Source organism: Gorillibacterium sp. sgz306347, from assembly GCF_059735245.1.
Window position 1 is genome coordinate 1 of the sequence record NZ_JCAPET010000027.1, and the last position, 53531, is coordinate 53531.

General features: G+C 55.9%; 71 protein-coding genes and 1 other annotated feature (1 of these 72 running past the window's edge). Of the genes, 6 read left to right on the forward strand and 65 right to left on the reverse strand.

Annotated features, from left to right (window positions below):
• Positions 1-278: 278 nt before the first annotated feature.
• Entirely contained in the window at positions 279-497 is a 219-nt protein-coding gene (locus AC6I6H_RS14780) for a hypothetical protein (RefSeq protein WP_497954663.1), read from the reverse strand.
• A gap of 225 nt (positions 498-722) precedes the next feature.
• Between AC6I6H_RS14780 and pdaB the strand changes: the two genes are divergently transcribed.
• Entirely contained in the window at positions 723-1601 is an 879-nt protein-coding gene (gene pdaB / locus AC6I6H_RS14785) for a polysaccharide deacetylase family sporulation protein PdaB (protein ID WP_497954664.1), read from the forward strand.
• 163 nt (positions 1602-1764) lie between these two features.
• Positions 1765-2484 (forward strand): spore germination lipoprotein GerD, encoded by a 720-nt coding sequence (gene gerD, locus AC6I6H_RS14790; RefSeq protein WP_497954665.1) that lies wholly within the window; start codon positions 1765-1767, stop codon positions 2482-2484.
• Positions 2485-2568: 84 nt separating this feature from the next.
• Here gerD and salA read toward each other — a convergent pair whose 3' ends face one another.
• The 38 genes from salA to rpsJ all read right to left on the reverse strand — a co-directional run bounded on the left by salA (position 2569) and on the right by rpsJ (position 23912).
• Positions 2569-3681 (reverse strand): iron-sulfur carrier protein/transcriptional regulator SalA, encoded by a 1113-nt coding sequence (gene salA / locus AC6I6H_RS14795; protein ID WP_497954666.1) that lies wholly within the window; start codon positions 3679-3681, stop codon positions 2569-2571.
• 117 nt (positions 3682-3798) lie between these two features.
• Positions 3799-4632 carry an N-acetylmuramoyl-L-alanine amidase CwlD gene (cwlD, locus tag AC6I6H_RS14800; RefSeq protein WP_497954667.1) on the reverse strand — a complete coding sequence of 278 codons (834 nt, stop codon included), beginning with the start codon at positions 4630-4632 and terminating at the stop codon, positions 3799-3801.
• Positions 4633-4726: 94 nt separating this feature from the next.
• Entirely contained in the window at positions 4727-5902 is a 1176-nt protein-coding gene (gene sat / locus AC6I6H_RS14805; RefSeq protein ID WP_497954668.1) for a sulfate adenylyltransferase, read from the reverse strand.
• Positions 5903-5930: 28 nt separating this feature from the next.
• Positions 5931-6623 (reverse strand): phosphoadenylyl-sulfate reductase, encoded by a 693-nt coding sequence (locus AC6I6H_RS14810; RefSeq protein WP_497954669.1) that lies wholly within the window; start codon positions 6621-6623, stop codon positions 5931-5933.
• A gap of 301 nt (positions 6624-6924) precedes the next feature.
• Positions 6925-7317 (reverse strand): 30S ribosomal protein S9, encoded by a 393-nt coding sequence (rpsI, locus tag AC6I6H_RS14815; protein WP_497954670.1) that lies wholly within the window; start codon positions 7315-7317, stop codon positions 6925-6927.
• A gap of 18 nt (positions 7318-7335) precedes the next feature.
• Entirely contained in the window at positions 7336-7773 is a 438-nt protein-coding gene (rplM, locus tag AC6I6H_RS14820; protein WP_497954671.1) for a 50S ribosomal protein L13, read from the reverse strand.
• 145 nt (positions 7774-7918) lie between these two features.
• A complete protein-coding gene (gene truA, locus AC6I6H_RS14825; protein WP_497954672.1) occupies positions 7919-8692 on the reverse strand; it encodes a tRNA pseudouridine(38-40) synthase TruA in 774 nt (257 codons plus the stop codon).
• Between the two features lie 141 nt (positions 8693-8833).
• The gene (rplQ, locus tag AC6I6H_RS14830) at positions 8834-9196 is read right to left on the reverse strand and encodes a 50S ribosomal protein L17 (RefSeq protein WP_497954673.1); all 363 of its coding nucleotides are present in this window, start codon (positions 9194-9196) and stop codon (positions 8834-8836) included.
• Between the two features lie 29 nt (positions 9197-9225).
• A complete protein-coding gene (locus tag AC6I6H_RS14835; RefSeq protein ID WP_497954674.1) occupies positions 9226-10170 on the reverse strand; it encodes a DNA-directed RNA polymerase subunit alpha in 945 nt (314 codons plus the stop codon).
• 125 nt (positions 10171-10295) lie between these two features.
• A complete protein-coding gene (rpsK, locus tag AC6I6H_RS14840; RefSeq protein WP_497954675.1) occupies positions 10296-10694 on the reverse strand; it encodes a 30S ribosomal protein S11 in 399 nt (132 codons plus the stop codon).
• Between the two features lie 18 nt (positions 10695-10712).
• Positions 10713-11081 carry a 30S ribosomal protein S13 gene (rpsM, locus tag AC6I6H_RS14845; RefSeq protein ID WP_497954676.1) on the reverse strand — a complete coding sequence of 123 codons (369 nt, stop codon included), beginning with the start codon at positions 11079-11081 and terminating at the stop codon, positions 10713-10715.
• 19 nt (positions 11082-11100) lie between these two features.
• Positions 11101-11214 (reverse strand): 50S ribosomal protein L36, encoded by a 114-nt coding sequence (gene rpmJ / locus AC6I6H_RS14850; protein ID WP_023388342.1) that lies wholly within the window; start codon positions 11212-11214, stop codon positions 11101-11103.
• A gap of 31 nt (positions 11215-11245) precedes the next feature.
• A complete protein-coding gene (infA, locus tag AC6I6H_RS14855) occupies positions 11246-11464 on the reverse strand; it encodes a translation initiation factor IF-1 (RefSeq protein WP_023558720.1) in 219 nt (72 codons plus the stop codon).
• 2 nt (positions 11465-11466) lie between these two features.
• Complete coding sequence (locus AC6I6H_RS14860) at positions 11467-11769, reverse strand: hypothetical protein (RefSeq protein ID WP_497954678.1); 303 nt, start codon at positions 11767-11769, stop codon at positions 11467-11469.
• A gap of 4 nt (positions 11770-11773) precedes the next feature.
• Positions 11774-12526, reverse strand: a complete 753-nt coding sequence (gene map, locus AC6I6H_RS14865) for a type I methionyl aminopeptidase (RefSeq protein ID WP_497954679.1) — start codon at positions 12524-12526, stop codon at positions 11774-11776.
• Positions 12523-13176 carry an adenylate kinase gene (locus tag AC6I6H_RS14870; protein WP_497954680.1) on the reverse strand — a complete coding sequence of 218 codons (654 nt, stop codon included), beginning with the start codon at positions 13174-13176 and terminating at the stop codon, positions 12523-12525. The genes map and AC6I6H_RS14870 overlap by 4 nt, the downstream gene beginning before the upstream one ends.
• Before the next feature lie 44 nt (positions 13177-13220).
• Positions 13221-14525 carry a preprotein translocase subunit SecY gene (gene secY / locus AC6I6H_RS14875; RefSeq protein ID WP_497954681.1) on the reverse strand — a complete coding sequence of 435 codons (1305 nt, stop codon included), beginning with the start codon at positions 14523-14525 and terminating at the stop codon, positions 13221-13223.
• The gene (gene rplO / locus AC6I6H_RS14880; RefSeq protein ID WP_497954682.1) at positions 14525-14965 is read right to left on the reverse strand and encodes a 50S ribosomal protein L15; all 441 of its coding nucleotides are present in this window, start codon (positions 14963-14965) and stop codon (positions 14525-14527) included. Before rplO ends, secY begins: the two co-directional genes overlap by 1 nt.
• A gap of 53 nt (positions 14966-15018) precedes the next feature.
• Positions 15019-15207: a 50S ribosomal protein L30 gene (rpmD, locus tag AC6I6H_RS14885; protein ID WP_497954683.1), complete on the reverse strand. Its 189-nt coding sequence runs from the start codon at positions 15205-15207 to the stop codon at positions 15019-15021.
• Positions 15208-15220: 13 nt separating this feature from the next.
• Complete coding sequence (gene rpsE, locus AC6I6H_RS14890; protein ID WP_497954684.1) at positions 15221-15718, reverse strand: 30S ribosomal protein S5; 498 nt, start codon at positions 15716-15718, stop codon at positions 15221-15223.
• 29 nt (positions 15719-15747) lie between these two features.
• Positions 15748-16113 carry a 50S ribosomal protein L18 gene (gene rplR, locus AC6I6H_RS14895; protein ID WP_497954685.1) on the reverse strand — a complete coding sequence of 122 codons (366 nt, stop codon included), beginning with the start codon at positions 16111-16113 and terminating at the stop codon, positions 15748-15750.
• A 37-nt stretch (positions 16114-16150) separates the two neighbouring features.
• Positions 16151-16693 carry a 50S ribosomal protein L6 gene (gene rplF, locus AC6I6H_RS14900; RefSeq protein WP_497954686.1) on the reverse strand — a complete coding sequence of 181 codons (543 nt, stop codon included), beginning with the start codon at positions 16691-16693 and terminating at the stop codon, positions 16151-16153.
• Positions 16694-16724: 31 nt separating this feature from the next.
• On the reverse strand, positions 16725-17123 hold the full coding sequence (rpsH, locus tag AC6I6H_RS14905) for a 30S ribosomal protein S8 (RefSeq protein WP_497954687.1): 399 nt from the start codon (positions 17121-17123) through the stop codon (positions 16725-16727).
• Between the two features lie 31 nt (positions 17124-17154).
• Positions 17155-17340, reverse strand: a complete 186-nt coding sequence (locus AC6I6H_RS14910) for a type Z 30S ribosomal protein S14 (RefSeq protein ID WP_497954688.1) — start codon at positions 17338-17340, stop codon at positions 17155-17157.
• A 25-nt stretch (positions 17341-17365) separates the two neighbouring features.
• Positions 17366-17908, reverse strand: coding sequence for a 50S ribosomal protein L5 (rplE, locus tag AC6I6H_RS14915; RefSeq protein WP_497954690.1), 543 nt, complete (start codon positions 17906-17908; stop codon positions 17366-17368).
• Positions 17909-17937: 29 nt separating this feature from the next.
• The gene (gene rplX, locus AC6I6H_RS14920) at positions 17938-18291 is read right to left on the reverse strand and encodes a 50S ribosomal protein L24 (protein ID WP_497954692.1); all 354 of its coding nucleotides are present in this window, start codon (positions 18289-18291) and stop codon (positions 17938-17940) included.
• Positions 18292-18332: 41 nt separating this feature from the next.
• Positions 18333-18701, reverse strand: coding sequence for a 50S ribosomal protein L14 (gene rplN / locus AC6I6H_RS14925; RefSeq protein WP_497954693.1), 369 nt, complete (start codon positions 18699-18701; stop codon positions 18333-18335).
• Positions 18702-18732: 31 nt separating this feature from the next.
• A complete protein-coding gene (rpsQ, locus tag AC6I6H_RS14930; protein ID WP_497954694.1) occupies positions 18733-18999 on the reverse strand; it encodes a 30S ribosomal protein S17 in 267 nt (88 codons plus the stop codon).
• Between the two features lie 32 nt (positions 19000-19031).
• Positions 19032-19229, reverse strand: coding sequence for a 50S ribosomal protein L29 (gene rpmC, locus AC6I6H_RS14935; RefSeq protein WP_497954695.1), 198 nt, complete (start codon positions 19227-19229; stop codon positions 19032-19034).
• Positions 19226-19654 carry a 50S ribosomal protein L16 gene (gene rplP / locus AC6I6H_RS14940; protein WP_497954696.1) on the reverse strand — a complete coding sequence of 143 codons (429 nt, stop codon included), beginning with the start codon at positions 19652-19654 and terminating at the stop codon, positions 19226-19228. Before rplP ends, rpmC begins: the two co-directional genes overlap by 4 nt.
• 2 nt (positions 19655-19656) lie before the next feature.
• The gene (gene rpsC / locus AC6I6H_RS14945; protein WP_497954697.1) at positions 19657-20319 is read right to left on the reverse strand and encodes a 30S ribosomal protein S3; all 663 of its coding nucleotides are present in this window, start codon (positions 20317-20319) and stop codon (positions 19657-19659) included.
• A gap of 13 nt (positions 20320-20332) precedes the next feature.
• Positions 20333-20665, reverse strand: coding sequence for a 50S ribosomal protein L22 (gene rplV, locus AC6I6H_RS14950; protein ID WP_497954698.1), 333 nt, complete (start codon positions 20663-20665; stop codon positions 20333-20335).
• Positions 20666-20812: 147 nt separating this feature from the next.
• Entirely contained in the window at positions 20813-21097 is a 285-nt protein-coding gene (rpsS, locus tag AC6I6H_RS14955) for a 30S ribosomal protein S19 (protein WP_497954699.1), read from the reverse strand.
• Between the two features lie 39 nt (positions 21098-21136).
• On the reverse strand, positions 21137-21967 hold the full coding sequence (gene rplB / locus AC6I6H_RS14960) for a 50S ribosomal protein L2 (protein ID WP_497954700.1): 831 nt from the start codon (positions 21965-21967) through the stop codon (positions 21137-21139).
• 33 nt (positions 21968-22000) lie between these two features.
• Complete coding sequence (rplW, locus tag AC6I6H_RS14965; protein ID WP_497954702.1) at positions 22001-22291, reverse strand: 50S ribosomal protein L23; 291 nt, start codon at positions 22289-22291, stop codon at positions 22001-22003.
• Positions 22291-22914: a 50S ribosomal protein L4 gene (rplD, locus tag AC6I6H_RS14970; protein WP_497954703.1), complete on the reverse strand. Its 624-nt coding sequence runs from the start codon at positions 22912-22914 to the stop codon at positions 22291-22293. Before rplD ends, rplW begins: the two co-directional genes overlap by 1 nt.
• A gap of 23 nt (positions 22915-22937) precedes the next feature.
• On the reverse strand, positions 22938-23564 hold the full coding sequence (rplC, locus tag AC6I6H_RS14975) for a 50S ribosomal protein L3 (RefSeq protein WP_497954704.1): 627 nt from the start codon (positions 23562-23564) through the stop codon (positions 22938-22940).
• Between the two features lie 39 nt (positions 23565-23603).
• Positions 23604-23912, reverse strand: coding sequence for a 30S ribosomal protein S10 (gene rpsJ, locus AC6I6H_RS14980; protein WP_027092000.1), 309 nt, complete (start codon positions 23910-23912; stop codon positions 23604-23606).
• Positions 23913-24693: 781 nt separating this feature from the next.
• Between rpsJ and AC6I6H_RS14985 the strand changes: the two genes are divergently transcribed.
• From AC6I6H_RS14985 to AC6I6H_RS15000, 4 genes are read left to right on the forward strand one after another with little or no spacing between them, the layout of a single operon-like run.
• Positions 24694-25170 carry a TlpA family protein disulfide reductase gene (locus tag AC6I6H_RS14985; RefSeq protein ID WP_497954705.1) on the forward strand — a complete coding sequence of 159 codons (477 nt, stop codon included), beginning with the start codon at positions 24694-24696 and terminating at the stop codon, positions 25168-25170.
• Positions 25167-26945, forward strand: a complete 1779-nt coding sequence (locus tag AC6I6H_RS14990; protein WP_497954706.1) for an ABC transporter ATP-binding protein — start codon at positions 25167-25169, stop codon at positions 26943-26945. Before AC6I6H_RS14985 ends, AC6I6H_RS14990 begins: the two co-directional genes overlap by 4 nt.
• A complete protein-coding gene (locus AC6I6H_RS14995) occupies positions 26914-27348 on the forward strand; it encodes a hypothetical protein (protein ID WP_497954707.1) in 435 nt (144 codons plus the stop codon). The genes AC6I6H_RS14990 and AC6I6H_RS14995 overlap by 32 nt, the downstream gene beginning before the upstream one ends.
• A 15-nt stretch (positions 27349-27363) precedes the next feature.
• Positions 27364-27756, forward strand: coding sequence for a hypothetical protein (locus tag AC6I6H_RS15000; RefSeq protein ID WP_497954708.1), 393 nt, complete (start codon positions 27364-27366; stop codon positions 27754-27756).
• 60 nt (positions 27757-27816) lie between these two features.
• On the opposite strand, the gene tuf is transcribed toward AC6I6H_RS15000, so the two are convergent.
• From tuf to AC6I6H_RS15130, 26 genes are all read right to left on the reverse strand, one after another.
• Positions 27817-29007: an elongation factor Tu gene (gene tuf, locus AC6I6H_RS15005; protein ID WP_497954709.1), complete on the reverse strand. Its 1191-nt coding sequence runs from the start codon at positions 29005-29007 to the stop codon at positions 27817-27819.
• A gap of 35 nt (positions 29008-29042) precedes the next feature.
• Complete coding sequence (fusA, locus tag AC6I6H_RS15010; protein ID WP_497954710.1) at positions 29043-31118, reverse strand: elongation factor G; 2076 nt, start codon at positions 31116-31118, stop codon at positions 29043-29045.
• A gap of 47 nt (positions 31119-31165) precedes the next feature.
• Positions 31166-31636 (reverse strand): 30S ribosomal protein S7, encoded by a 471-nt coding sequence (gene rpsG, locus AC6I6H_RS15015; protein ID WP_497954711.1) that lies wholly within the window; start codon positions 31634-31636, stop codon positions 31166-31168.
• A 47-nt stretch (positions 31637-31683) separates the two neighbouring features.
• Positions 31684-32106, reverse strand: a complete 423-nt coding sequence (gene rpsL, locus AC6I6H_RS15020; protein ID WP_497954712.1) for a 30S ribosomal protein S12 — start codon at positions 32104-32106, stop codon at positions 31684-31686.
• A gap of 160 nt (positions 32107-32266) precedes the next feature.
• Complete coding sequence (locus AC6I6H_RS15025) at positions 32267-32518, reverse strand: ribosomal L7Ae/L30e/S12e/Gadd45 family protein (RefSeq protein WP_497954713.1); 252 nt, start codon at positions 32516-32518, stop codon at positions 32267-32269.
• 155 nt (positions 32519-32673) lie between these two features.
• Positions 32674-36297, reverse strand: a complete 3624-nt coding sequence (gene rpoC, locus AC6I6H_RS15030) for a DNA-directed RNA polymerase subunit beta' (protein ID WP_497954756.1) — start codon at positions 36295-36297, stop codon at positions 32674-32676.
• Positions 36298-36361: 64 nt separating this feature from the next.
• The gene (gene rpoB / locus AC6I6H_RS15035) at positions 36362-39898 is read right to left on the reverse strand and encodes a DNA-directed RNA polymerase subunit beta (RefSeq protein WP_497954714.1); all 3537 of its coding nucleotides are present in this window, start codon (positions 39896-39898) and stop codon (positions 36362-36364) included.
• A gap of 487 nt (positions 39899-40385) precedes the next feature.
• A complete protein-coding gene (locus AC6I6H_RS15040; protein WP_497954716.1) occupies positions 40386-40982 on the reverse strand; it encodes a class I SAM-dependent methyltransferase in 597 nt (198 codons plus the stop codon).
• Positions 40983-41121: 139 nt separating this feature from the next.
• The gene (gene rplL, locus AC6I6H_RS15045; protein WP_497954717.1) at positions 41122-41487 is read right to left on the reverse strand and encodes a 50S ribosomal protein L7/L12; all 366 of its coding nucleotides are present in this window, start codon (positions 41485-41487) and stop codon (positions 41122-41124) included.
• Between the two features lie 89 nt (positions 41488-41576).
• Positions 41577-42089, reverse strand: a complete 513-nt coding sequence (gene rplJ / locus AC6I6H_RS15050) for a 50S ribosomal protein L10 (RefSeq protein WP_497954719.1) — start codon at positions 42087-42089, stop codon at positions 41577-41579.
• Positions 42090-42133: 44 nt separating this feature from the next.
• Positions 42134-42282, reverse strand: a sequence feature (ribosomal protein L10 leader region).
• A 42-nt stretch (positions 42283-42324) separates the two neighbouring features.
• A complete protein-coding gene (rplA, locus tag AC6I6H_RS15055) occupies positions 42325-43017 on the reverse strand; it encodes a 50S ribosomal protein L1 (protein ID WP_497954721.1) in 693 nt (230 codons plus the stop codon).
• Positions 43018-43178: 161 nt separating this feature from the next.
• Positions 43179-43604 (reverse strand): 50S ribosomal protein L11, encoded by a 426-nt coding sequence (gene rplK, locus AC6I6H_RS15060; RefSeq protein ID WP_497954722.1) that lies wholly within the window; start codon positions 43602-43604, stop codon positions 43179-43181.
• A 195-nt stretch (positions 43605-43799) separates the two neighbouring features.
• Positions 43800-44333: a transcription termination/antitermination protein NusG gene (gene nusG, locus AC6I6H_RS15065; protein ID WP_497954725.1), complete on the reverse strand. Its 534-nt coding sequence runs from the start codon at positions 44331-44333 to the stop codon at positions 43800-43802.
• A gap of 19 nt (positions 44334-44352) precedes the next feature.
• A complete protein-coding gene (gene secE / locus AC6I6H_RS15070) occupies positions 44353-44565 on the reverse strand; it encodes a preprotein translocase subunit SecE (protein ID WP_497954727.1) in 213 nt (70 codons plus the stop codon).
• Positions 44566-44586: 21 nt separating this feature from the next.
• Entirely contained in the window at positions 44587-44736 is a 150-nt protein-coding gene (rpmG, locus tag AC6I6H_RS15075) for a 50S ribosomal protein L33 (RefSeq protein ID WP_040953140.1), read from the reverse strand.
• Between the two features lie 267 nt (positions 44737-45003).
• Positions 45004-45651, reverse strand: coding sequence for an RNA polymerase sporulation sigma factor SigH (gene sigH / locus AC6I6H_RS15080; protein WP_497954728.1), 648 nt, complete (start codon positions 45649-45651; stop codon positions 45004-45006).
• Between the two features lie 152 nt (positions 45652-45803).
• Positions 45804-46316, reverse strand: coding sequence for an NYN domain-containing protein (locus AC6I6H_RS15085; RefSeq protein ID WP_497954729.1), 513 nt, complete (start codon positions 46314-46316; stop codon positions 45804-45806).
• A 9-nt stretch (positions 46317-46325) separates the two neighbouring features.
• Complete coding sequence (gene rlmB, locus AC6I6H_RS15090) at positions 46326-47066, reverse strand: 23S rRNA (guanosine(2251)-2'-O)-methyltransferase RlmB (protein WP_497954730.1); 741 nt, start codon at positions 47064-47066, stop codon at positions 46326-46328.
• Between the two features lie 29 nt (positions 47067-47095).
• Positions 47096-47527 (reverse strand): Mini-ribonuclease 3, encoded by a 432-nt coding sequence (locus AC6I6H_RS15095; protein ID WP_497954731.1) that lies wholly within the window; start codon positions 47525-47527, stop codon positions 47096-47098.
• A 10-nt stretch (positions 47528-47537) separates the two neighbouring features.
• Positions 47538-48944: a cysteine--tRNA ligase gene (gene cysS, locus AC6I6H_RS15100; protein ID WP_497954732.1), complete on the reverse strand. Its 1407-nt coding sequence runs from the start codon at positions 48942-48944 to the stop codon at positions 47538-47540.
• Entirely contained in the window at positions 48934-49596 is a 663-nt protein-coding gene (gene cysE, locus AC6I6H_RS15105) for a serine O-acetyltransferase (protein ID WP_497954733.1), read from the reverse strand. The genes cysS and cysE overlap by 11 nt, the downstream gene beginning before the upstream one ends.
• A gap of 482 nt (positions 49597-50078) precedes the next feature.
• Positions 50079-51536, reverse strand: a complete 1458-nt coding sequence (gene gltX / locus AC6I6H_RS15110; protein WP_497954736.1) for a glutamate--tRNA ligase — start codon at positions 51534-51536, stop codon at positions 50079-50081.
• Between the two features lie 40 nt (positions 51537-51576).
• Entirely contained in the window at positions 51577-52062 is a 486-nt protein-coding gene (gene ispF, locus AC6I6H_RS15115; protein WP_497954739.1) for a 2-C-methyl-D-erythritol 2,4-cyclodiphosphate synthase, read from the reverse strand.
• Positions 52059-52781 carry a 2-C-methyl-D-erythritol 4-phosphate cytidylyltransferase gene (ispD, locus tag AC6I6H_RS15120; protein WP_497954741.1) on the reverse strand — a complete coding sequence of 241 codons (723 nt, stop codon included), beginning with the start codon at positions 52779-52781 and terminating at the stop codon, positions 52059-52061. Before ispD ends, ispF begins: the two co-directional genes overlap by 4 nt.
• Before the next feature lies 1 nt (position 52782).
• Positions 52783-52947, reverse strand: coding sequence for a hypothetical protein (locus AC6I6H_RS15125; protein WP_497954743.1), 165 nt, complete (start codon positions 52945-52947; stop codon positions 52783-52785).
• A 36-nt stretch (positions 52948-52983) separates the two neighbouring features.
• Positions 52984-53531, reverse strand: the 3' portion of a protein-coding gene (locus AC6I6H_RS15130; protein ID WP_497954746.1) for a PIN/TRAM domain-containing protein. It continues 529 nt past the right edge of the window; only the last 548 of its 1077 coding nucleotides appear in the window; its start codon lies beyond the right edge, outside the window; the stop codon is at positions 52984-52986.

Genomic DNA, 53531 nt, shown 5'->3' on the forward strand with positions numbered 1-53531 from the left:
TCCGAAAAGTTGATGCTTTGCTCATTGCTTAAACACTTGCGTGTTATTTTGTTGCTTATTCACTCGTTGTTCAGTTTTCAAAGGGCTGGTGCGTTTGTCAAGGTTTTTCACAACCTCAACAGCGACTTTTATACTATATCATAACCGGCCACCCATTTGCAAGCTTTTTTATCAACTTTTTTGAGGACCGCTGCCGGCTTCCTTCGAACACCGAAAGAGCGGCGAGAAATAATGTACCACACCTCTCCGCTCCGAGTCAACCTTTTTCGAAAATTGTTTCAGGGCTTTGCTTTATTGCGCGCATAGCGCGTAATTTCGCTTGGCGAGGCCAACCTGGCGTACATCCGGAATACGACCCGGTATCGCTTGTCTATGGCTTGCCGGATCTCGGGGTTCAAGTGGTCGTCCTTCAGGTCGTAGATCATTTCGTCCAGTTCTTTGCGGAGCATGTAATCCAACTCCAGGCATTCTTTTTCCGTAAACAGAAAACCGAGCATAACCCGATTTGGCCCCTTCCCAACCGAAAGATAACGGCAACGGCCGGCCGCTTTATAGTTATGCTCCATTTCGGAAGAATTTATGACAAGCTCAACCGGGCTCGTCATAACTTCCCGTGACGGGCATACATTGGTACAAACCTGATCCGGATTTTTTCGCCGGGCGGGGCGGGATGTTGCATGATTCGACCGGGGGGACCGGAACTCAAGGAGGTTGAACAATCGGTGAACGGATTTTATGTCTTTAACGGGAAAAAGCTAAAGCAATTGCTCGTCATGGCGGTAACGCTGCTGTTTGCCGGAGGAATCATTTATGCCGAAAAGGAGAATTTGACGGTATTCGCCGACAAACAGCCCTCCGCCGTTTTCAATGCAAATACAGATAAGAAAGTGATTGCGCTGACCTTTGATATCAGTTGGGGTGACAAGCAAGCCGAGCCGATCATGAAAACCTTGAAGCAAAACGGCGTGGAACACGCGACGTTTTTTCTTTCCTCGCCCTGGAGCAAAGCGCATCCAGAAACGGTGAAAGCCATTGCCGACGCCGGTTACGAAATCGGCAGCCACGGCCACAAGCACCTCAACTACACCACCCTCAACGAAACGGACATCCTGGACCAATTGCAAACCGCTCACAAAATTCTTTCCGAGCTCTTGCCCAGGGAGCCTCGCTTGCTCCGGCTCCCCAACGGAGACTTTGACAAACGTGTGCTGCAAGCAGCAAGCAAACTGGGGTATACCGTTATTCAGTGGGATACGGATGCCCAGGACTGGCTGGAACGCAGCACTGCCGAGAGCATCGCCAACCGCGTGATTACCAAGGCGCATCCCGGCGATATTGTTCTTCTCCATGCAAGCGACGCCGCCAAACATACCGCCGAAGCGCTGCCGTCCATTATCAAAACGTTAAAAGCCAAAGGCTACGATTTTGTATCCGTCGGTCAATTGATTGAGCCGGCCGGTATTCGCGGGGAAGAAGTGGGCGATCAGGGCGCCGGAGGATCGTCCCCTTCCGCTCCCGAACCCAGCCTCTCCCCCGCTCCGGTCTCGCCTTCCCCCGGCAAGGCTTCCGCCAAGCCCGGCGGCGGCGCTTCGGGCGAATAAACAACAACGCCCCGGCTTCCCCCGTTCTCTTCAGCCCGCCCCAAGCGGGCTTTTCCATGTTTTTAAGTCCCATTGTTCTCAGAAAAAAGCGCGCTTCTCTCTTCATAAACGGCCGGATGGGGCAGATAATAAGGACACCAATCCGAGGGAAGGAGAGCCGATCATGACGAGGCGCATGAGCAAAATAACCGCGGCGGCGCTGACGCTAATGCTGGCTTCGGCCTGCGGCGCGGCCCAATCCGGCGAGCAGTCCAGCGGGCCCGACTATAAAGAAACAAAAGCCATGGTCATCGATATTCTGAAAAGCGAAGAAGCGGCTAAAGCGATTCAGGAAGGGGCAAGCAGCAGCCGAAGCAGCAAAATGTCCCCCGCAGCGCTCAATACCGAAGAAGGCATGCAGATGCAGATGTTCGTCAAGCAGACGCTTACCGGCTCCGAGGGAGTCCGGATGCTGCAGCAGACCTTTTCCGATCCCATGTTTGCGGCCGATTTCGCAAAAGCACTGCAGATGCAAAACACGCAGATCCAAAAGGATCTCATGAAGGACCCGACTTATCAAAAACAGCTGGTCCAGGTAATGAAGGACCCCGAGTATACCAAACTGGTGGAAAACACCTTGAAAGGCCAGCAATTCCGGCTCACGATGATGGATGTCGTGAAGGAATCGCTGCAAAGCCCGCTTTTCCGCGCCGAGCTTGTGGAGCTGATGGCCCAGGCCATCAAGCAGGAAACGAAGCCGAAGCCGGTTGAAGAATTGAAAGCAACCCAGGAAGGCCAGCAAGGACAACAGGGCCAGCAGGAAAAAGGCGGGGGAGGAGAAAAAAAAGGCGGCGAAGGGAGCGGGGGCGAAAGCAGCGGAGACGGAGCGGGCGGCGGACAGTAAAATCGCAGGCGGCAATCGGGTAAACAAAAAAGGACGAAGCGCCCTGACACGCTTCGTTCCTTTTGCATTTTGGCACAGCGTTCATTATTTCCCCAGCTTCTCCAACAGCCGCTCGGCCATTTGGGTATACAACCGTCCCGTCTCCGAATTTTCCGTGTACACGGACGGCGAGTAATCGGGGTCGGCAGGCAGCCGGTCGGGCTGTCCGAGGGGAACCTGGCCCAGAAGCTCGGTATGCAGCTCGCCGGCCAGCTTTGCGCCTCCGCCTCTGCCAAAAACGTATTCCTTCTCCCCCAGGCGATTTTCGTAATAGGCCATGTTCTCCACGACGCCGAGTATTTCATGCCCCGTTCTTTCCGCCATGGCCCCCGCTCTTGCGGCGACAAAAGCTGCCGTGGCATGCGGAGTCGTCACAATGATTTCTTTGCTTTCGGGGATCATTTGATGTACATCAAGCGCGATATCTCCGGTGCCGGGAGGCAGGTCCAGCAACAAAACGTCCAGTTCCCCCCATTCCGCTTCTTCAAAAAAGTTGTGCAGCATCTTGCCAAGCATCGGACCGCGCCAGATAATCGGGGCGTTCTCCTGCACGAAAAAACCCATCGACATCACTTTGACCCCGTATCGCTCAACCGGAATTATTTTGTCATCCCGCACTTCCGGCCTCTCTTCAATGCCCATCATGTTGGGCACGCTGAAGCCGTAAATATCCGCATCGACGATGCCGACCCGTTTCCCCAAACGGGCGAGAGCGGCAGCAAGATTGACCGTCACGGTCGATTTACCGACGCCTCCTTTTCCGCTGGCCACCGCAATGAATGCCGTCCCGGAGCCGGGTGACAATAGCCCTTTTTTTAACGGCGTCCGTCCCGCGGCTTCATTGGAGGAGGGAGCATCCGCTGTTTCGGCCGAACCGGAGCTTAGGCCAACGCTTGCCAGCCGCTCCTTTTCCGGCTCCGTCGGTTTTCGGAAACGAACATGAAGCTCCCCCGGCTCGAGGGGACGGAGTATTTCTTCCATGGTCTGGCGGAACCGCTCCTGCTCCCTATCGTCATCCAGGGCCCATATGTAAGTCAGCGCCAAGTGTCCTTCCTTGATCATGATGTCCCGAATGAGGCCAAGCTCTGCAGCTGAACGCCCAAACGCCGGGTCTGAAAGCGTTGACAGCGCTTCCAGCACCTCTTCTCTCGTCACCATAAAAGCACCCGCCTTGTCCATAAATGGAGTCCTTACGAGAAAAGTATAGCATACGGGCATTCAAATCCGAAACGCGGGGAACTCCCGCTTCGGCCCCGGAGCATCGATGAACGGCTGCTAAGATTCCTTATCCGACGCGGGGTCTTTTGTGCTTCCGGTCGGCTCCGCCTGCGGAGTTGCACCGATGTCAGGCGCACTTCCGGGCGGCTTCTCGCCGGACGCGTATCGTAAAATCCCTTGGTATACGGAAGCTGCCAGCATTTGCTGATAGGAAGGCTGGCTGAGCAGCCGTGCTTCTTCCGGATTGGAAAGAAAACCAACTTCGACGAGTGCACTAGGAATTTTAATGGCTTTCAGCAGATAAACAGTTTTGTCGATCGGTTTAGCGATACGGTTCGTATTTTCCAGGTTACGCTTTAATTCTTCCTGAATGAACGAGGCCAGTCCGGCGTTATCCGGATGATTTCCGCTATAGAACGTTTGCGCCCCGGCCCAGCGGGGCGAAGGAATGCTGTTCAAATGGACGCTGACCAGGATGTCGGTCTTCTTGTCGGTAATAAACTGGACGCGTTTCACCAGGTCCTCCCGCTTTCGTTTGCTGTACCCTTTGGTCCCCTCTCCCGCCAGGTCCACGTCCGTTTCCCGCGTCATGGCGACAACCGCGCCCGCCTGCTGCAAGTAGTCCCGGAGGTACAGCGAAATGGCCAGTGTGACGTCTTTCTCCACCAGCCCCTCGCGGCTGACCGCCCCTCCGTCCGGCCCGCCGTGACCGGCATCAATCGCAATCACCTTGCCCGACAAAGGAAGCTTCCAGCGCGAGCCGGTATGCGAGGAGGGCAGCTGGTACCCGAACACGATTACCAGGATCAGGGCCAGAGCCAAAACACCGGCCAACTTCAAGCGTCCGGAAAGCGTGGTCCAAATGACAATCCGCTTGCGAAAGATGCGCATAAAAAATCCACCTCATCCCATAGACTCCATTCATCTATATGGGACAAGGCGGATCGTTATGACAAGAGCTTGCTCCCGAAAAGGAGACGGGCCGCTATGCTTTTGCAGCCTCCACTTGCATCCCGTCGATCAGCACCTGCGCAACCTCCGGGCGGGTAAATTCCTTCGGCGGGCATTCTCCGTCCCGAAGCAGCGCCCTTACCTTCGTTCCGGATAGGTGCATGTGATGCGACTTGTCATGCGGGCATGTCTTGCTGGAGGCCATGCTGCCGCAAGTCGTGCAGTAGAAGCTGTGCTCGAAAAAGAGAGGCGTGATGCCCAGTTCCTCCGGCGTGAAATTCCGGAAAATCTCCTGCGCTTCGTAGGTTCCATAGTAATCGCCTACCCCGGCATGATCGCGTCCGACGATAAAATGCGTGCAGCCGTAGTTTTTTCGGACCATCGCATGGAAAATGGCTTCACGCGGCCCCGCATAACGCATCGCCGCCGGGAAAACGCCGAGAAAAACGCGATCTTTGGGGTAATAGTTTTCCAGCAGCACGAGATAGCTCTTCATGCGGACTTCGGCGGGGATGTCGTCCGACTTTGTTTCCCCCACCAGGGGGTTGAGGAAAAGACCGTCCACGATCTCCATGGCGCTTTTCTGAATGTACTCATGCGCACGGTGAACGGGGTTTCGGGTCTGAAACCCGACCACGGTTTTCCAACCCTTTTCGGCAAAAAGGGCACGGGTTTCCTTCGGATCGAAATAGAATTCCCCGAACCTCTCGGGCCGCTTCCGGTTGACGACCCAAACCGGCCCTCCCGCATAGAGGGAAGAACGCGAAAACAGCTTTTTGACGCCCGGATGATCCGTATCCTCCGTTTTGAAGACGCGAAGCGCCTCGGTGCGCTGGTCGGCTTCATACAGGCTTGTGAGCTCCATAACGGCATATACGGTGTTGTCACGGGCTCCACGGAGTGCGATCCGCTGCCCGACGCGCAGCTTAACGGCCTCCTCGGCCGTTACCGGCAGGGTGATGGGAATGCTCCAGACGGTCCCGTCCGCAAGCCTCATCCGCTCGACGACGGACCGGTAGTCCGCTTCCTGCAAAAATCCGGTAAGCGGGGAGAAGGCCCCTACGGCGATCAAATCCAAATCGGAGACGGTCCAGTCGTCTACCTGCACCGAAGTCAACTCCTCGGCTTCCTTCAGAAGCCGGCTCCGTTCTTCCCCTTCCTCAAGCCGGTTGATCAATGTGCCTCCATGAGCCTGGATTGCTGCCGCCATATTGCGGTCCTCCGTTTCGTTCGTGAATTTATTTATGAAGGCCGCATTCGGTCTTCTCAAAACCGGCCCAGCGGCCGGCACGCGGGTCTTCCCCGGCAAGGACCGGACGGGTGCATATCTCGCAGCCGATGCTTGGAAAGTTTTGATCATGCAGCGGGTTGTAAGCAAGCCCGTGCTCGCGAATGTATGCCCATACCTGCTCCGACGTCCAGTCCGCCAGCGGATTAAACTTGACGAGGCCGAATTTGGTGTCGTATTCCACTTTTTTCGAGTTTGCGCGGGTCGGCGCCTGATCGCGGCGAATGCCGGTAATCCATGCGTCATAACGGGAGAGAATGTCGCTGAGCGGATCGACCTTGCGGATGCGGCAGCAAAGGTTGGGGTCGCTGGACCAGAGCTCCGCTCCATGGAGATCGGCTTGCTCCTCCAAGGTTAGCTTGGGCAGCACCTGAACGAATTTCTTGCCGTAGCGTTCCTCCAAACGATCGCGGGTCTCATAGGTTTCGGCAAAGTGAAGCTGGGTGTCGAGGTAAAATACATCCGCCCCCGGCTCAACCTTGTGCAGCAGATCCACCAGCACCACATCCTCGGCTCCGAAGCTGCAGGCCAGCGTCAAATTCGGAAACTCTTCCAGGGCCGCTCGGATAACCTGTTCTGCCGTGGCGGATTCCAGCTCTTCAGCTGCCCGCTGAATCCATGCTTCCTTTTCCAACAAGTTCATAATGGCCTCCCGTTTTTCATACTATTCCTATTGGATTTAAACTTTTTCCTCATTATAGTTTTTTTGTCGCAAACATTCAACCTTTTTCCGTTGCGTTTGCCTATATTAGGGTATTGTTTTTCGGCTAAAGTGTGAACAACTTCTAGAATGAAATAAAGCCCCGCTCCGGGACCGAAATAGAACATCGTATGTCTTTGTTTCCGTTAACCGATCTGGACGGACCATCACGCCCAGCATGGAAAAAAAGCAAAGAGCCATACCCGTTGCCGGGTATGGCTCTTGATGTCCGAAAAAATTCGGATTAACGTTTCGAGAACTGAGGCGCGCGACGAGCGGCCTTCAAGCCGTATTTCTTCCGTTCCTTCATCCGCGGGTCGCGGGTCAGGAATCCGGCTTTCTTCAGGGAACCGCGGTATTCCGGGTCCACTTTCAGAAGAGCGCGGGAAATGCCGTGACGGATGGCGCCGGCTTGGCCGGAGATTCCGCCGCCGTGCGCGATGACGAGAACGTCGTAGTTGTTCAGCGTTTCCGTCAGCGTCAGCGGTTGTTTAACGATCAGCTTCAGCGTTTCCAGGCCGAAGTAGTCGTCCAGGCTGCGCTTATTGATTACGATTCGTCCTTCACCCGGAACGAGACGCACGCGTGCGACCGAGTGTTTGCGACGACCGGTTCCATAGTATTGAACTTGTGCCATGAAACTGTCCTCCCTTTATTATCCGCGAAGTTCCCAAACTTCAGGTTTTTGTGCTGCGTGCGGATGCTCGGCGCCCGCATATACTTTCAGCTTCGTCTTCATGCTGTTGCCAAGACGGGTCTTGGGGAGCATACCGTGTACCGCCAATTCGATCATGCGTTCCGGTTTATTGTTCAGCATGTCTTGAGCAGACGTTACTTTCAAACCGCCCGGATAGAGAGAGTGACGGTAGTACATTTTCTTTTGAAGTTTTTTGCCGGTCAGAACGACCTTGCTGGCATTGATGATGATGACAAAGTCCCCGGTGTCCACGTTCGGAGTAAACTCCGGTTTGTGTTTGCCGCGGATCAAGCTTGCCGCTTCACTGGCCATACGTCCCAATGTTTTGCCTTCAGCATCGATAATGTACCATTTGCGCTCAACTTCATTCGGTTTCGCCATATATGTGGTACTCATTTGCGTATCCTCCTAAACTTCGTAAAGATCCGTTAAACAAAACCTGTTCATTGTTAAAGTAGAGCGGCATCACAACTCGGGGCCGTGGGTAGCCAGTTGAAACACCAACAATTATCTTACTATAACACGAATCAATTGGCAAGACTTAATTCACATTTTCGTATTCGACACTCCACAGGGTCAGCCCGTGCGGCTCGGCGGTAGGGCCCGCCAGCATTCGATTTCTCCCCTCCAGAATCAAAGGGATCTCTTCCGGAGTCCGTTTCCCTTCCCCGACTTGAAGCACCGTGCCGGCGATAATGCGGACCATGTTGTACAAAAAGCCGCTGCCGGTCACATAGATGTGGATCACACCTGCGGCATCATCCTCCGGATCGTCGATCCGTTCATGGACAAGCCGGGTCTCGAAGATGGTGCGCACGTGTGAACCTACCGCCGTCCGCAAGGACGTAAACGATGTAAAATCGTGCTGCCCCTGAAAATAAGCCAATGCTTTTTTCATTGCTTCGATGTCGAGCGCGGACGGATGGTGCACCCAGGTGGTCCGATGAAACACGTCGTGAAATTTGGCCCGCAGAATGCTGTACCGGTAGGTTTTCTTTTTGACCGAGCGCCAAACATGAAAATCCATCGGGACCTCTCTCGCCGTCCTCACGACAATGTCCTTCGGCAGCCGGGAATTGAGCGCCAGGCACCACCGTTCGAGCGGAATGCGCGATTCCGTCTCGAAGCTGATTACCTGGCCCCGGGCGTGAACGCCCGCATCGGTGCGGCCGGAGCCGTTTACCTTCACCGTCTCCCCGGTCAGGACACGAATGGATGCCTCCAGTTTGTCCTGAATGGTATTTCCGTCCGGTTGGGTCTGAAACCCGTTATAACCGGTTCCGTCGTAACTCACCGTCATGGCGATCTTACGCATGAGCGATGCACCTCACTGCTAGCCTGCCTGGCGGATCGAAGTCGCCGCGAATAAAGAAAAGAGCCCGGAGGGTCTCTTTACTATTCAAAAAAGGGCTTGAGCAGAACCATACGGTTCTGTCCACCCTTTTCCGTCATTCTCTTAAGCCCGATCCACCAGTTCCAAGTAAACCATAGGCGCAGCGTCGCCGCGACGGGGGCCCAGCTTGAGGATGCGCGTGTATCCGCCTTGACGCTCGGCGTAGCGAGTCGCCAGTTCGGAGAACAGCTTTTGAATCGCGTCCTGGTCGCCTGCCGATTCACGGCGGACATAAGCGGCCACTTGACGGCGGGCGTGCAGATCGCCGCGCTTGGCGAGCGTGATCATTTTTTCGGCGATGGAACGGACTTCCTTGGCTTTCGCCTCGGTCGTTTGGATGCGTTCCTGTATAAACAAGTCGGTTACCAGGTCACGGAACAAAGCCTTCCGGGCGCTGGAATCACGACCTAACTTCTGGTATGCCATGAGGTTCCCTCCTCCTTATGCGTATTGAATTACTCTTCGCTGCGCAGGCCGAGGCCCAGCTCTTCGAGTTTTTCCTGAACTTCCTCCAGGGATTTGCGTCCCAGGTTCCGAACCTTCATCATGTCTTCTTCGGTTTTGGTGATAAGCTCCTGCACCGTGTTGATGCCGGCCCGCTTCAGACAGTTGTAGGAACGGACGGAAAGGTCCAGTTCTTCGATGGTCATTTCGAGGACTTTTTCCTTCTTGTCCTCTTCCTTTTCCACCATGATTTCGGCATCCTTCGCTTCGTCGGTCAAGCCGACAAAAAGGAAGAGGTGCTCGGTCAAAATCTTGGCTCCGAGGCTTACCGCTTCTTCCGGACGAATGCTGCCGTCGGTCCAAACCTCAAGCGTGAGCTTGTCATAGTTCGTGACCTGCCCGACGCGGGTGTTCTCGACCGTGTAGTTGACGCGGGTGATCGGCGTGTAAATCGAATCGATCGGGATAACGCCGATCGGCTGATCTTCGCGCTTGTTCTTGTCCGCTTGGACGTATCCGCGGCCTCTGTTGGCGTGGATTCTCATGTGCACGCGTGCATCCGGGGAAAGCGTTGCGATATGAAGGTCTGGGTTCAAAATCTCCACGTCGCTGTCGGCCCGGATATCTCCCGCGGTAACACGTCCTTCGCCTTCGGCGTCAATCTCCAGGATCTTCTCTTCATCGGAATGAATCTTCAGAGAGAGGCCTTTGAGATTCAGGATAATTTCCGTCACGTCTTCCATGACGCCCGGAATCGTGGAGAACTCGTGGAGCACTCCATCGATTTGCACGGACGAAACGGCGGCACCCGGCAACGAAGAAAGCAGGATCCGGCGCAAGGAGTTGCCCAGCGTCGTTCCGTATCCCCGCTCGAGAGGCTCCACGACAAACTTGCCGTAGTTGCCTTCTTCGTTTACGGTCACGGTCTCTATTTTCGGCTTTTCGATTTCTATCATAAAACTGAACCCTCCTTCGAAACGTCGTTTCCTCGGGTTTTTAGATGGATAATAACCTGGTAGTATGCCTATCCTTCACCATCATTATTCACATGTTCGGGATATTTATACTACCCAAGCGATCCTTACACGCGGCGACGTTTTGGCGGGCGGCAGCCGTTGTGGGGAACGGGAGTGACGTCCTTAATGAGGTTAACTTCCAAGCCGGCGGCTTGCAGGGAACGGATGGCGGCTTCGCGGCCGGATCCCGGTCCTTTAACCATAACCTCGACGGTTTTCATACCATGCTCCATGGCGGCTTTCGCAGCGGATTCCGCAGCCATTTGAGCGGCGAAAGGCGTGCTCTTCCGGGAACCCTTGAAGCCCAGGTTGCCGGAGCTGGCCCACGAGATCGCGTTTCCGTGCGGATCCGTGATCGTCACGATGGTGTTGTTAAACGTCGAGCGAATGTGTGCTACGCCAGACTCAATGTTTTTCCGGTCGCGGCGTTTCGTACGTGCAATTTTAGCTTTCGGTTTTGCCATTAGTGATGTCCCCCCTTATTATTTCTTCTTGTTCGCTACAGTGCGGCGCGGACCTTTGCGGGTACGGGCGTTGGTTTTCGTGCGTTGACCGCGAACGGGCAGGCCGCGACGGTGGCGGATTCCGCGATAGGAACCGATTTCGATCAGGCGCTTGATGTTCAGCGAGATTTCGCGGCGCAGGTCGCCTTCTACTTTCACATTCTTGTCGATAGCGTCACGCAAACGGCTGACTTCGTCTTCCGTAAGGTCGCGTACACGGGTATCCGGGTTTACTTCGGTCATGGAGAGAATCTTTTGAGCCGTCGTGTTGCCGATACCGAAAATGTACGTCAGGGCGATAACTACACGCTTGTCGCGGGGTAAGTCAACTCCAGCTATACGAGCCATTCAGGGATGCACCTCCTTGTTATCCTTGTTTTTGTTTGTGTTTCGGGTTTTCGCAAATGACCATGACGTTGCCTTTGCGTTTGATGACTTTGCATTTTTCGCAAATCGGCTTGACCGAAGGTCTCACTTTCATGGGTATTCCTCCTCATTCAAAAGCTCTTCAGTTATTTATAGCGATAGGTGATCCGGCCGCGGGTCAGATCATAAGGCGATAACTCCACCGTCACCTTGTCGCCCGGCAGAATACGGATGAAGTGCATCCGGATCTTTCCGGAGACATGGGCCAGAATTTTGTGCCCGTTCTCAAGCTCTACCCGAAACATGGCGTTCGGCAAAGGCTCGATGACGGTTCCTTCCACTTCGATCACATCATCTTTGGCCACTGTCATTCTCCTCTCTCTTGCGCTTCCAGCTGCTCTTGGTTCTCCCGGTAACGATTCAGGGCGAACCTCAGCTTTCCATTGGTAACACGTCCCGTTTCGTGCAAACTGTCCGCCACTTCGCGGCTTACCTCATCGAGAAAAGCCAAGTGGAGGACGTTCTTTTTCTTGGGCTGGTCAAACTTGCGTTTGTCCCCGTCCGCGATCAGAACGAACCGAGAATCGACGATTCCGACGACGACGGCATGCTTGCCATAATCGCGCCCCCGAAGGTTGCGTACGATTTGGCCCGGTTGCGGTTCCTTCATTCGCTCACTCCCCAACTTTCGTCAGGATTTCGTAACCATCCTCCGTAATGGCGATGGTGTGTTCGAAATGGGCGCACAGGGAACCGTCCACGGTTACCACCGTCCAGTTGTCCGCAAGCGTCCGCACGTAGCGCTCGCCTGCGTTGACCATCGGCTCAATGGCCAGCGTCATCCCCGGCTTCAGGCGCGGTCCCCGATCCGCCGGTCCATAGTTGGGTATCTGCGGCTCTTCGTGAAGCTTCGCTCCGATTCCGTGCCCGACATACTCCCGAACAATGGAAAAGCCTTCGCGCTCCGCACAGGTCTGCACCGCATGGGAGATGGTGAAAAGCCGGGCGTCCGGCTTCGCTTCAGCCAATCCCGCGTACAAAGAGCGCTCGGTGACCTCCAGGAGCTTCCGGGCCAGCGGAGAAATCTCCCCGACTCCGTACGTCCAGGCGGAATCGCCGTGATAGCCTTTGTACTGCGCCCCGATGTCGATGCTGATGATGTCGCCGTCATTTAACTTCCGGTCGCCGGGAAAGCCGTGTACCAATTCTTCGTTGACTGAAGCGCATATGCTGGCAGGAAAACCGTTATAGCCTTTAAATGAAGGTACCGCTCCCCGACTCCGTATGAAGTCTTCCGCGATCCGATCCAGCTCTTTGGTCGTAATGCCGGGCTTGATCGCTTGGGAGAGGAGCCGGTGGGTTTCGGCCACTATGCGCCCCGCTTCCCGCATCAAGTCCAGTTCTGCCGCCGATTTGCAGATAATCATTCGGAGAAACCCCGCAGGATCGATCGAATGTCTTCTGTCACCAAGTCGATATCCTGCTCGCCGTTTACCTGCCGCAGAAGTCCTTTGGCCCGGTAATAGTCGAGAAGCGGAGCCGTTTTGTTGATGTACTCGTCGAGACGGGTTCCGACCTTCTCTTCCGTATCGTCGGAGCGCTGATAAAGCTCGCCGCCGCACTTGTCGCAAATTCCTTCCGCTTGCGGCGGATTGAACAGAACATGATAGGTGGCTCCGCAGGATTTGCAGATCCGGCGGCCGGTGAGACGGGCAAGAAGCAAGTGGCGGTCAACCAGCAGGTCGATCACGCATTCGATTCTGCGGCCCATCGTCTCCATGATTCCATCAAGCGCTTCGGCTTGCGAGATCGTACGGGGGAAACCGTCCAAGAGAAAGCCTTTTTCGCAGTCTTTCTCCTGCAGCCTTTCCCGGACGATTCCGATCGTGATTTCATCGGGTACAAGCAGCCCCTGGTCCACGTAGCTTTTGGCTTCGAGCCCAAGCGGCGTCTGCTGCTTCATGGCCGCCCGGAAAGCGTCCCCGGTGGAAATGTGCGGAATGCCGTAATGGTCGACAATCCGTTCCGCCTGGGTTCCTTTGCCCGCTCCCGGCGGTCCCATAAAAATGATGTTCACTGTTGGCCACCTCCCGTAGAGAATCAGCAAGGACCGAGAGACGGTTACTTGTTGATAAATCCTTTATAGTGGCGTTTGATCAATTGGCTTTCGATTTGCTTCATCGTTTCGAGGGCGACCCCGATCAGAATCAGCAAGGACGTTCCGCCAATTTTCAGACTTTGCGGCAAGCCGACCGCATCCGTAAAGATGAGCGGCAGCACGGAGATCAAAGAAAGGAACAAAGCGCCGGCCAGAGTCAGTCTGGTCATAACCCGGGTGAGATAAACCTGGGTCGTCTTGCCCGGGCGGATGCCCGGAATGTAGCCGCCGTTCTTCTTCATCTGTTCCGCCATTTGCTGCGGGTTCATTTGAACGAAGGTGTAGAAGAACGTAAAGCCGATGATCAGCAGGACATACAGGGTGATCCCAAGCCCCGCCGCGTGGTTGATGGTGATGTTGTTCTGGATCCATTGGGCCCAAGCCTTGTCGTTAAAGAACTGGGCGATGGTAGCCGGGAACATCAGCAGGGATACGGCGAAGATGACGGGAATAACGCCTGCGGCGTTGACTTTCATCGGGATGTGCGTGGATTGACCGCCGTACATTTTCCGACCGACAACGCGCTTGGCATACTGCACCGGAATCTTCCGGATGCCTTGCTGAACATAGATGACGCCGGCGATGATGGCCACGATGACAATCAGCAGCACGACGACTTTTACGATGTTCAGGAACAGGGCATCGCCTGCGTCCTGGAACATTTGTTCATACAGCTGGCGGACCCCGGTGGGGATAGCGGCGACGATCCCGGCAAAGATGATGATCGAGATGCCGTTGCCGATTCCCTTCTCGGTGATTTGTTCGCCCAGCCACATGAGAAACGCCGTACCCGCGGTGAGTACGACCGCAATCAACATGTACGTGGTAAAGCCCGGATTGATGACGACACCGGGAGTCAGGTTGTTAAACCCGACGGCATAACCAAAGCCCTGGATCAACCCAAGCACGATCGTGCCGTACCGGGTGACCTGGGTCATCTTTTTGCGTCCGGACTCTCCTTGTTTGGCCCATTCCGCAAACTTCGGAATGACATCCATCGAGAGGAGCTGAACGATAATCGAAGCCGTGATATAGGGCATGATCCCCATGGCAAACACGGAGAAGCGGAAGAGTGCTCCGCCCGAAAAAGTGTTCATCAAGCCGAATACGCTGGTGCTTTGGTCATCCATCATCTGCAGGACATCCTGATTAATGTTAGGCGAAGGGATGAAATTGCCGATCCGGTAGACAATCAAACAGAGAAGAGTAAAAATGATCCTTTTGCGAAGATCTTCTACCTTCATAATGTTGGATAATGTTTTAAACATTAAATCACCTCGGATTGACCGCCGGCAGATTGGATTTTTTCAACCGCAGACGCGGAAAACTTATTCGCCTTGACCGTAAGTTTTACTGTCAATTCACCGTTGCCCAGGACTTTAATGCCGTCCTTCGGGTTCTTCACGATGCCGGTTTGCACCAGCAGCTCCGGCGTCACTTCCGTGTCAGCCGCGAACGCGTTCAGATCGTCGAGATTAATAACCGCATATTCCTTGCGGTTGACGTTCTTGAAACCGCGCTTCGGAAGACGACGGTACAACGGGTTTTGTCCGCCTTCAAAGCCAGGACGAACGCCGCCGCCGGAACGGGCTTTTTGCCCTTTGTGACCTTTACCGGCCGTTTTTCCCGTGCCGCTGCCGATACCCCGTCCCACACGTTTCCGTTCGTGGGTGGAGCCCGGTGCAGGAGTCAGTTCATGAATTTTCATCGCTCAAGCACCTCCTTGTATCTCTGTTCGCATTTCGTTGTTAGGGTTCAAGCTTACGCTTCGATTTCTTTTACTTCAACCAGGTGGCTCACTTGCTTGACCATACCGCGGATAGACGGATTGTCTTGTTGAATAACGGTTTGGTTGGTTTTGGTGAGTCCGAGCGTCTTCACAGTGACGCGCTGCTTCTCCGGACGACCGATCAAGCTGCGCACGAGGGTGATTTCCAGTTGCTTCGCCACTCTATACCCCTCCTTAACCCATTAACTCTTCTACGGTTTTGCCGCGCAGTTTGGCTACTTCTTCCGCACGTTTCAGACGGCCGAGGCCTTCCAAAGTGGCGCTAACCATGTTGATCGAGTTGGACGATCCGAGCGACTTCGTCAGAATGTCGCCTACGCCAGCCAGCTCAAGAACCGCACGAACCGGTCCGCCGGCGATAACACCCGTACCTTCGGAAGCGGGCTTCAGCAGAACGCGTCCTGCTCCGAAACGGCCCGTTACCAGGTGAGGGATCGTAGTTCCGACGATCGGAACGTGGATCAGGTTTTTCTTGGCGTCTTCAATGCCTTTTTTGATCGCGTCGCCAACTTCGGACGCTTTGCCGATGCCGGCGCCTACCCAGCCGTTGCCGTCGCCGACGACGACCAGTGCGCTGAAGCTGAAGCGGCGTCCGCCTTTAACAACCTTTGCGACACGGTTAATATGGACGGTTTTGTCTTTCAGATCTAATGTATTGGGATCTACACGCAAGTCTTTTCCCTCCTTATTGGCAAAATGGATCAGAATTCGAGGCCGGCTTCGCGGGCCGCATCGGCCAGCGCTTGAACGCGGCCATGATAGAGGTATCCTCCGCGGTCAAATACGACTTTTTCGATTCCGTTTTCTTTGGCGCGTTGGGCTACCAGTGCACCGACTTGTTTCGCAGCGTCAACGTTGCCGCCGTTGCCGACTTCAGCCAGCGCCTTGTCTTGCGTCGAGGCGGAAACCAGCGTTTTGCCGGTTACGTCGTCGATGATCTGGGCGTACATATGCTTGGAAGAACGGTAGATGCTGAGCCGCGGCCGTTCGGTCGTTCCCTGAATTTTCTTGCGGACACGCAGGTGCCGCTTCAAACGGGCTTTGTTCTTGTCGCCTTTGCTGATCATGGGAATGGTTCACTCCTTTCAACTGATGCTTAAGAGCTTACTTCTTCTTACCGGCCTTGCCTTCCTTGCGGATGATGCGTTCGCCTTCATATTTGATTCCTTTGCCTTTGTACGGCTCGGGTTCGCGTACGGAGCGGACTTTCGCGGCGGTAGCGCCGACCAGTTCCTTGTCGATGCCGCGAACAATGATTTTGTTCGTAGCGGGAACCTCGAATTCGATTCCTTCTTCCGGCGTAATTTCGACCGGGTGGGAGTAGCCCACGTTCAGAACCAGCTTGTTGCCGTTCTTGTTGGCGCGGTAACCGACGCCGACAAGCTCCAGGTTCTTGCTGAATCCTTCCGTAACGCCGCTCACCATATTTGCAACCACGCTCCGGGTCGTTCCGTGCAGGGAGCGGTGCAGTTTGTTGTCGGAAGGACGCTCAACGTTGATGACGTTCTCTTCCAGACTGACTTTCATGTCTTTATGAAGCGCGCGGGTCAGCGTTCCTTTCGGCCCTTTCACCGTAACCACGGTGTTGTCGAGCGTGACGGTAACTCCGCTGGGAACCGCGATGGGTTTACGACCAATACGAGACATGTTTACACCTCCATTCGTTCACGTTGTCCGATTACCAAACGTAGCAGAGAACTTCTCCGCCCGCTTTGGATTGACGGGCTTCTTTATCCGTCATGACGCCTTTGGACGTCGAAATGATCGCGATTCCGAGACCGCCGAGTACGCGCGGCACCTCTTGGCTTTTCGTGTATACGCGCAGTCCCGGTTTGCTGATGCGTTTCAGGCCGGAAATGACACGTTCGTTGTTGGAACCGTATTTCAGGAACAGGCGGATGATGCCGTGCTTGTTGTCCTGAACGTATTCCGCGTCACGGATGAACCCTTCTTTTTTGAGGATCTCCGCGATCTCGCGCTTGATTTTGGAAGCGGGGATTTCTACGGTCTCGTGACGGACGATATTTGCATTGCGAATGCGCGTAAGCATATCGGCAATAGGATCAGACATTACCATGTAGCGAACCTCCTTCCCGATGGCGGGGTGATTACCAGCTGGCCTTGCGAACGCCAGGAATCTGGCCTTTGTATGCTAACTCACGGAAACAAATCCGGCAGATCTTGAACTTGCGCAGTACGGAGTGAGGACGACCGCAGCGCTCGCAGCGGGTGTAAGCTTGCACTTTGAATTTCGGAGCGCGTTGTTGCTTTACCTTCATTGAGGTTTTTGCCACTTTGATTCCACCTCCTGAGTGGGAATTACTTTACGAACGGCATGCCCAGTTGGGTCAGCAGCTCGCGGGACTCTTCGTCCGTTTTGGCGGTTGTGACGATAACGACGTCCATGCCGCGGATTTTGTCGATTTTGTCATATTCGATTTCCGGGAAGATCAGCTGTTCTTTCAGACCCAGCGTGTAGTTTCCGCGGCCGTCAAAGGCCTTCGAGGAAACGCCGCGGAAGTCGCGGACACGGGGAAGGGCGACGTTGAACAGTTTGTCCAGGAAGTGATACATACGCTCGCCGCGCAGCGTTACTTTCACGCCGATCGGCATGCCTTCGCGGAGCTTGAAGCCGGCGATGGATTTCTTCGCACGCGTGATGACCGGTTTTTGACCGGCGATCAGCTGCAGGTCTTCCACAGCGGAGTCAAGCACCTTGGAGTTGGCAACCGCTTCGCCTACGCCCATGTTGATGACCACTTTTTCCAGCTTCGGAACCTGCATGACGCTTGTATAGTTGAACTTCTGCATCAGAGCAGGAGTGATTTCGTTCAAGAACCGATCTTTCATTCTTGCAGTCATGTTACATTGTCCTCCTTTCCGCAATCTTCTTAATCGATAACTTCTCCGGAACGCTTGGCAACGCGCACTTTCGTCCCGTTATCCAGCACTTTGTAGCCTACGCGGGTCGGCTTTCCGCTTTTCGGGTCAGCCAGCATGACGTTGGATACATGGATCGGGGCTTCCTGCGTGACGATGCCGCCTTGCGGGTTCTTTTGGGAGGGCTTGGCGTGCTTCTTCACCATGTTGACCCCTTCGACAAGAACGCGGTTTTCGCGGGGGAACGCTGCAAGAACGCGGCCTTTTTTACCTTTATCCTTGCCCGTGATGACGAATACCGTATCATCCTTCTTCACGTGCAGCTTATTGTTATGGGACTCGAGTTTTTTCTTCGTGTTCGGCATATTCGGTTACACCTCCTGATTGGCGGATACAAGCTCGGTCGTCAGATGACTTCCGGTGCCAGGGAAACGATCTTCATGAAATCACGGTCGCGCAGTTCACGGGCTACCGGTCCGAAGATCCGGGTTCCGCGAGGGCTTCTGTCGTCTTTAACAACGACGGCCGCATTTTCATCAAAAGTGATGTAGGATCCGTCCTTACGGCGCGCTCCAAACTTCGTGCGCACGATAACCGCTTTGACCACATCGCCTTTCTTGACAACGCCACCTGGTGTTGCTTCTTTCACGGAACAGATGATCAGGTCACCGATGTGTCCTACACGGCGGCCGGTGCCTCCGAGTACGCGAATGCACATCAGTTGTTTTGCTCCGGAGTTGTCGGCAACATTCAAACGTGTAAAAGGTTGAATCATGGGGTGTCCCTCCTTTCGGCTTCAGTAGACTTTAGATGATAACCGCTTCTTCGACGATTTCGACCAGTCTCCAGCGTTTGTCCTTGGACAGCGGGCGGGTTTCCATGATCTTTACCGTATCGCCGATCTTGGCTTGGTTGTTTTCGTCATGCGCTTTGAATTTCTTGGTGTATTTGATCCGTTTATGATACAGATCGTGCTTTTTGTACGTTTCGACGGCGACGACGATCGTCTTTTCCATCTTGTCGCTTACTACCTTGCCGATCTGAACCTTGCGTTCATTGCGTTGCTCTGCCATTGTTCATCCTCCTCTCTTGGCCCCGGAAAGGATTAACCGATTCCGAGTTCCCTTTCGCGCAAAATGGTTTTGGCCCGTGCGATTTCCTTGCGCACATTGCGGATTTGAGTCGGGTTATCCAGTTGGCCGGTGGCCAGCTGGAAACGGAGGTTGAACAGCTCTTCCTTGAAACCTGCCACTTTTTGCTCGATTTCAGCCGTGGTCAGGTTGCGGAGATCGCTAGCCTTCATTCTGCTTCACCACCCAATTCTTCACGTTTTACAAACTTCGTTTTGATGGGCAATTTGTGAGCGGCGAGACGCATCGCTTCGCGTGCGACTTCTTCGCTTACGCCTGCCAGTTCAAACAGGATCTTGCCGGGTTTTACAACGGCAACCCACTTCTCGACGTTACCTTTACCGCTACCCATCCGGACTTCAAGCGGCTTTTGCGTAATCGGCTTGGAGGGGAAAATCTTGATCCATACTTTACCGCCCCGTTTGATGTAACGGGTCATGGCAATACGGGCCGCTTCGATTTGACGGTTGGTTACCCAAGCCGGCTCGAGAGCTTTCAGACCGAATTCGCCGAAGGACACTTCCGTGCCGCCTTTGGCGTTGCCCTTCATCGTGCCGCGGTGTTCTTTGCGGTGTTTGACGCGTTTAGGGACTAACATGATCAGTTTCCTCCTTCCCGAACAGCTTTCTTCTTAGCCGTAGGAAGCACCTCTCCACGGTAGATCCACACTTTCACGCCGATCCGTCCGTAGGTCGTATGAGCTTCAGCCGTGCCGTAGTCGATGTCCGCGCGCAGCGTGTGCAGCGGAACCGTTCCTTCGCTGTAGCCTTCCGTACGGGCGATTTCCGCTCCGCCGAGGCGTCCGCTGACCGAAGTCTTGATGCCTTTGGCTCCCGAGCGAATCGTGCGTTGCAGCGCTTGTTTCATGGCGCGGCGGAACGATACGCGGCGTTCCAGCTGCTGGGCGATGCTCTCGGCTACGAGGGTGGCGTCCAGTTCGGGGTTTTTGATTTCAGTGATGTTGATGTGAACCTTCTTGTTGGTCAGTTTGGAAAGGTGCGTACGGATGTTTTCCACTTCCGCACCGCCTTTGCCGATAACCATACCCGGCTTGGCCGTATGAATCGTTACGTTCACGCGGTTTGCTGCGCGTTCGATATCGATGCGGGAGACCGAAGAGTCTTTCAGCTTGCCCTTCAGGTATTCCCGGATTTTGACGTCTTCCATCAGCAAGGTGCCGAAGTCTTTGCCGGCATACCATTTGGATTCCCAGTCACGGATGATGCCGATACGAAGACCGACGGGATTTACTTTTTGACCCACACGTTAACCCTCCTTATTTTTCGGATACCACCAGTGTAATGTGGCTCGTGCGTTTATTGATGCGGCTTGCGCGGCCCATGGCCCGTTCGCGGAACCGTTTCATGGTCGGTCCTTGGTTGACATAGGCTTGAGCGATCACCAGCTTGTTCGGGTCGAGCGAGTAGTTATGCTCGGCGTTGGCGATAGCCGAATTCAGCAATTTCTCCACGATCGGGGAAGCCGCCCGGGGAGTGTGGCGCAAAATCGCGATTGCTTCGCCCACTTGCTTGCCGCGGATCAGGTCGATGACCAGCTGCACTTTGCGGGGAGCGATGCGGATGTACTTGGCATTTGCAGTTGCTTGCATAGGATAACCTCCTCTCAAACGTATCGGTCAAGGGCAAACGGCCGCGCCGATCGCTCGGCTGCGCCGTTTTGCCGCTTCACGGTTATCGGACCGGCCCTTTCGGCCCGGCCGGCAACCCCGGCAAAACGCTTATCCGTTTCCTGTCAATCAGCGTTTGCCGGTTTTCTTGTCGTCGCCGCTGTGCCCTTTGTAAGTACGGGTCGGCGCGAACTCTCCGAGCTTGTGTCCAACCATATCCTCCGTCACGTAAACCGGCACATGTTTCTTTCCGTCGTAGACGGCGAAGGTTTGGCCGACAAATTGCGGGAATATCGTGGAACGACGAGACCAGGTTTTGATGACAACCTTCTTCGAGGTGTTAGTTCCGGCTTCTTCGACTTTCTTCAGCAGGTAGCTATCCACAAAGGGTCCTTTTTTCAAGCTGCGTCCCATTTCGGAATCCTCCCTTCATCCAACCTTGTTGGGTTTTGCTTACTTCGTGCGGCGACGAACAATATACTTGTTGGAAGCCTTGTTTTTCTTGCGGGTTTTGTAACCGAGCGTCGGTTTGCCCCAAGGAGACAAAGGCGATTTGCGTCCGATCGGAGCGCGGCCTTCGCCGCCGCCGTGCGGGTGATCCACCGGGTTCATGACAACACCGCGAACTTCGGGGCGTTTGTTCATGTGGCGGGCGCGTCCGGCCTTACCGATTTTAACGAGCTCGTGGTCGCCGTTGCCTACGGAACCGATGGTTGCGCGGCAAACCTTCATGATGCGGCGAACTTCGCCGGAAGACAAACGAATCGTTACGTACTCTTCTTCTTTACCGAGCAGCTGAGCTTCCGTACCTGCGGCGCGAACCAGCTGGCCGCCTTTGCCGGGCTTCATCTCGATGTTGTGGATAACCGTACCGACCGGGATGTTCTCCAGCGGAAGGGCGTTGCCCACCTTGATGTCGGCGGTCGGACCGGAAGTGATCACATCGTTCACTTTCAGGCCTTTCGGCGCGATGATGTAGCGTTTTTCGCCGTCCGCATAGTGGATCAGGGCGATGTTGGCCGAGCGGTTCGGATCATATTCGATCGTAGCAACGCGACCGGGTATTCCATCTTTGTTCCGTTTGAAATCGATGATCCGGTATTTGCGCTTCGCACCGCCGCCTTGATGGCGAACCGTGATCTTGCCCTGGTTGTTGCGGCCTGCTTTGTTGTGCAGCGGCGCCAGGAGCGATTTCTCCGGTGTCGAAGTGGTGATTTCTTCAAACGTGGAAACGGACATCGAACGGCGGGCCGGCGACGTCGGTTTGTACTTTTTAACTGGCACTTGGGTTCCCTCCTTACTTAAGAGATTGAGGCATTAAACGGATTCGAAGAACTCCAGTTCCTTGCTGTCCGGGGACAGGGATACGATGGCTTTCTTCCATTCGGAACGATAGCCGGAGTAGCGGCCGTAGCGTTTCGGCTTGGCCGGCATTCTCAGCGTGTTTACGCTGACGACCTTAACTTTGAAGATCTTTTCGATCGCTTGTTTGATTTCCGTTTTGTTGGCGCGGATGTCCACTTCGAAGGTGTACTTCTTGAGGGCCATCATATCGCTGGTGCGTTCGGTAATGACCGGCCGCTTGATAATATCGCGAGGGTCTTTCATTACGCAAGCACCTCCTGTACTTTCTCGACCGCGTCCTTCGTGATGATCAGCTTGTCGTGCAGCATAACGTCCAGGACATTGATGCCTTCGACGCTGACGAACTTCACGCCCGGGATGTTGCGGGCGGACAGTGCCACGTTCTCGTCCACCCCGTTGGTGACGAGCAAAGCGCGACGGTCGGCCTTAAGGTTCTTGAGCAAAGCGACGATTTCTTTCGTCTTGGGAGCGGAAACGCTCAGCTGATCCAGTACGACGAGATCGTTGTCGATCACTTTGGAAGACAAAGCGGATTTGATCGCCAAACGGCGAACCTTCTTCGGAAGCTTGTAGGAATAGCTGCGCGGAGTCGGTCCAAAGACGATGCCGCCGCCTTTCCATTGGGGAGCGCGGATGCTGCCTTGACGGGCGCGGCCGGTTCCTTTTTGTTTCCACGGCTTGCGTCCGCCGCCTCTTACTTCAGAGCGTCCCTTCGTCTTGTGCGTGCCTGCGCGCAGGGAAGCCTGCTGCATCACGACAGCCGAGTGGAGCACGTGTACGTTCGGTTCGATTCCGAACACGGCTTCGGACAATTCGATTTCGCCGACTTCCGAACCGCTGGTGTTGTAAACTGCTACTTTAGGCATGATGATCCTCCTTTCCTGCTATCTTACTTTTTAACGGTCGATTTAACGGATACATAGCTGTTCCGGGGTCCGGGAATGGAGCCCTTCACCAGCAGTACGTTGCGTTCGCTGTCCACCTTCACGACTTGCAGGTTTTGCAGCGTGACGGTTTCATGGCCCATGTGACCCGGAAGGTGTTTGCCTTTCGGTACGCGGTTCGCTTGGATGGAACCCATGGAGCCCGGTCCGCGGTGATAGCGGGAGCCGTGAGCCATCGGCCCGGTGGATTGTCCCCAGCGTTTGATAACGCCTTGGAAGCCTTTGCCCTTCGTGGTGCCCGTGACATCAACGAATTCGCCTTCGGAGAACACGTCAGCCTTCAGTTCCTGGCCAACTTCATAGTCCGTCAACTGCACTCCGCGGAATTCTTTAATGTAGCGCTTAGGGGCTGCGCCCGCCTTCTTGGCATGGCCCAGCTCAGGTTTGATGGCGCGGCGTTCTTTCTTATCTTCGAAGCCCAATTGAATCGCTTCGTAACCGTCGTTCTCCAGATCCTTCTTTTGCAGGACTACGCAAGGACCGGCTTGGATAACGGTAACCGGAATTACGGTTCCATCGGCAGCAAAAACTTGAGTCATGCCCAGTTTTTTACCTAAGATACCTTTTGTCATGTTGACACCTCGTTTCCTTCTCACGTGATAGTTCGTTTATTACAGCTTGATCTCAATGTCGACGCCGGACGGCAGATCCAAACGCATGAGCGCATCGACCGTTTGCGGGGTCGGGTTGACAATGTCGATCAAGCGCTTATGTGTGCGCATTTCGAATTGTTCCCGGGAATCCTTGTACTTGTGTACCGCACGGAGAATCGTGATGACCTGTTTTTCGGTCGGCAGCGGAATCGGGCCCGATACACCTGCACCGGTACGTTTCGCAGTTTCCACGATCTTCTCAGCGGACTGGTCAAGAATTCTGTGATCATAAGCTTTCAAACGGATACGAATCTTTTGCTTTGCCATATAAGTCCCTCCTTCTATCGCCCAATTTTGTAATCGGACATACTCCGTGGAAATTCTCCAATGCACCCCACCAATGGCAAAGGGGCCGGGCGTATCGGCAACCTCCCACATCATCGCAACGTCACAGACCAACGTTCACTATTATATAACAAGTCATAACCCAAACGCAAGGCGATTTTGCAAAAAAAATCAGCTGTTTTCACGGTTTGCTGACTCCCTCTCCGCCAGCGATTTTCACCTGTTCTTCCGGCTTCATAATGCTTTCTATATATAATAGAAGAAACTTGTTTTTCGGACGTGTGCTCGTCAAGGATTGACAAGTTATGCGTTATTTCTTCCTTTTTCTGATTCAAAAGCATCATTTTTCATTTTTCACTCATTTCCCCCTTTTCCTCTTTCATTTTGTAGGGTATACTCCTCTTGCAAGAAGATTTTACATATTCAGGAATAGGAGGTGAATAACAATGGCATGTCCGGCTGGAACGCGTTCCGTTGGAACGGAATACGGCAGCTCCGTCTGCACAAGCAGCTCTTGCAGAACAGGAGCACGGGCTCTGGGTCGTCACATCTATGACGTATGCCTGGGCGCCTCGACTGAACCGCCTGTTTATTACTACCGTACAACCGAATTCTTGTATGACGGAAGCGGCAACATTGCATGTTGCTAATCCGAATTTTTAAAGCGCTATCATTGTAAAATGGCAACGCCGCCAATCCTCCTGCTTTCCCTGACGGGGAGGCGGAGGATTGGTTTCGTTTCCGGTAAAGCGAGGTTAGCCTAGTGACGATACTCGAAGGGCATCTCCGTTTTCTCAAGACGCGAAGTCCTCTGTTCATCGGCGAGTACATGGACAATTTCCCCCTTCCCGGCGAACAGGGCGATCCGGTCTTTCTGCATAGTCTGATTACCGACCATCTTCTGCTTTTGGCTCTCAGCACCACCTGCGAGCCTTGTCTGGATGCGCTCCAGCTGATCCCCGATTTACACCGGGAGCATCCCGACTTGCGGATCGCCGTGCTCGCCGACGCGGAACCGGAAGAGACCGCCGTCATCCGGCAGGCTCTCCTCCCCTACACGGCAGGCGTTTTCGATTCTTCCAGCGAGTTCATTTTTCGGGAGCTTCGGGCGGACGGTGTGCCTTGGGGATTTACACTTAATGCGGAAGCGCAGATTCTGGCACACGGTCCGTCCGGAGACCGCTTCAGCTGCCGGATGCTGCTGGATCCGCTCAGCCGATTGCTGGGTGCCCGCATATGAAGACAAGCTTGCAGTGGCTCCGCACCATACTGCGCGGCCTTTGGCCTCAATTGGCTCTTCTTTCCGGCTTTCTGGTCGCTGCGCCTTTTCTGGGTTGGTACAGCTTGCAGCTGACGCGCCGGTTTTACGATCAGCTGGCCGACCCGTCCGGGTTTTCGGCGCTGTTCGTTTTCTTTTTGCTATTGACCGCTATTAAAGTCTGTCAATCTTACCTGGGGCTTATCGAAGCTTATCTGAAAGAGAAGCTGGGTTTCTTTCTTCGGGGCAGACTGGAGCTGCAGCTTTTTCGCGCCATTCGGCCGGACAGCATCACACGGATTGAAACACCGGATTATCAGCAGGACCTCAGCATTTTGAAGAACAGCCTGTTCAATATGCAGATGACCGTTTCTTCCATGCTCGGCATGCTTTTTCAACTGGTCAACGTGGCGGTCTATTCGGCTTATGCGCTGCAGTACAGCCCGCTTGCCTTGCTGATCGTTGTTTTGTTCTGCATGCCCCGGGTTATTTTCGATTTTCGCCAGATGAACCGGGCGGACCGCCACTGGGGCGACATTTCGCAAAAAGAAATGGAGACCGGCAACCTCTCCCGGCTGCTGACAAACCCTCATGCGATCAAGGAAATGCTGCTTTTTTCAATGAAGCCGTTTCTGATTGACAAATGGAACCGCGTGTTTGCAGGTTTGACGGAGGAGAAGCTGAGCTTCCGCAAAAAGGAGCTCCGCCGGCGTTCCTTCCTTACCTTGATGGAGCCGGCCAGCACGCTGTTGGTCCAGGGCATCCTGCTCTACCGGATGACACAAGGGGGAACTACGCTTGGCGAATACATGGCGATCACTTCTTCTCTTCTGACCGTGGAAGGCGCCGTCTACATGTTCTCGCTCGATTTTAAAAACATGAACAACCTGTTTATCTTTCAGCGGGCGTACCGCTCCTTCACCCAAAAATACGGCATGCCGGACTCCCGCTCCTCCTTGCCATGTCCCGACGTGACCGAAATTCGGGCTTCCCGGCTTTCCTTTACGTACCCTCATGCGCCGCAGCCAACCTTGAAGGACATCAATCTGACCATTCAAGCTGGCGAAACCATTGCGATTGTCGGGGAAAACGGCTCCGGCAAATCAACCTTGGCCAAGGTGCTGACCGGGCTTCATCAGGTCGAGCGCGGCCGGCTGTATTTCAACGGGGCAGATGCGCAGGATATCGACAAGACGCAATGGTTTGCCCAGGTCTCCGCTCTGAACCAGGATTATATTCGGTATCCGTTTACCATGTTCGAAAATATCGTGCTTCAACCGGATTCGGATGAAACCCGTCACCGGCTGCAGCAGTTTCTGGCGTGCTTCCCCACCTTGCTCCCCCCCTCCCTTCAGGACAAGATGGACAAGCTTCTCGGAATTGAATATTTGGATTCCACTCAACTGTCCGGCGGGCAGTGGCAGCGGGTAGCGCTGGCGCGCGCGTTATACAAAAACAGTCCCTTTCTCCTTTTGGACGAAGCCACTTCGGAGCTGGACCCGGAAACCGCCCTTTCGTTCATGAAGGACTTGATCCGGTATCGAAAAGGCTGCACAACTCTGCTCATTACGCACAATCTGGCGCTTACCGCCTTTGCGGACCGGGTGCTTGTTCTTGAGGACGGCTTTGTTTCGGAAGAGGGGACACGGGAGGAATTGATCAAACGAGGAGGCAAATTTGCCGCGATGTGCAAAGCCCAAGAGGATAACGAGGAGGACACCCGTCATGAGTCTCACCGATTTGTCGAGATTGTTTAAAAAAGAGCCTGCCGTCAAATTTCAGTCCGGTGACGGTTTTCCAATGGACCTTTCTCCCGAGCTGCAGGATAAAAAAGGTGAGGGTATCGTTGGTTTTATTTCTTTGACCTGCCGGGACTGCATTGAACTGCTCCCCAAAATCAAATCCTTTACCGATTCTTATAAGGGCTGGTTTATCCTCTTCTGCAACGGCACCGCGGAGGAGAACGAGGAAATCCGCAGCTATTTTGACTTTCCTTTTCCGGTTCCCGTTATGCCGGAGCGCAAGCAGAAAGGACTTGGAATCGACCTGCTGCCTTTTGCCGTCCGGATTGCCGACGGTACTGTTCTCGGAAGCCGGGTGGTTCATAACGAGCTGGAGCTGCGGCAGCTTTGCAATACTGGAGCAGCTGATCAGATTTAAGGGGGAAGCGCTTGAATGCAGGGGCAATTGATTGCAGCAGACCACATCGCTTTCGATGCGGAGAGCCGTTCCTTTTCCATCCATCACATTCGAAACGGAGTTGCGGTTAACGTCTTCCCCTCCGTCATCGTGCTTGACCTGCTGATTAAAACGATCGGAATCGAAAAAGGCGACAGCGTACAAGTCCAGGTGGAAAACGAAGACGGCGAAGTTTGCTTTCTGACCGAGCCCGTGGAATTGAACAATCATCGCATGCCGGGCATGCCGCCGGGGATGGATTTTCAGGTGAAAGCCCGCTTCGTGGTAAAAGGGAGCGGTACCTTCACGGCGATGCTTTATGCCGCAGACCGTCCGATATTCGCCTATCCGATCCACGTGCAGCAAACACAGTCCCTTCCGCTCGGCTGAATGCATAAAGCAAAAACGCCCTGGCCAAAGGCCGGGGCGTTTTTCTTGCGGAAGCAAGACTTATTTGGAGATCGATACTACGGAACCGGCGCCTACCGTACGGCCGCCTTCACGAACCGTGAACTTCGTTCCTTCTTCGATCGCGATCGGAGCGATCAGTTCAACGGTAACCGTGATGTTGTCGCCCGGCATAACCATTTCCGTGCCTTCCGGCAGGTTGATGATGCCCGTTACGTCCGTTGTCCGGAAGTAGAACTGCGGACGGTAGCCCGTGAAGAACGGCTTGTGACGGCCACCTTCTTCTTTGGTCAGGACGTAGATTTGAGCGGAGAAGTTCGTGTGCGGTTTAACGGAACCGCTCTTCGCCAATACTTGGCCGCGCTCGATGTCTTTGCGGTCAACGCCACGGAGCAGAGCACCGATGTTGTCGCCGGCTTGAGCGGAGTCAAGCAGCTTGCGGAACATTTCAACGCCCGTAACAACCGTTTTGCGGGTTTCTTCGGCGATACCGACGATTTCAACTTCGTCGCCGACTTTAACCGTACCACGTTCTACACGGCCGGTAGCAACCGTACCGCGGCCCGTGATCGTGAACACGTCTTCGACCGGCATAAGGAACGGTTTGTCGGTTTGACGTTCCGGCAACGGAACATAGTTTTCGATTTGTTCGAACAGCTCAACGATTTTGTCAGCCCAGGGGCCGTCCGGGTTTTGCAGCGCTTCGCGTGCGGAACCTTGGATGATCGGCGTGTCGTCGCCCGGGAATTCATATTCGCTCAGCAGGTCGCGTACTTCCATTTCAACCAGCTCAAGCAGTTCAGCGTCTTCAACCATGTCGCATTTGTTCAGGAATACGACGATGTATTGAACGCCTACTTGGCGGGAGAGCAGGATGTGTTCGCGAGTTTGCGGCATCGGGCCGTCAGCAGCGGATACAACCAGGATCGCGCCGTCCATTTGAGCAGCGCCGGTGATCATGTTTTTAACATAGTCGGCGTGGCCCGGGCAGTCAACGTGAGCGTAGTGGCGGTTAGCCGTTTCGTACTCAACGTGAGCCGTGGAGATCGTGATACCGCGTTCGCGCTCTTCCGGAGCTTTGTCGATTTGGTCAAATGCAACAGCGTTACCGCCGTAGCGTTTTGCCAGAACCGTCGTAATTGCAGCCGTCAGGGTCGTTTTGCCGTGGTCGACGTGACCGATGGTTCCGATGTTAAGGTGGGGCTTATTACGTTCAAATTTAGCTTTAGCCATTGAAACGATTCCTCCTTAATTTGACTAAATTATAGTTATGCGCCTTTGTTCTTTGCAACGATTTCTTCTGCAATGGACTTAGGCACTTCTTCATAGTGGGAGAGTTCCATCGAGTAAACGCCGCGTCCTTGCGTACGCGAACGAAGCGTCGTGGAATAGCCGAACATTTCGGAAAGCGGCACCTTGGCACGGATGATTTGCGCACCGTGACGGGCGTCCATTCCCTCAATACGGCCCCGGCGGGAGTTCAGGTCGCCCATTACGTCGCCCATGTACTCTTCCGGAACGGTTACTTCCACTTTCATGATCGGCTCGAGAAGAACCGGACGGCACTTGTCCTTAGCGGCTTTCAGCGCCATGGAGCCGGCGATTTTAAACGCCATTTCACTGGAGTCGACGTCATGGTACGATCCGTCAAAGATCGTCGCCTTGATGTCAACAAGCGGGAAGCCGGCAAGTACGCCGTTCTTCATCGATTCCTCGATACCGGCTTGTACCGGCGCGATGTATTCGCGGGGAACCACACCGCCGACGATCTTGTTCTCAAACTGGAAGCCGGTTCCCGGTTCCAGCGGTTCGAACTCGATCCAGACGTGGCCGTATTGGCCGCGTCCGCCGGACTGACGAACGAATTTGCCTTCGACTTTTGCCGATTCGCGGAACGTTTCGCGGTAAGCAACCTGGGGTTTGCCCACGTTGGTTTCCACTTTGAACTCGCGCATCATGCGGTCGACGATGATCTCCAGGTGGAGCTCGCCCATCCCTTGGATAACCGTTTGGCCGGTTTCTTCGTTCGTGTAGTAACGGAACGTCGGGTCTTCTTCAGCCAGCTTGGACAGGGCGACGCCCATTTTGTCCTGGTCGGCTTTCGTTTTCGGTTCCACGGCGATATCGATAACCGGATCCGGGAAGTTCATGGACTCCAGGATAACCGGGTTTTTCTCGTCGCAAAGCGTGTCGCCGGTGGTCGTATCCTTCAGGCCTACCGCAGCCGCGATGTCCCCGGAATAAACTTCCTGGATTTCTTGCCGGCTGTTGGCGTGCATCTGGAGAATACGTCCGATCCGCTCGCGTTTGTTCTTCGTTGCATTCAGAACGTAAGAACCGGAGTTCAAAACGCCGGAATACACACGGAAGAACGTCAGACGGCCGACAAACGGGTCGGTAGCGATTTTGAACGCAAGCGCCGAGAACGGTTGATCATCGGCGGATTTACGCGTAACTTCGGTACCGTCGTCCAGGTGGCCTTTGATGTCCGGAACGTCGATCGGAGCCGGAAGGTAATCGACAACGGCGTCCAGCATCGGCTGAACCCCTTTGTTGCGATAAGAGGAACCGCAGATAACCGGGAAGATTTTTACTTCGACGGTACCTTTGCGGAGGGCGGCTTTGATTTCCGGAACGGTAATCTCTTCGCCTTCCAGATACTTCATCGTAAGTTCTTCGTCCAGCTCGGCGACGCGCTCTACGAGTTCGTTGCGCAGCTCGGCGGCTTGCTCTTTCAGTTCTTCCGGAATTTCCGTCGGAACCACTTCTTTGCCCAGGTCATCTTTGTAGATGTAGGCAACTTGCTCTACCAGGTCAACCATGCCGCGGAAATCGTTCTCCGCGCCGATCGGAAGCTGGATCGGGACGGCGTTTGCACCCAGCTTTTCGCGCATTTGCTGCACGGCGCCGAGGAAGTCCGCTCCGATGATATCCATTTTGTTAACGTAGGCGATACGCGGTACGCCGTAACGGTCGGCTTGACGCCAAACGGTTTCGGATTGGGGTTCAACGCCTTCTTTGGCGCTGAAAACGCCAACTGCTCCATCCAGTACGCGCAGGGAGCGTTCAACTTCAACGGTGAAGTCAACGTGTCCCGGGGTGTCAATGATATTGATGCGGTGACCCTTCCACTGGGCAGTGGTAGCGGCAGACGTAATCGTAATGCCGCGTTCCTGCTCCTGCTCCATCCAGTCCATCGTGGCGGCGCCTTCGTGCACTTCCCCGATTTTGTGGGTACGGCCGGTATAGAACAAAATCCGTTCCGTCGTGGTCGTTTTGCCGGCGTCAATATGTGCCATGATCCCGATGTTACGCGTATCTTTCAAGGAGAATTCTCTTGCCATGGGTTATTCTCCTTCCTTGTTTGCGGGTTAGCCCGGTAGGACCCGGATTACCAGCGGTAGTGGGCGAACGCTTTGTTGGCTTCAGCCATTTTGTGCGTGTCTTCGCGCTTCTTGACGGAAGCGCCGGTGTTGTTGCTGGCGTCGATGATTTCGGCCGCGAGGCGCTCTTCCATCGTCTTCTCGCCGCGGAGGCGGGAGTAGTTCACCAACCAGCGGAGACCCAGCGTCGTGCGGCGCTCCGGACGAACCTCAACCGGTACCTGGTAGTTGGCGCCGCCTACACGGCGAGCCTTGACTTCCAGAACGGGCATGATGTTCTTGATCGCTTGCTCGAACACTTCCATCGGATCTTTGCCCGTGCGCTCCTGAATGGCGTTGAACGCATTGTACAGGATTTTCTGGGCGGTTCCGCGTTTGCCGTCGATCATGATGCGGTTGATCAGACGGGTAACCAGCTTGCTGTTGTATAACGGATCAGGCAACACGTCTCTGCGTGTTACGGGACCTTTGCGTGGCATAGATATCCCCCTTTCTCAAAAAATGATTCCGTATGACCGGTTCCGCCTTACTTCTTGGCGGCTTTCGGACGTTTCGCTCCGTACTTCGAGCGGGCTTGTTTCCGGTTGTTCACGCCTGCGGTATCCAGCGCACCGCGGATGATGTGGTAACGAACACCAGGCAAGTCTTTTACCCGGCCTCCGCGAACCAATACAACGCTGTGCTCTTGCAGGTTGTGACCGATCCCCGGGATATATGCGGTTACTTCAATCTTGTTGGACAAGCGTACCCGCGCATATTTCCGCAGAGCGGAGTTCGGTTTCTTCGGCGTCATGGTACCGACACGAGTGCAGACACCGCGTTTTTGCGGCGCGCTCAAGTCGGTTTCTTCCCTTTTCAGCGCGTTGAAGCCTTTTTGCAGAGCCGGAGATTTCGATTTCTCGATCTTGGCTTTGCGGCCTTTGCGCACCAGTTGGTTAATTGTCGGCATTTCGGCACCCCCTTCCAGGTATTGATTGAGATGAAGTCCGTTCGTATCCGAATGGCTTCGGCAACCTCTGACAGCAAGCCCACAGATCCAGGTGAGTCATAGATGGACAAAGGAAACGTTTTTGCCCCCGGCCTCCCGGTTACAAAAACGGATGGATTCCTTATTCATTTACGACCGCCGCTACAGCGGCCCCCACTTCAATTCCGCAAGCTTTGCCAAGCTGCTTCATGGAATCTACGTAAGTGACTTTTACTCCGCACTTCTTGCAGAGGTTCGCGACTTTTCCGGTGATTCTCGGATCCGCATCCTTGGCGATAAACACCTCGTCCGCTTTCCCCAGCTCCACCATTCGAGCCGCCTGTTTTGTGCCAATACTCAACTTTCCGGCCTGTTTCACTTTATCATAAGACATATCAACTACATCCTCCAAAGGACAGGGAAATATTCGATTTTGGCACACTTTGATATAGTAGCACTTCCAAAATCGCATGTCAAGAAAAGTTCTCTTTCCGAACTGCGAAATCGAACTTTTCTTGAACGAATGCGTGTTTGGGTTGCTTGAAAAGCTTATTGCACCTCTACCGTTTCGGTTTCGGAGGATTCGACTGCTTCCGCAGAGCCTTCAGTCGGCTCGTCTTCTCCCAGCACCCCGTTGGAATCGCTCATCCGGATATTCCGGTAGCGCGACATCCCGGTACCGGCCGGAATCAGCTTGCCGATGATGACGTTCTCCTTCAGGCCGAGCAGTTGATCCACTTTGCCCTTGATGGCGGCATCGGTGAGCACCCGCGTGGTTTCCTGGAAGGAGGCCGCCGAAAGGAACGAATCCGTTTCGAGGGACGCCTTCGTGATCCCGAGCAGGACCGGACGCGCCACTGCAGGCTCGTCGCCGTTCAGGAGAGCCTCCAGGTTGGCGGTTTCGTATTCGTGGATGTCCACGAACGAACCCGGCAGCAGGGACGTGTGACCCGCGTCGATTACGCGGATTTTGCGCAGCATCTGGCGGATCATGACCTCAACGTGCTTGTCGTTGATTTCTACGCCCTGGTTCCGGTAAACGCGCTGAACTTCCTGAAGAATATAGTTCTGCACGCCGCGGATGCCTTTGATGCGAAGCATGTCTTTCGGGTCGATCGAGCCTTCCGTCAGTTCGTCGCCGGCTTCGATTTGCTGGCCTTTGGTTACGCGGATGCGCGATCCGTAGGTGACGGAGTACACGCGGGACTCCGCTTCGCCTTGCACCTCGATCTCGCGGCGGTCCTTCGCTTCGCGGATTTCCTTCACGACGCCGTCCAATTCGCTGATGATCGCCTGGCCCTTCGGATTCCGGGCTTCAAAGAGCTCCTGAATCCGCGGCAGACCTTGCGTGATGTCGTCGCCGGCAACGCCGCCGGTGTGGAACGTACGCATCGTCAGCTGGGTACCCGGTTCGCCGATCGATTGGGCGGCGATGATGCCGACCGCTTCCCCGATCTCCACGTGCTCGCCGGTGGCGAGGTTGCGGCCGTAGCACTTCTTGCAGACGCCGTGACGGGCGCGGCAGCTCAGCACCGAACGGATTTGCAGCTTCTCGATGCCCGCCTTCACGATCTCGTCGGCGATGTTGGCTTCGATCAGCTCGTTGCGGCCGACGATGACTTCGCCGGTTTCCGGATGCTTCACCGTTTCAAACGCATACCGGCCTTCGATGCGGTCATACAGATCCTCGATAACTTCTTTGCCGTCTTGGATCTTGCTGACGATAAACCCTTTGTCCGTACCGCAGTCTTCTTCGCGGACGATAACGTCCTGCGCCACGTCGACCAGACGGCGGGTCAGGTAACCGGAGTCAGCCGTCCGCAGCGCGGTATCGGCCAGACCTTTCCGCGCGCCGTGGGTGGAGATAAAGTACTCCAGGACCGTCAGGCCTTCGCGGAAGTTCGAGATGATCGGCAGTTCGTAAATCCGGCCGGTCGGCGTCGCCATCAGGCCGCGCATGCCGCCGAGCTGGGTGATCTGCGATTTGTTACCCCGTGCTTTCGATTCGACCATCATGTTGATGGAGTTGAACTTATCCAGCGATTTCATCAGGATGTCCGTCAGTTCGTCCTTGACGCGGCTCCAGATGGAAATGACGCGGGTGTACCGTTCTTCGTCCGTGATCAGACCGCGGCGGTACTGGTTCATGACCAGGTTAACCTTGTCATTGGATTCCTTGATCAGGCTCGCTTTTTCCTGCGGAACGATAACGTCGTCGACGGCGATGGAAATCCCCGCCTTGGTCGAATACGTAAAGCCGGTGGCTTTGATCCGGTCGAGAATGATCGAGGTTTCCGTTGTTTTGTACTTGCGGAAGCACTCGGCGATAATCGAACCGAGGTATTCTTTGCCGACGCCTTTCGCGTCCGGGCAGCTCTGGATGCGCTCGCGCACGTCCATGCCTTTTTCAAAGATAAAGTATTTGTCCGGCGTTCCGTTCAACAAGTTGGTTTTGGTCGCCTCGTTGATATACGGGAAATCGTCGGGGAAAATTTCGTTGAAGATGATCTTCCCGATGGTCGTGATGATCATCGCGTTTTGCTGCTCGGGTGTAAAGCTCGTCTTGTGCAGCAGCTTCGCCGGAATGGCGACGATCGCGTGCAGCGAGGCAATTCCCCGCTGGTACAGGGAAATCGCTTCGTGAATCGAGCTCAGCACCGCGCCGGTTCCCTTTGCGTTCACATCGGACATCGTCAGGTAGAAGCTGCCGAGGACCATGTCCTGCGAAGGGGTAACGACCGGTTTGCCGTCCTTCGGGTTCAAAATGTTGCCGGATGCCAGCATCAGCAGCCGGGCTTCGGCTTGCGCTTCCGCCGAAAGCGGAACGTGCACGGCCATTTGGTCGCCGTCAAAGTCGGCGTTGTACGCCGTACAGACAAGCGGGTGAAGCTTGATGGCTTTGCCCTCAACCAGAATCGGCTCGAATGCCTGGATACCCAGCCGGTGAAGCGTGGGGGCACGGTTCAGCAGAACCGGGTGCTCCTTGATGACTTCCTCCAGAACGTCCCAAACCTCGCCGCTGCTGCGCTCGACTTTGCGCTTGGCGCTCTTGATGTTGTGGGCCAAGCCTTTGTTGACCAGTTCCTTCATCACGAACGGCTTGAAGAGCTCCAGGGCCATTTCTTTCGGAAGGCCGCATTGGTACATCTTCAGGTTCGGGCCGACAACGATTACGGAACGGCCGGAATAGTCAACCCGTTTGCCGAGCAGGTTTTGCCGGAAACGGCCTTGTTTCCCCTTCAGCATGTGGGACAGCGATTTGAGCGGACGGTTGCCGGGGCCCGTAACCGGACGGCCGCGGCGGCCGTTATCGATCAGCGCGTCGACGGCTTCCTGAAGCATCCGTTTCTCGTTCTGCACGATGATATCGGGTGCGCCGAGGTCCAGCAGCCGTTTCAGCCGGTTATTCCGGTTGATGACGCGGCGGTACAGGTCGTTCAAGTCGGAGGTCGCAAACCGGCCGCCGTCGAGCTGCACCATCGGGCGCAGTTCCGGCGGGATGACCGGCAGCACGTCGAGAACCATCCAGTCGGGACGGTTTTTCGAGTTGCGGAATGCCTCAATGACTTCCAGACGCTTGATCGCCCGGTTGCGGCGCTGCCCTTGGGCGGTGCGCAGCTCTTCCTTGAGCGTTTCAAGCTCGCGTTCAAGGTCGATGTCCTGCAGCAGCTTTTTGACCGCTTCGGCGCCCATGCCCGCCTGGAAGGCGTACCCGTACTTCTCGCGATAGCTGCGGTATTCCTTCTCGGACAGGAGCTGCTTCTTCTCCAGCGGCGTATCTCCCGGGTCGGTCACCACATAGGATGCAAAGTAAATGACTTCTTCCAGGGAACGGGGAGACATGTCCAAAGCAAGGCCCATGCGGCTCGGAATCCCTTTGAAGTACCAGATGTGGGAGACGGGAGCGGCCAGCTCGATGTGGCCCATGCGCTCGCGGCGCACTTTTTGCCGGGTGACTTCGACTCCGCAGCGGTCGCACACGACGCCTTTGTAGCGAACGCGTTTGTACTTGCCGCAGTGACATTCCCAGTCCTTCGTCGGTCCGAAGATCTTTTCGCAGAAAAGGCCTTCTTTTTCCGGTTTGAGCGTCCGGTAGTTGATCGTCTCCGGTTTTTTGACTTCCCCCCGGGACCACGAACGGATTTTTTCCGGGGAAGCCAGCCCGATTTTCATGTATTCGAAGTTGTTTACGTCGATCAAGGAGCAACCCTCCTCAAGATTGTACTGCTTCTGCCGATCACTCGACTCCGTACTCCGCGCCTTCGAGATTCAGATTCAGCTTGTCGCCGCTGACATCGTCCTCGTCGTCCAGCTCTTTCATTTCAATTTCCTGCTCGTCGCCCGAAAGGATCTTCACGTCCATGCCCAAGCTTTGCAGCTCCTTGATCAGAACCTTGAAGGATTCCGGAACGCCCGGCTCCGGCACGTTTTCGCCTTTGACGATCGATTCGTACGTCTTGACCCGGCCGACCACGTCGTCGGACTTGACGGTGAGAATTTCCTGGAGCGTATAGGCGGCGCCATAGGCTTCCAGGGCCCAAACTTCCATCTCCCCGAACCGCTGCCCGCCGAATTGCGCTTTGCCGCCCAGCGGCTGCTGCGTAACGAGGGAGTACGGCCCGGTGGAACGGGCGTGGATTTTGTCGTCGACCATGTGCGCCAGCTTGATCATATACATGACGCCGACGGTGACTTCGCGCTCAAACTCTTCGCCTGTGCGGCCGTCGTACAAACGCGTTTTGCCGTTGCGCTGCATGCCGGCTTCCACCATCGTGTCGAACACGTCGTTCTCGTGCGCGCCGTCGAATACCGGCGTCGCCACGTGAATGCCGAGCTGAAGGGCGGCCATGCCGAGGTGAACCTCCAGCACTTGCCCGATGTTCATCCGGGAAGGTACGCCCAGCGGGTTCAAAACAACCTGCACCGGCGTTCCGTCCGGCAGGAAAGGCATATCCTCTTCCGGCAGAATGCGGGCCACAACCCCTTTGTTGCCGTGGCGTCCGGCCATCTTGTCGCCTTCGGAGATTTTCCGCTTCTGGGCAATGTAGACGCGCACCAGCTGGTTCACGCCGGGCGGAAGCTCGTCTCCGTTCTCGCGGGTAAATACCTTCACGTCGACTACGATGCCGTCCGTACCGTGCGGAACATGCAGCGAGGTATCGCGCACTTCGCGCGCTTTTTCACCGAAGATGGCGTGCAGCAGGCGTTCTTCCGCCGTCAGCTCGGTCACGCCTTTGGGCGTTACCTTGCCGACCAGGATGTCGCCGGCCGCAATCTCGGCGCCGACGCGAATGATGCCGCGCTCGTCAAGGTTCTTCAGCGCTTCTTCGCCGACGTTCGGGATATCGCGGGTGATTTCTTCCGGTCCGAGCTTCGTGTCGCGGGCTTCGGACTCGTATTCTTCAATATGAATCGAGGTGTACACGTCCTCTTTGACAAGACGCTCGCTGAGGAGGATGGCATCCTCGTAGTTGTACCCTTCCCAGGTCATGAACGCGACGACCACGTTGCGGCCGAGCGCGAGCTCGCCCTGCTCCGTCGAAGGACCGTCGGCCAGAATGTCGCCGGCTTTGACGATCTCGCCGCGGAACACAAGCGGACGCTGGTTGATGCACGTCCCTTGGTTGGACCGCTCGAATTTGTGCAGCTTGTATTTGTCCAGGTTGCCGTTGACAAGCTTGCCGTCAATGGTTTCCTGGCGGCGCACCCAGATTTCGTTCGCGCTCGTGCGCTCGACAACGCCGTCGTACTTCGCGACGATACAAACGCCGGAGTCCTTGGCGGATTTATGCTCCATGCCGGTGCCGACCAGCGGAGAGCGGGGCACAAGCAGCGGAACGGCTTGCCGCTGCATGTTCGATCCCATAAGCGCACGGTTGGAGTCGTCGTTCTCAAGGAACGGGATCAGCGCCGTGGCGACGGAAACGACCTGCTTCGGCGAAATGTCCATGTAGTCGACACGCTCGCGCGGAAGCGTCAGAATGTCGTCCTTGAACCGGACGATGACGTTTTCTTCGGCAAACTTGCCTTCTTCGGTCAGCACCGCGTTCGCCTGGGCGACGACGTAGTTGTCTTCCTCGTCGGCCGTCAGGTAATCGATTTGCTCCGTGACAACGCCCGTGTTCGGGTCGACGCGCCGGTACGGCGCTTCGATGAAGCCATACTCGTTAATCCGTGCGAACGTGGACAGCGAGTTGATCAACCCGATGTTCGGACCTTCCGGCGTCTCGATCGGACACATCCGGCCGTAGTGGGACGGGTGAACGTCGCGCACTTCCATGCCTGCCCGTTCCCGCGTCAGGCCGCCTGGGCCAAGCGCCGACAGACGGCGTTTGTGCGTAAGCTCGGCGAGCGGGTTCGTTTGGTCCATGAACTGCGAAAGCTGGGAGCTTCCGAAGAACTCCTTGATGGAGGCGATGACCGGACGAATGTTGATCAGCGCCTGCGGCGTGATGACATTGGCGTCCTGGATCGACATGCGCTCGCGAACCACCCGTTCCATCCGGGAAAGCCCGATGCGGAACTGGTTTTGCAGCAGCTCGCCTACGGAACGCAGACGGCGGTTGCCCAGGTGGTCGATATCGTCGGTGCTGCCGATGCCGTGCAGCAGGCCGATGAAGTAGTTGATCGAAGCGATGATATCCGCCGGCGTAATATGCTTGACGGATTTGTCGATCGTACCGTTCGCAATCACTTTGACAAGCTTGTTGTCTTCCTGCGGAGAATAGACGTTGATCACCTGAACCGGAATTTCCTCCGATTCGGTCACACCGCCCGCAACGGAATACGAACGGAAGCCCACATTCTTCTCCAGGTACGGAAGAACCTGATCGAGCAGGCGGCGGTCAAGCATTTGTCCGGCCTCGGCGATAATTTCGCCGGTATCCGGATCAACCAGCGTTTCAGCCAGCCGCTGATTGAACAGGCGGTTTTTGATATGAAGCTTCTTGTTGATTTTATAGCGGCCGACATTGGCCAAGTCATAGCGCTTCGGATCGAAGAAACGGGCTACCAGCAGGCTTCTGGCGTTCTCCAGGGTCGGAGGCTCGCCCGGCCGCAGGCGCTCGTAAATTTCGATCAACGCTTTTTCGGTGGAATCGGTATTGTCTTTATCCAGCGTGTTCCGGATAAACTCGTCGTCGCCGAGGAGATCCAGAATTTCCGCATCCGTGCCGAAGCCGAGCGCGCGGAGAAGAACCGTCACGGGAATTTTGCGCGTGCGGTCGATCCGGACATAGATGATGTCCTTCGCGTCGGTTTCAAGCTCAAGCCAGGCCCCGCGGTTCGGAATTACCGTCGCCGTGAAGGTCTTTTTTGCATTCTTGTCGATCTTGGTGCTGAAGTAGACGCTGGGAGAACGAACAAGCTGACTGACGATGACACGCTCGGCGCCGTTGATAATGAAAGTGCCGGTTTCCGTCATCAGCGGGAAATCGCCCATGAAGACTTCCTGCTCCTTGACTTCGCCGGTTTCCTTATTGATCAGGCGCACTTTAACCCGCAGCGGAGCGGCATAAGTTACGTCGCGCTCTTTGGAATCGTCGACCGTATACTTGGGCTCGCCCAGGCTGTAGTCGATGAATTCCAATACCAGATTGCCCGTAAAGTCCTGAATCGGGGAAATATCCTGGAACATTTCCCGCAGGCCTTCATCCAGAAACCACTGATACGATTTCTGTTGGATTTCAATCAGGTTGGGGACTTCCAGGATTTCGTTGATCCGCGCATAGCTTCTGCGTTTGCGTCGTCCGTATTGTACAAGATGACCTGCCAACTTTTCTTCACCCCTTGTGTCTACTCAATGAAACTTCTAGCATGGATGCCCGGCCTTCCAAAGCGCCGGTTTCCCCGCGCCTTCAGGCCGTGCCCGCCCGCACGGGCGGCGTTTTACCAACGACATCGGAAAGCCCATTCCCGCGGAGGGAACAACCTTTCGGATATCGATAAAACAAGAAAAAGCTTCGACCGAAGCCTCCTTGACGGCTTCCCACAAGGCCTGTAGTCAAAGTCTTTCCTAAGCTGTACGGCAGAAAACGACCGATTCGTCTATTCTGTAGATATTGCCCAAAAACCAAATATTATACGCCAGCATCCGAAACTTTATGCACGGGGCCGGAAAAATAATCGGTGATGGGTTTCATCCAGAGCGAAACGGTCTATCAAAAAGAACTTGACATTTTAGTCAACTAAAGACATGAAGCCCATTTTATACTGACATTTTATTATGATATCACATAACAATATGGCAGTCAATGAAAACTTCACCGGACACAGCTATAGATTGAAAAGCCTTTTTTCTTCGCCGCCTCTTGAACGGATCCAAAAAGTTTCTCCAATTTTGCATAAGCGGAAGGAGCGCCTTGTTTTTTTTGAATAACGACCCACAGACGGCCGCCCACCTTCAAGTGCTCTCTTGCCTCGGTGAAAATCCGGTGCACCGTTTCCTTCCCGGCCCGTATGGGCGGGTTGGTCAAAATGCAGTCGAACTCGCGGCCCGCAAGCTCCTCAAACAGATTGCTGACCATGATCTCCACGTTGGCGACCGAATTCGCCGCTGCGTTCTGACGGGCCAGCTCCACTGCGCGTTCATTGATGTCCACCATCGTCACCTTGCCGGGAGCGGCGAGCCGGGCGGCCGACAACCCGATCGGCCCGTATCCGCAGCCGACATCCAACACTTCGGCGCCGGCCGGAATGGCCATCGTTTCTATCAGCAGCCTGCTGCCGAAATCGATGCCGCCCTTGGAAAAAACCCCTGCGTCGGTCGTGAAGGAAAAGTCATGCCCGCGCAGCGTTTCCCGAAAGGTTCTCAGGTCGTGGCCGGCGGACGGCTTGCTGGTATAGTAGTGCTCGCCCATGCTCGATACCTCCCGTGATAAAACATGGAGCCGCCCTTGTCAAGCAAGGTCGGCTCCACGATAAAGGCGGGCGGGTATCGCGAACGGCTGGCGCCGCGATCCGGTCCGCTTTAGTAGCCCCTGACGGGGCCGGTTTAACTTACTTTACTTCTACCGTAGCGCCAGCTTCGGTAAGTTTTGCTTTGAGGGCTTCTGCGTCCTCTTTGGAAATCTTTTCTTTGATCGGTTTCGGAGCGTTGTCAACCAGATCTTTCGCTTCTTTCAGGCCGAGACCCGTGATTTCGCGAACGACTTTGATGACGTTGATTTTGGACGCGCCGGCGTTGGTCAGGATTACGTCGAATTCGGTTTGCTCAGCGGCTTCAGCAGCTGCTGCGCCTCCGCCAACAACTGCTACCGGAGCAGCGGCGGTTACGCCGAATTCCTCTTCGATTGCTTTTACCAGATCGTTCAGTTCGAGAACGGTCATGCCTTTGATGGCTTCGAGAATTTGCTCTTTGCTCATGGTAAACCTCCATATAATCGTATTGGGTTGAACGTTTCGGTTCATCGGAAACCCGGAAGGGGTTCTCCGGTATCATCATGCGGTCAAACTTACGCTTCTTGCACTCCGCCTTCTTGCTTCTCGGCGACGGCTTTGACAGCCAGCGCAACATTGCGCATCGGCGCTTGCAGGACGGAAAGCAGCATGGAAAGCAGACCTTCGCGGGAAGGAAGCTCCGCCAGCGCTTTGATTTGGTCGATGCCGACAACTCTGCCTTCAACGACCCCGCCTTTTACGCTCAGCTTGTCGTTCTTCTTCGCGAAGTCGGACAGGATTTTGGCCGGCGCTACCGCGTCTTCCTTACAGAACGCGATCGCGGTCGGGCCGCTCAGGTATTGGTCCAGCTCGGTCAGCTCCGCATCGGCGGTCGCGCGGCGGACAACAGAGTTCTTCAAGACTTGGAACTCTACGTTCGCTTGGCGCAATTGTTTCCGAAGCTCGGTTACTTGGGCTACGTTCAGACCGCGGTAGTCGACCACGACGGTCGTCACGCTTTCCTTCAGTTTGCCGGAAACCTCAGCCGCTTGCTGTTGTTTGAGTTCCAAAACTTTTGCGTTTGCCATTGATACACCTCCTGTAACTGTACTGCCTTAACATCCTTGCGACAGACGAACATAGAAAAGGCCTTCGCGCTCGCACGAAGGCCCAGAAGTCGTAATTCCAGACGGAATCCACAACTATATCCGAACGCCTCGGGAGGAAATTAAGTCCGGGAACCCGGACACCTACTGTCTACGGCAGCATATTCATTTTCAAACCTTACGACAGCTTACCAGATCACACGGATCCAGTCAATGCTTATCTGAACGATTGCAGGCTCAGCTTCACGCTCGGTCCCATCGTGGAGGAAACCGCGGCACCCTTCAGGTATACCCCTTTGGCGGCTGCCGGCTTCGCGCGAACGAGAGCGTCGATCAGCGCGCGCAGGTTTTCGGCCAGTTGTTCTTCTCCGAAGGACACTTTACCGATCGGGGCATGAATTTGTCCCGCTCTGTCCAAACGGTATTCGATCTTACCGGCTTTGATTTCCTGAACGGCTTTCGCTACGTCAAACGTAACGGTGCCCGCTTTCGGGTTCGGCATCAGGCCTTTGCCCCCGAGCAGACGCCCGAGTTTCCCGACTTCGCTCATCATGTCCGGCGTAGCTACGCAGACATCGAAGTCGAACCAGCCTTGCTGAATTTTGTTGATCATGTCTTGGTCGCCGACAAAATCGGCTCCCGCTTGCTCGGCTTCCTTGGCTTTGTCGCCTTTGGCGAACACGAGCACGCGTTTCGTTTTACCGGTTCCGTGCGGAAGTACAACGACTCCACGGACGGCCTGGTCTTGTTTCTTCGGGTCAACGCCCAGACGGACAGCGACTTCGACCGTTTCGTCGAATTTCGCGGCAGCCATCTTCTTCACGGCGACAACGGCGTCCTGCGGCTCGTAAAGAGCTTCTTGGTCAACCGTCTTGACCGCTTCGGCATACTTCTTACCATGCTTCGGCACGTCTTGTTCCTCCTTTGTGGTACTAACGGAATATCCTCCCACATACGGCCTTGAAAAGACCGATATCCAAACGTAAAACGAGCGCCGGTCCAAAACCGGACGAAACCGTTTCGGGAAGCTTGCATTTGGATGAAACCGGGTTGCGGCACGTCACGAACCGATTAGTCGGCGATCGTGATGCCCATGCTGCGGGCGGTACCTTCGACCATGCGCATTGCGGCCTCGACGGTCGCAGCGTTCAGGTCTTCCATTTTTTGCTCGGCGATTTCGCGAACCTTATCGCGCTTGAGCGTAGCGACTTTCTTCTTGTTCGGCTCGCCCGAACCCTTCTCGATGCCGGCTGCTACGCGGAGCAGAACAGCTGCGGGCGGGGTTTTGGTGATGAACGTGAAGGAGCGGTCTTCGAATACGGAGATTTCAACCGGAATGATCAAACCGGCTTGGTCTGCCGTGCGGGCGTTGAACTCTTTGCAGAATGCCATGATGTTTACGCCTGCTTGACCGAGTGCGGGACCGATCGGCGGTGCGGGATTCGCTTTGCCTGCGGGAACCTGCAGTTTTACCATTTTGATTACCTTTTTAGCCATGCGGGACACCTCCTTGCCTGGAATGTGGTCGAACGGGACTTTGCCCTCCCACCGGGATAAGCGTTCGCTGCCGCAAGCGGAAGCGCGCGATTATCGTGGATGCCGCGAGCCGGACCGGCTCGCAAACGAATACGCCCGCCAGGGAGGCAGACGCATAGAAACCGCTTATGAAAAACAGCCCTTGGGGCGGCTTCCCTATAACTTTTCCACTTGAGTGAAATCCAGCTCAAGCGGGGTTTCCCTGCCAAACATGTTGACGTGAACCTTCAGCTTGCTCTTGTCGAAGAGAATCTCTTCCACGGAGCCAACGAAGTCGGCAAAAGGCCCTACCTTGACGCGTACCGTCTCCTTCAGTTCGAAGTCGATGCGCGGCTTCGGTTCCTCAATTCCCATGTGACGAAGAATGGCGTCAACCTCTTCGGGCAGAAGCGGAGTCGGCTTCGATCCCGAACCGGTGGAGCCTACAAATCCTGTCACGCCAGGGGTGTTGCGGACGACATACCAGGAGTCGTCGGTCTGAATCATTTCCACGAGGACATAACCGGGGTAAACTTTACGCATGACGGTTTTCTTCTTGCCGTCCTTGTTCACCAGTTCCTCTTCCATAGGGACGAGGACGCGGAAAATCTTGTCCTGCATATTCATGGATTCGACGCGCTTCTCCAAGTTGGCCCTTACCTTGTTCTCATACCCGGAGTAGGTATGGACGACATACCATCTTTTCTCCATGATCGTCTCCTTGGTCACTTTATTTAGTGACGAGTCTCACTAGCTCGGAAATGATCAGATCCAAGATAGTGAAATAGATTCCCACGAAAATGATCGTCGTGATAACCACGATCGTGTAGCTGGTCAGTTCCTTGCGTCCCGGCCACTTGACCTTGCGCAGTTCGGACCAGCTCTCCGCGAAGAAGGAGAACGTTGAACTGAATCCTTGCTTCATTCTGGCTACGAATCCCACAACTGCACCTCCGTTTTAACCTTAACGGGTCTCGCGATGAAGCTGATGAGAATTGCAGAATTTGCAATATTTCTTCTTCTCCAAGCGGTCAGGGTTGTTACGCTTGTTCTTGTTGGACGTATAGTTTCTTTGCTTGCAGCTTGTACATGCCAACGTAATAATAACCCGCATGGATCACACCTCCCGAGACAACCTGAATTAAAGAACCCCGATTGTCTTGAGTAGACTCCGACAAATAGGGTTACCTAAAATAATTTAGCACAGCCTGACAGTGCTGTCAAGGAAGTTTTCTTCCGTCTGCTCCCCAGTATCGACCGTTTTCGGCCGCGTCAAACCGGATTCGGACAAAAAAAACATCCGTTCCCTCGGGAGCAGATGCGTCTTCATGGTCTGGCGGAAGCTGCCGGAGCGGTCTTCCTATTAAATTCAAAACAAACGCTAGTTCATATCCCGGACTTCCAGGTAACGCTCCAGCTTGCGCTTCACCCTCTGCAGGGCGTTGTCGATCGATTTCACGTGCCGGTCCAGATCCACCGCGATTTCCTGATAGGAACGCCCGTCCAGATAAAGCATGAGCACTTTCCGTTCCAGGTCGCTGAGGATTTCCCCCATCTTGTCTTCCAGGCCGCTGAATTCTTCCCGGTTGATGATGAGCTCTTCCGGATCGGTCACCTTCGGTCCGCAAATGACGTCCAGCAGCGTCCGGTCCGACTCTTCGTCGTAAATCGGCTTGTCCAGCGAAACATAGGAGTTGAGCGGAATGTGCTTCTGCCGCGTAGCCGTCTTGATGGCGGTGATGATCTGCCGCGTGATGCACAGCTCCGCGAAAGCCTTGAACGAAGCCAGCTTGTCCCCGCGGAAGTCGCGGATCGATTTGTACAGCCCGATCATGCCTTCCTGAACGATGTCTTCCCGGTCTGCGCCGATCAGAAAATAGGAGCGCGCTTTGGCCCTGACGAAATTCTTGTATTTGTTGATCAAGTGTTCCAATGCCTCGGAGTTTCCTTCGCGCACGGCCTCAACATTATCTTCATCGGCCATCAGGGCACAGTCCCGCTTTCTTGCTTTGTTGAGGTCAATACCCACCAAAAATCCCTCCGGCTTGGCTTGTCAGGCAGCAAGTGCATGCAACGGTCATATGGGAAAAAGCAAATATGTGAGTCAAGTATACATGATCGGTCCGATTATCGTCAACCTTATGAAAGCGCAATCTTTAGGATAAAAAGGCGGATTTCCGGCTATCTTTCCCCGCGTCGCCATTTTTCGAAACGATCTCTCATATCCTGACTCATTTTGCTATCGAAGGTGTTGCGGGCGGGCTTGGGAGCGTCGATCCGGCTGCGGACCTCCTTGCGGGTTTCCCGCACTTTGACGAGCAGCTCCCGGGCGGGCAGGCGAAGCGCGCCTTTGCCGAACACGACATGCTGCTCGGTCATGTCCGACGTGGCGACGTAGACTTGCCTGCGCCGGCCCGCCAGCTCCGTAACCAGCCGCTCGATCAGCTCGTCCGCCGTTTCCTTTTCGCGCGTGTACAGCACCCGGAGCTTGCTCTGCTCGTATTTGCCGCCGAGTCCAGGGACCTGGTGGGCGTCGAACACCAGATAGACGTCAAATCCCGAATACCCCTGGTAATCGGACAGGATGTCGATCAGCCGGTCGCGCGCGTCCTCCAGACGGATATCCCGCAGCCGGGCCAGCTCGGGCCAGGCTCCGATGATGTTGTATCCGTCGACGATCAAATAGTCTTTCATCCCGCGCTCCTAGACGGAAGCCCGGCGCTGACGCACAACCTCGTACATAAAAACGGAAGCCGCCACCGAAGCGTTCAGCGAGTTGATGCTTCCGAACATCGGCAGCTTGACGAGGAAATCGCATTTTTCCTTGATGAGCCGGCCGATGCCTTTCGCTTCGTTCCCGATGACCAGGGCGAGCGGAAGGCGGAAATCGCTTTGGTAAATGTCTTGTTTGGCTTCGCCGGCCGTGCCCGCCACCCAGATGCCGCGTTCCTTCAGCTGGTCGATCGTCTGCGCCAGGTTGGTCACCTTGGCTACCGGCACATATTCCGCCGCGCCTGCCGAGGTTTTCGAAACCGTGGCGGTCAGGCCGACGGACCGCCGCTTGGGAATGATCACCCCGTGCACGCCCGTGCATTCGGCGGTCCGCAGAATCGAGCCCAGGTTGTGCGGGTCCTCGATTTCATCGAGCAGCAGAAGGAAAGGCGGTTCCCCGCTTTCCTCGGCCGCCTTCAGGATGTCCTCCAGCTCGGCATATTCATAGGCGGCCACCTGGGCGACGACGCCCTGATGCTGCACTCCGCCGGCCATTTGATCCAGCTTCCGTTTGTCCGCCGTCTGCACGATGACGCCGAGCGTCTTCGCTTCGGCGAGAATCGGCTGGACCAGATGCTTCTGGGCCCCTTCGGCGACCCAGATTTTGTGGATCGCTCGGCCGGAGCGGAGAGCTTCCAGTACGGAGTGCTTTCCTGCCAAATATTCTTCCATGTTCGTTCCTCCATCTCGTAAAAAGGCGTTCAGCGCTCTCCGCCGGCTTCCTCCCCGGGTTCGGGAGCAAGGCCCGCCAGGAGAAGCTCATGCAGCCGGCCATGCTGCTTCGTGTAATACAAATAGCCGATCAGGCATTCAAAAGCGGTGCTGTGCCGGTACACGACCACCTCGGTGTTCTTCGGAACGGTGCCCGACTTGGCGTTGCGGCCGCGCCGCACGATGTCCTGCTCCTCCTCGGTCAGCAGCGGCATCCAACGCTCAAGCGTCCGCGCCTGCGCTTTGGCGGAAACGTAGCGGCTCGTTTCACGGTGCAGGTGGTGCGGCCGCTGGTTCGGCTGCGACAGGACATATTGCCGGATGAACAAGTCATACACGGCATCTCCCGCGTAAGCCAGGGCGAGCGGATTCATCAGCCGGGGCTCGACGGCGGGGGAAAAAGCGAAAAGGTTCGGTTCCATGCCCATCCCCTTACTTCCGGCGCCAGCGGATGCCCTGCGGCGTATCCTCCAGGATGATGCCCTGGGCGGCAAGCAGATCGCGGATTTCATCGGCGCGCGCCCAATTTTTGGTCCGCCGCGCTTCCTGGCGCTCTTCGATCAGACGATCAATCTCTTCGTCGCCTTGCTCATCCGCAAGTGGATAAAGGAGGCCCAGCACCGAGTCGAGCTGCCCGAACGCTTCCTTGAGCGCACGGAGCGTGCCCGACGAGGCGCGGCCTTCCTTGATTTCGCGGTTGGCTGCCGCCGCCAGGTCGAACATCGCCGTAATCGCGTCGGACGTGTTGAAGTCCTCGTCCATGCTCCGTTCGAAATCCGCAACCGCTTTTTGGGCGGCTGCAGCAGCCTCGCCGGACGCTGTGGTCTCTTCCGCTTCGCCCTCCGCCGCTTCCAGCACATGCAGCAGGTTGGCGTAGCTGTTGTTCAGCCGCTCGACGCCCGCCTCCGCCTGGCGCAGCGATTCGCTGCTGAAGTTAAGCGGATTCCGGTAATGCGTCGAGAGAATAACGAAGCGCAGCGCCTCCGGCTTGTGCTCACGCAAAATATCCCTCACGGAACGGCCGTTGCCAAGCGATTTGGACATCTTCTCGTTGTCGATGTTCAGGAAGGCGTTGTGCATCCAGTAGTTCGCCAGCGGCTTGCCGCTCAGCGATTCGGATTGGGCCGCTTCGCATTCATGGTGAGGGAACTCCAGATCCTCCCCGCCGCCGTGAATGTCGACCGTTTCCCCAAGGTACTTGGCCGCGAGGGCCGAGCATTCGATGTGCCAGCCCGGGCGCCCGGGTCCCCAGGGGCTTTCCCAGCTGATCTCGCCCGGCTTCGCGCCTTTCCACAGCACGAAGTCCTGCGGGCTTTCCTTACGCTCGTCCACGCCGACCCGGATGCCGTACTGCAGCTCCTCCAGATTTTTGCGCGAGATCTGGCCGTATTTCTCGAAGGTAGCCGTACGGAAAAACACATCCCCCCCGCTTTCGTACGCCGAGCCTTTGTCGACCAGGCCGGCGATAAAGCGGATGATCTCGGGCATGTTTTCCGTTACGCGCGGATTGATCGCCGGCCGCGCTTTCAGCGCCGCCGCGTCCTCCTCGTAGGCACGGATAAATTTGTCCGCGAGCTCGGGGACGGGCGTGCCCGTTTCCTCCGCCTTGCGGATCAGCTTGTCGTCCACATCGGTGAAATTGACGACGAATTTCACGTCGAAGCCGCGATACTCCAGATAGCGGCGCACCGCATCGAAGAAAATCAGCGGGCGGGAGTTTCCGATGTGAATATAGTCGTACACCGTCGGCCCGCAGACGTACATGGTTACTTTTCCCGGCTCGATCGGTTGAAATGCCTCTTTGCGACGTGTCGGCGTATTGAATATTTTAATCGTCATCGTGCTCGTTTCCTCCGTTCTTCCGTCTTTCCTCGTCCAGCTCCCGTTTCAGCTCCTCAATCTGCAGCTGCAGGTTTTGGCAGATGTCGATGACGGGGTCGGGCATATCCGCATGATTGAGCCGGCCGACCCGGACGCCGTCCAGCTTGACGATGCGCCCGGGGTTGCCCACCACCGTGCTGTTGCCGGGAACCTCCTTCAGCACGACGGCGTTGGCGCCGATCCGCGAATAGTCGCCTACCCGAAACGAACCGAGCACCTTTGCCCCCGAGCCGACCACCACCCCGTTGCCGATCGTGGGATGCCGCTTGCCTTTTTCTTTCCCCGTTCCTCCAAGCGTGACCCCTTGGTACAAAACTACGTCGTTGCCGATTTCGCAGGTCTCCCCGATGACGATCCCCATGCCGTGGTCAATGAAAAGGCGTTCCCCGATCCTGGCGCCGGGATGGATTTCAATGCCGGTCATAAAGCGCGAAAACTGGGAAATCGCCCGCGCCAGCGAAAACCACTTCTTGCCGTAGAGCCAGTGGGCGATCCGGTGCATCCAGATCGCGTGAATGCCGGAGTACGTTACTACTACTTCAAAGACCGAGCGCGCCGCCGGGTCATTGTCGAAAACCGCGCGAATGTCAGACCGCATACGTCGAAACATGTAAAAAGACCCCCAAAGCGTTCGAAATCGTGCAGGCAACGGCGAAGCGGCGGATGCAGATAACAGGAGGCGCAAAAGGACGGCGGGCTGCGGACGTGAGCACCGAACAAAAAGCGCCCCTGCGGCCGACAGGCCGCAGAGGCGCTTACGGGCGCGGTTCCACTCTGCTTGGGACCTCCGCGGCGGCGCGTTTGCCGGAGCGCGGCTTTGCGCGCATCCGGCAAACGGTTATCCGGGACCGTCCCCTCTTGTGTCCGTATCGTGGACGGCCGGCGGAGTCTACGCCAAACGGTTCGACTCCGCTGCTCCCGGGCGCAATTCCTTCCGGCGGAAAACGATACCTCGCAGCCCGGGCGGACACGCGGGTGCCGCCGTCGGGTATCTTCTCTGGTTTTTCCTGCCCGGCTGTACTCTTCCGGTCAATGCCTTGCCATATGCGGACTTTCGTCCGATTTTGTATTTAGTATATACAATGCGCCGCTTTATGACAACAAGGCGCGCAGCCGTTCGACGGTTTTCTCCCGGCCGAGCAGGAACACGGTTTCGTTCAGATCGGGTCCGTGGGTTTGTCCCGTCAGGGCGGCCCGGACCGGCATAAAGAGCTGCTTGCCCTTAAAGCCCGTGTCCTTTTGGACCTGCTTCAGCATCGCCTTGACCGCCTCTGGCTCAAAACCCTCCGCGCTTTCCGCCAGGCCAAGGAACGCCCCTAGCACCGCCGGCACCTGCTCCTCCGCAAGCACCGTCTTCGCCTCTTCCTCGTATTCTACATCCGGGCGGAAGAAAAGCTCGGTAAGCCCTACGATCTCCGAGCCGCAGTTCAGGTGGTCGCGGTACAAGCGGATCAGGCGGGCCGCCCACCGCAGCTCTTCTTCATCCGGCTCGGCGGACACGCGTCCAGCCTCTTGGAGATAAGGCAGGCAGAGGGCCGTAAGCCGCTCCGGCTCCAGCTTTTTGATGTACTGGCCGTTCATCCAGGCCAGCTTCGCGGTGTCGAACATCGCCGGGCTGCGGGACAGCCGGTTGGCGTCGAAAGCCGCGATCAGCTCTTCGCGCGTAAAGATTTCTTCCTCGCCTTCCGGCGACCAGCCGAGCAGGGCGATAAAGTTAAACAGTGTTTCCGGCAGGTAGCCGAGCTTGTCGTACTGGGCGATGAACTGAATGATCGATTCATCCCGCTTGCTCAGCTTCTTCCGGTTTTCGCCGACGATGAGGGTCATGTGGGCAAAAACCGGGGGTTCCCAGCCGAACGCCTCGTACAGCATCAGCTGCCGCGGGGTATTCGAAATATGCTCTTCCCCCCGCAGAACGTGGGAAATCTTCATCAGGTAGTCGTCCACCACAACGGCGAAGTTGTAGGTCGGGATGCCGTCCTTCTTGACGATAACAAAATCCCCGATGCCGTCCCCTTCAAACGCGATGTCGCCTTTAACCATATCCGTAAACGGGTAGGAACGCCCCTCCGGCACACGGAAGCGGACGCTGGGCACCCGGCCCTCCGCTTCAAACGCCTTTACCTGCTCGTCCGTCAGATGGCGGCAGCGGCCCGAGTATTGCGGGGTTTCGCCCCTGGCCGCCTGCTCCTCGCGCTCGCGCTCCAGTTCTTCCTCCGTGCAATAGCAGCGGTAGGCCTGGCCGCGTTCAAGCAGCCCCTGCCAGTAGGTCCGGTAAATGTCCAGCCGCTCCGTCTGCCGGTAAGGGCCGTACGGACCACCGATGTCGACGCTTTCGTCCCATTCCATCCCGAGCCATTTCAGGTAGTTAAGCTGGCTTTCCTCTCCGCCCTGCACGTTGCGTTTGAGGTCCGTGTCTTCAATCCGGATAATAAATTGTCCCCCGTGATGCCGGGCGAACAGGTAGTTGAACAGCGCCGTCCGGGTATTCCCGATATGCAGATGCCCGGTCGGGCTGGGCGCGTAGCGCACGCGTACCGGTTGATTCATCGTGCGATTCCTCCGTTCTCTCATAAAGAAGCCGTACAGGCTATGATAGCATATTTTTGAAAAGACAAACAACCGCCTGAGCCGCGATTCCTTCCTCGCGCCCCGTGAACCCGAGCTTCTCCGTCGTCGTCGCCTTGACGTTGACCTGTTCCGTCTCCGCCTCAAGCGCTCCCGCGATAATTTCCGCCATGCGCGGAATATAAGGGGCCATCTTGGGCCGCTGGCAAATGATCGTGGCGTCGAGGTTGCCGAGCCGGTAGTCCCGCTCCTTGGCAAGCGACCAGACCCGCTTCAGCAGCTTCAGGCTGTCTGCGTCCTTGTAGGCGGCGTCCGTATCGGGAAAATGCTTGCCGATGTCGCCAAGCGCAAGAGCCCCGAGAATCGCATCCGCTACGGCGTGCAGCAGCACGTCTGCGTCGGAATGGCCGGCGAGCCCTTTCTCGAACGGAATGTCCACCCCGCCCACGATGCACTTGCGGCCTTCCGCAAAGGCGTGAACGTCAAATCCTTGTCCTACCCGTATCATGTCATCTCTCCTTCAGCCGCAAGGCTTTTGCTCCGGCGGGCGGCATAGGTCTCCGCCCATTCCAGGTCCTCCGGCGTCGTGATTTTCAGGTTGTTGTAGCCGCCTTCCGCAATGGCGACCGGCAGGCCGGCCCGCTCCAGCAGCATGGCGTCGTCGGTGCCGATAAACCCGTCCTGCTCGGCGCTCTCATGCGCAGCGAGCAGGTCGCGGAGCCGGAACGCCTGCGGCGTCTGAACGGCCCAGAGCCGGCTCCGGTCCGGCGTGGATTCGATAAGGCCGGAAGGACCGGCAAGCTTGATCGTATCTTTGACCGGCACGGCCAGCACGGCGGCTCCGCAGGTCCGGGCGCGGCGCCAGCAGGCCAGAACATCGGCCGGCTCCGCGAAGGGACGGGCGGCGTCATGGACGAGCACCCACTCCGTGCCCGCGGGCAAAGCCCGCAGACCGCGGAAAACGGAGCTCTGCCGCTCATCGCCGCCGGCCACGACGGCCGTCACCTTGCGGAGGCCGCGCTCGCGGATCAGCGACTCGCAACGCCCGATGTCGGCAGCGCCTGTAACCAGCACAATGCTTGCCGCTTCCGCCATTGCTTCAAAAAGCTCCAATGCATAAAGAAAAACCGGCTTCCCGCCGATCGGCAAAAACTGCTTGCTCTCGGCCGTGCGCATGCGCGTGCCCCGGCCGGCGGCGACCACCACCGCGCCGAATGTGGTTTCCATGTCATTCCTCCCCGAGTGGCGAAAGCGGCCTTCCGAACCGGCAGCCGCGCAGCAAGCGCACAGTCCGGTCCTGCCTTTCGCCGCTGAAGACGGACGGGCTGCCGCTGCTCGCCGAAGCGGCGCGCAAAAAAAGCAGCCCGGTTGTCCGGTCCGTGCTCATTCGCACCGCCGGCCCGCCTTTGGCTGCTTTTATCATACCGTTTTATTGCGCTTTTTCCAACAGCTTGGGCTTTGCAAAGATCATCCGGCCGGCGGACGTCTGGAGGACGCTCGTCACCATCGCCTCCATGGTGGTACCGATAAAGTCCCGGCCGCCCTCGACCACGATCATCGTGCCGTCGTCCAGGTAAGCGACGCCCTGGCCGTGCTCTTTGCCGTCCTTGATCACTTGCACCACAATTTCCTCGCCCGGCAGAACAACCGGCTTCACCGCATTGGCCAAATCGTTAATGTTCAGCACCGATACGCCTTGCAGCTCGCATACCTTGTTCAGGTTAAAGTCGTTGGTCAGCACCTTGCCGTGCAGCACCTTCGCCAGCCGGACGAGCTTGCTGTCCACTTCGGAGATGTCGTCGAAATCCCCCTCGTAGATCAGCACGTTAACGTCGAGCTCCTTCTGGATCTTGTTCAGAATATCCAGCCCGCGGCGTCCCCGGTTGCGTTTCAAAAGATCCGACGAATCGGCGATATGCTGAAGCTCCTCCAGCACAAATGCAGCGATGACCAGCGTGCCTTCGATAAACCCGGTTT

What these genes read in the sequence shown, in the direction of transcription:
- AC6I6H_RS14780 (WP_497954663.1), bottom strand. Translation starts at nt 497, where the DNA reads ATGCTCGGTTTTCTGTTTACGGAAAAAGAATGCCTGGAGTTGGATTAC.
- gerD (WP_497954665.1), top strand. Translation starts at nt 1,765, where the DNA reads ATGACGAGGCGCATGAGCAAAATAACCGCGGCGGCGCTGACGCTAATG.
- salA (WP_497954666.1), bottom strand. Translation starts at nt 3,681, where the DNA reads ATGGTGACGAGAGAAGAGGTGCTGGAAGCGCTGTCAACGCTTTCAGAC.
- cwlD (WP_497954667.1), bottom strand. Translation starts at nt 4,632, where the DNA reads ATGCGCATCTTTCGCAAGCGGATTGTCATTTGGACCACGCTTTCCGGA.
- sat (WP_497954668.1), bottom strand. Translation starts at nt 5,902, where the DNA reads ATGGCGGCAGCAATCCAGGCTCATGGAGGCACATTGATCAACCGGCTT.
- AC6I6H_RS14810 (WP_497954669.1), bottom strand. Translation starts at nt 6,623, where the DNA reads ATGAACTTGTTGGAAAAGGAAGCATGGATTCAGCGGGCAGCTGAAGAG.
- rpsI (WP_497954670.1), bottom strand. Translation starts at nt 7,317, where the DNA reads ATGGCACAAGTTCAATACTATGGAACCGGTCGTCGCAAACACTCGGTC.
- rplM (WP_497954671.1), bottom strand. Translation starts at nt 7,773, where the DNA reads ATGAGTACCACATATATGGCGAAACCGAATGAAGTTGAGCGCAAATGG.
- truA (WP_497954672.1), bottom strand. Translation starts at nt 8,692, where the DNA reads ATGCGTAAGATCGCCATGACGGTGAGTTACGACGGAACCGGTTATAAC.
- rplQ (WP_497954673.1), bottom strand. Translation starts at nt 9,196, where the DNA reads ATGGCATACCAGAAGTTAGGTCGTGATTCCAGCGCCCGGAAGGCTTTG.
- AC6I6H_RS14835 (WP_497954674.1), bottom strand. Translation starts at nt 10,170, where the DNA reads ATGATAGAAATCGAAAAGCCGAAAATAGAGACCGTGACCGTAAACGAA.
- rpsK (WP_497954675.1), bottom strand. Translation starts at nt 10,694, where the DNA reads ATGGCAAAACCGAAAGCTAAAATTGCACGTACGAAACGCCGCGACCGG.
- rpsM (WP_497954676.1), bottom strand. Translation starts at nt 11,081, where the DNA reads ATGGCTCGTATAGCTGGAGTTGACTTACCCCGCGACAAGCGTGTAGTT.
- rpmJ (WP_023388342.1), bottom strand. Translation starts at nt 11,214, where the DNA reads ATGAAAGTGAGACCTTCGGTCAAGCCGATTTGCGAAAAATGCAAAGTC.
- AC6I6H_RS14860 (WP_497954678.1), bottom strand. Translation starts at nt 11,769, where the DNA reads ATGAAGGAACCGCAACCGGGCCAAATCGTACGCAACCTTCGGGGGCGC.
- map (WP_497954679.1), bottom strand. Translation starts at nt 12,526, where the DNA reads ATGATTATCTGCAAATCGGCGGCAGAACTGGACTTGATGCGGGAAGCG.
- secY (WP_497954681.1), bottom strand. Translation starts at nt 14,525, where the DNA reads ATGTTTAAAACATTATCCAACATTATGAAGGTAGAAGATCTTCGCAAA.
- rplO (WP_497954682.1), bottom strand. Translation starts at nt 14,965, where the DNA reads ATGAAAATTCATGAACTGACTCCTGCACCGGGCTCCACCCACGAACGG.
- rplR (WP_497954685.1), bottom strand. Translation starts at nt 16,113, where the DNA reads ATGATCAGCAAAGGCGACAAGAACAAAGCCCGTTTGAAGCGGCACCTG.
- rplF (WP_497954686.1), bottom strand. Translation starts at nt 16,693, where the DNA reads ATGTCTCGTATTGGTCGTAAACCCATCGCGGTTCCCAGCGGAGTTACC.
- rpsH (WP_497954687.1), bottom strand. Translation starts at nt 17,123, where the DNA reads ATGGTAATGTCTGATCCTATTGCCGATATGCTTACGCGCATTCGCAAT.
- rplE (WP_497954690.1), bottom strand. Translation starts at nt 17,908, where the DNA reads ATGACTGCAAGAATGAAAGATCGGTTCTTGAACGAAATCACTCCTGCT.
- rplX (WP_497954692.1), bottom strand. Translation starts at nt 18,291, where the DNA reads ATGCCGAACACGAAGAAAAAACTCGAGTCCCATAACAATAAGCTGCAC.
- rplN (WP_497954693.1), bottom strand. Translation starts at nt 18,701, where the DNA reads ATGATTCAACCTTTTACACGTTTGAATGTTGCCGACAACTCCGGAGCA.
- rpsQ (WP_497954694.1), bottom strand. Translation starts at nt 18,999, where the DNA reads ATGGCAGAGCAACGCAATGAACGCAAGGTTCAGATCGGCAAGGTAGTA.
- rpmC (WP_497954695.1), bottom strand. Translation starts at nt 19,229, where the DNA reads ATGAAGGCTAGCGATCTCCGCAACCTGACCACGGCTGAAATCGAGCAA.
- rplP (WP_497954696.1), bottom strand. Translation starts at nt 19,654, where the DNA reads ATGTTAGTCCCTAAACGCGTCAAACACCGCAAAGAACACCGCGGCACG.
- rplV (WP_497954698.1), bottom strand. Translation starts at nt 20,665, where the DNA reads ATGCAAGCAACTGCAAATGCCAAGTACATCCGCATCGCTCCCCGCAAA.
- rpsS (WP_497954699.1), bottom strand. Translation starts at nt 21,097, where the DNA reads ATGGGACGCAGCTTGAAAAAAGGACCCTTTGTGGATAGCTACCTGCTG.
- rplW (WP_497954702.1), bottom strand. Translation starts at nt 22,291, where the DNA reads ATGAAAGACCCTCGCGATATTATCAAGCGGCCGGTCATTACCGAACGC.
- rplD (WP_497954703.1), bottom strand. Translation starts at nt 22,914, where the DNA reads ATGCCTAAAGTAGCAGTTTACAACACCAGCGGTTCGGAAGTCGGCGAA.
- rplC (WP_497954704.1), bottom strand. Translation starts at nt 23,564, where the DNA reads ATGACAAAAGGTATCTTAGGTAAAAAACTGGGCATGACTCAAGTTTTT.
- rpsJ (WP_027092000.1), bottom strand. Translation starts at nt 23,912, where the DNA reads ATGGCAAAGCAAAAGATTCGTATCCGTTTGAAAGCTTATGATCACAGA.
- AC6I6H_RS14990 (WP_497954706.1), top strand. Translation starts at nt 25,167, where the DNA reads ATGAAGACAAGCTTGCAGTGGCTCCGCACCATACTGCGCGGCCTTTGG.
- AC6I6H_RS14995 (WP_497954707.1), top strand. Translation starts at nt 26,914, where the DNA reads ATGAGTCTCACCGATTTGTCGAGATTGTTTAAAAAAGAGCCTGCCGTC.
- AC6I6H_RS15000 (WP_497954708.1), top strand. Translation starts at nt 27,364, where the DNA reads ATGCAGGGGCAATTGATTGCAGCAGACCACATCGCTTTCGATGCGGAG.
- tuf (WP_497954709.1), bottom strand. Translation starts at nt 29,007, where the DNA reads ATGGCTAAAGCTAAATTTGAACGTAATAAGCCCCACCTTAACATCGGA.
- fusA (WP_497954710.1), bottom strand. Translation starts at nt 31,118, where the DNA reads ATGGCAAGAGAATTCTCCTTGAAAGATACGCGTAACATCGGGATCATG.
- rpsG (WP_497954711.1), bottom strand. Translation starts at nt 31,636, where the DNA reads ATGCCACGCAAAGGTCCCGTAACACGCAGAGACGTGTTGCCTGATCCG.
- rpsL (WP_497954712.1), bottom strand. Translation starts at nt 32,106, where the DNA reads ATGCCGACAATTAACCAACTGGTGCGCAAAGGCCGCAAAGCCAAGATC.
- AC6I6H_RS15025 (WP_497954713.1), bottom strand. Translation starts at nt 32,518, where the DNA reads ATGTCTTATGATAAAGTGAAACAGGCCGGAAAGTTGAGTATTGGCACA.
- rpoC (WP_497954756.1), bottom strand. Translation starts at nt 36,297, where the DNA reads ATGAAAATCGGGCTGGCTTCCCCGGAAAAAATCCGTTCGTGGTCCCGG.
- AC6I6H_RS15040 (WP_497954716.1), bottom strand. Translation starts at nt 40,982, where the DNA reads ATGGGCGAGCACTACTATACCAGCAAGCCGTCCGCCGGCCACGACCTG.
- rplL (WP_497954717.1), bottom strand. Translation starts at nt 41,487, where the DNA reads ATGAGCAAAGAGCAAATTCTCGAAGCCATCAAAGGCATGACCGTTCTC.
- rplJ (WP_497954719.1), bottom strand. Translation starts at nt 42,089, where the DNA reads ATGGCAAACGCAAAAGTTTTGGAACTCAAACAACAGCAAGCGGCTGAG.
- rplK (WP_497954722.1), bottom strand. Translation starts at nt 43,604, where the DNA reads ATGGCTAAAAAGGTAATCAAAATGGTAAAACTGCAGGTTCCCGCAGGC.
- nusG (WP_497954725.1), bottom strand. Translation starts at nt 44,333, where the DNA reads ATGGAGAAAAGATGGTATGTCGTCCATACCTACTCCGGGTATGAGAAC.
- rpmG (WP_040953140.1), bottom strand. Translation starts at nt 44,736, where the DNA reads ATGCGGGTTATTATTACGTTGGCATGTACAAGCTGCAAGCAAAGAAAC.
- AC6I6H_RS15085 (WP_497954729.1), bottom strand. Translation starts at nt 46,316, where the DNA reads ATGAAAGACTATTTGATCGTCGACGGATACAACATCATCGGAGCCTGG.
- rlmB (WP_497954730.1), bottom strand. Translation starts at nt 47,066, where the DNA reads ATGGAAGAATATTTGGCAGGAAAGCACTCCGTACTGGAAGCTCTCCGC.
- AC6I6H_RS15095 (WP_497954731.1), bottom strand. Translation starts at nt 47,527, where the DNA reads ATGGAACCGAACCTTTTCGCTTTTTCCCCCGCCGTCGAGCCCCGGCTG.
- cysS (WP_497954732.1), bottom strand. Translation starts at nt 48,944, where the DNA reads ATGACGATTAAAATATTCAATACGCCGACACGTCGCAAAGAGGCATTT.
- cysE (WP_497954733.1), bottom strand. Translation starts at nt 49,596, where the DNA reads ATGTTTCGACGTATGCGGTCTGACATTCGCGCGGTTTTCGACAATGAC.
- gltX (WP_497954736.1), bottom strand. Translation starts at nt 51,536, where the DNA reads ATGAATCAACCGGTACGCGTGCGCTACGCGCCCAGCCCGACCGGGCAT.
- ispF (WP_497954739.1), bottom strand. Translation starts at nt 52,062, where the DNA reads ATGATACGGGTAGGACAAGGATTTGACGTTCACGCCTTTGCGGAAGGC.
- ispD (WP_497954741.1), bottom strand. Translation starts at nt 52,781, where the DNA reads ATGGAAACCACATTCGGCGCGGTGGTGGTCGCCGCCGGCCGGGGCACG.